A 57,671-nucleotide genomic window follows, 5' to 3' on the forward strand; every position below is an offset into this window, starting at 1 on the left:
GTTACCACTGGTGTTGGCGTTACCACTGGTGTTGAAGTTGGAACACTCACAGCAAATGCAGCCATAAATACTAACGTAGAATTAGAACCAACAGCATGCTCATTTGTGCTCCATTCATCGGCACTATCTAAATAACATTTGGCTGGGAATATGGAGAGTCCTGCACCCTGATACCTATTTGGTCCTAACGGCATAAATCCTTTGGCAATTCCTTGTTTTCCGTCACTATTAAACGTAGCAAATACGGTTTTAATACAGTCTTCACCATATCCTGATACAAAGCTCTTTCTTAGAGGATTCGCACCTAGAATCCAGTTTAATGAAGAAATTGCCATATTGTTAATTGTTTCTGTATTCGTTCCAAGCAGTTTTGAACCAATTAAAGCTTCCATACACATACCAATTATTTGATTGTTGCTGCCCCAGTAATAATTACCATTTACAATTGCTGTTCCCCAAGAACTGTTTATGTATCTATCAATTTTGTTGTTTACCCAAATAGTAAATTCCGTATTAAACCATTCCTCAGCATCACTGTTTCGGTTATCAGCCTTCATATATGAGAAAAATGCAAGATTCCAGTTGCCAACCCAATCTCCGCTGGCATTCTCATAGATATCCTTACCTTTTGAATAGTTTGTCACAAAGTAATTGTTATATTTTTCTTCGCCTGTAGCCCTATACAAGGATGCGGCAGCCAATAATCTGCTAGCCAAATCATTGTCGGTATTGTATGGTCCATTTGGGGATTTAATATTATTAGGATTCTGCTCAAGATATGCCCATGCACTCTTAGCAGCATTTAAACACTGTAATGCAAACGCCTGATCGTATTTTGCATATATTATTGAAGCATGAGCTAAAGCCGCTGCTGCCAACGCAGTATCCTCTGTCGGTCTTATATTGGTGGTATCACCTTCTTTATCCTTAATTATCCTTTTTGTTATATTGCCATCATCGTCTGACTGAACTCGGGCATAAAAACCACCACTAGTAACATCTTGCATTTTCAGAATCCATTCAATTTCCCATCTTGACTCATCAAGTATATCAGGAATTCCGTTTCCGCTTTCAGGAATATTAAACTGATTATCCGCATATACCTCTGTAAACATTTCATATGACCAGAAAAGATTGATTAATGTTCCTGATCCAGTACTTACATATTTACCAAGATCTCCAGCGTCATACCATCCTTTTGACACATCTCTTGTAACCCCTGAATTGGAGTCAAAGACAGCAGCCTCATCCTGAGGTGTTTTATCTGCCCTTGGATAATCTGGACAATACTGTTGTGTAAGTTCTATTCCAGCGCGTTGATAATAAAAATATCTTGCTGCATCCGTCAATAGCGGTTTAAAAATATCATTTCCTATCTTAAACTCTGGAGACTTATCTATACCATCTGCACTAACAGTAATATAATAATTTCCAGGTTGCTTAAGATCTGTAAATACGGCTTTTAAAACCTTTTCTCCAGAATCCGCATCATAATCCTTAACCAGTTCTAACTCCCCACTATAAACAACTGTGTTGTCAGAAACCTTCTTTACCTGAAATGAGGTTCCTACAGCAGCCTTAAGTTCATCTTCAAATCCAGAAACATAGGCATATTTCTCAGAAGACTCTAAAAATCCTACCTGATTTAATTTAATAGCTGGGAATGCTTTTTCTTTATCAGGAGAAGTTAGTTTAATTTGATTCAGCCAAACACAAAATGGATCTGTAGTTACTTTGTCCAAAACAATAGCCTTTGCATTGTAAGGATCCATACCGAGTGATGGGGATAGAATATCCTTTAGGGGTATCTTTACGTGCTGCCACTCCGTAGTAACTGTGCAGTAATTTGTGATTGGTTTTGTTATTTTCTGCTCAACACCTGACGCTCGCTCACTCACATGATCTGTAGCACCAATTACAAACTGTTCCCCACCATTTTTGCCTTTTATATTAAATTCCAGATATCCGTTGGGAACATATTGTGATACATCGTGATTACACCAATCAGCTAATGTAAGTATGGATGTTAACCATCCTGACGTAAGCTGCGTTGTAACATTAAATCTCAAAGAAGGTAAATTTTCATATGTAACTTGAGAATCAACAGGCAGATTCCCGTTTACGGTTTCCAATTCGCCGGCACCACTTCCGGACCATCCGCCGCAACTTTCCTTAAATACATAATAGTCTGGGAGATTTCTCCACCCATCAGGAGCACCTGCATCAACTACCATTGTTGATGAAATTACAGAAGTGCACATCAATGCAAAACATACAATAAAAGCTAGTAACTGTTTCTTTTTCATACTTTTTTTCATCCCTTTCGTTTAGTTAACAAATATTAATTCTGCAATTGCTTCAAAAGATTGCATTTTACACGAATTAATCATCCTATATTTCACTATCACCCCCTGCTGGTTCTATATTGTTTATACAGTTTAGAACTTTCCCTCGTCTGAATCCATGACTATATTGCCAACAATTAGCATAATCAGGACTTAAATACTCCTGTCATAACGAAAAAGTGATAGGAAATAAAAGATTGATTTATTTCCTATCACTTAAATTTTATAATTAACAATCACATTCTGCTATGATTTGTACTAAAATACTTCCTTGCCCTATATTTGACGATCCATCCTCCATCATACAACGTGCTGAAACAATTACCTTGTTTTCGTTAATTCCCTCAACAGATGTATTTACGGATATTCTTTTCACATAATGAGCCTCATCTGGATAGCACAATTCATATCCTTGTATTGCCGCCGAAGCACTGATAACTTTTGCATTAAAATCAATACAAGTCGTGGTTCCATCTGCCAGCTGTACTGTCTTAAACATCACCCTTGCCATATATATTCCTCCTGATACCTCTTATGACATTTACGCTATACCCTATTAATTATATCTTTTTCGATATCATTATGGTCTAAATATGTATAACACGCAAAAGTTACGTTTTAATTGTAGAAAATGATGTTTCAGCTGCAAGCCAGACAAAGTTTATAGAGCATCCAAACATTTCTCAACATTTAATCTTCCTCCAGTTACTGTAATGCCATTTAAACTGCTGACTGGATCAACATTTGATAAAATCAGCGTTTTGATTTCAGCAGAGGTTAATGTAGGATCCAGCGATTTAATAAGTGCTGCTGCCCCCGCAACATGAGGAGTTGCCATAGAGGTTCCACTCAAAGTGGCATAGCTGTTATTCGGATATGTACTATAAATATAGCTTCCAGGAGCACCTAAATCAACAGTTGTACTGCCATAATTACTATAACTTGCCCGGGCATCTGTACTAGTTGTTGCTGCAACAGAAATAATATTACTACATGTATAACAAGCTGGATAGGTAGCGATTGAGTCATTATTTGTTCCATTATTGCCTGCTGCTGCAACAAATACACCATTGTATGCTGTAATTGCATTTTTTAGACTTTGGCTGTAAGTTCTGCCGCCCCAGCTGTTATTTAATATGTCAAAGCCCATTTCTTCAGCATAATTAATTGCCAGAATTGCATCCGAGGTATAGCCTGAACCATCTGCATCCAGAAACTTTAAAACTGCTATGCTTGTAGTCCAGTTAACTCCTACTACTCCTGTTCCATTATTTCCAACTGCACCAACTGTTCCTGCTACATGTGTACCATGACCATTGTCATCCATTGGATCATTGCTGTCGTCCACAAAATTCCACCCGTGAATGTCATCAATGTATCCGTTGGCATCATCGTCTATACCGTTACCAGCTATTTCACCAGGATTCACCCATATATTATTTGCCAAATCTGGATGGGTATAGTCAACTCCAGAGTCAATAATTCCAACAACAATATCTGATGTACCAGTACACATATCCCATGCTCCAGGTGCACTGATTTTTTCCATTCCATAAAGCTGTGAATAGCTCGGATCATTTGGAACAGTATCTGACGCTGTCAAGATATAGTCTGGCTCAGCATAAGCTACAGCCGGATTCTTTTCCAATGAATCAATTGCTTGCTTTACTCCCTCCTCTGTTTTGTCTTCAATGGAATATAGAGCCACATCATACTTATCATTTTCCTGTGATAATTGCTGTTCAAAAATTACCCCACTGCTTTCCATTGCAAATTGATAATCGGCATCTGTTTTTAAAGCTACAATAATTCGATCGGTTGCGTAGGCACATTCAAAACTAGCATCATTAGCCTCTGTTTTTTCCTCAAATTCTGAAAAACCTCCCAAAACGCATACTAATGCAAGACAGCCTGCTGTTACAATACTAAATAATTTACTTCTCTTCATAAATAAAGCTCCTTCCCTTATTATAATTACCTATAACAGTAATTGCGATATTGATAAACAAGGATGAAGTCAGCGCTGAACTTTAAAACTTGTTAATGACCATTATAATTTCTTTTTTGGTAAAGTCAATTAATATTTGGGTATTTATCCTATTTCATAATATTATTTACTATTACTTATTTTTACTTAATAATCCAAAAATAATTACTCCAAAATAATTATTTAAAACATTGATTCAATTCTATTAACAATTGGTTTACTTCATGCTTTTCTATAAAATCCCACCCTATCCAATTTAGCTTATAATTATTTTCCTTTAAAAATTCAAAATACTCCAAGGGATGTGGCAAGTAAGCATCTTTACATATTTTCCGCACCTGCTCACTTACAAAATAATTCACAACATTGTCCAGGCTGTGATCTGCTTCACTTTGAACCAGAAGTGTAACAGGACTGACTATTGCCCCCTCTTCTGGCCAGATTATTTTTATCTTCTTATTGTTTTTCATAAGTTTTGCATAAAAATAAGGTACAATGCTAATTGTCGGTGATTCCTTTACTCCACTTATCATTTTTTTGACCATTTCCGCAGGATGACCACCAAAGCCTACTAATTTGCTTAGTTTTTTAATTCCCTCCATACCAAAATCCTTATATATACTGAATAGAGTGGTTTCACAGTACTTACTCTTTTTTCCCCGTATTGCTACTTCCTTTTCAAAATTTCCATCTAGAAGTTGGGCAAAGGACTGTGGTACTGGCCTTCCATTTAATTTTGTCAAATCTACAACCATCACCAAACAATTCAATGACATAATATAATAATTTCCCTGCAAATCACCTAATTCGCTGTTTACAAATTCATCTGCCCCAGGTACTTTTTTAAAATACTTTTCCTGTATCGCTTTTTCTCTAAAATCTCTCCGATAAAAGCTGTTTACACCTGAACTAATAATAACCTTTGGCAGTTCTTCCTTTCTCGGAACATGGGAGGATTCATCCATCCACATTACCTCATAATTTGCATTTCCCTCTACAAGATAGGTAAAGCTGCAATTACTGCCTATTTTATGTATCAGTTCCTCAAACCCAGTCTCAACTGGTACTTTTATTGGACAAGGCAATAGACAAAGAGCATCATATTCTGATTTATCAATAATCGTTTTTACCTTACTATTCACAAGTTTCCCTCCTTTTCAAACTCATTTAACACAAAATAATCTGACATATTCCATCCGATTTTTTCACCTTTTCTAATAGCTTCTCTTAATGCCAGCATTTTATTATCCATTTGACGCATAATTTTAAGATTTTCCTTCTCTGCCAGTTCAGTTTCTATTACCTGGTTAATTGCCCCATTATTGATTATAATTCTTTTATCACCTAATAAAGCTAAAATAGGGTCGTGGGTTGATACTAAAACAATTTTTCCTTTTTGCACCAAAAGTTCTAAGGCTCTGCCTCTGTCCACTCCTGCATTCTCCAGTTCATCAATTAATACAATGGGAGAACTGCTCAAAAAGGCTACATCTGCAATCATTAAGGCTCTGGACTGTCCGCCGCTCAACTGGGTTACAGCAGTATTTCCTGTAAATTTTTCTCCCGCCAGTTCATTTGCACACTGTATTATTTTTTCCGTAACCTCTTCCATTTGAGTAATTTTTCGGCTTCTGGCATGCATTTTTATAAAATCACATACCGAAGCATCCATGACAAAGTTCATGTTTTGAGAAAGTTGTGCCACCAAACGGGATTCTTCTAAATGCCTGCCTTCTATTTCAATTTTTCTTTTAGAAGGTGTATCTCCCTTTGCCATACACTCTATATCCTCAAGCAGCCTGCTTTTCCCAGAACCTGTAGGTCCAACAATACAAATTACTTCCCCAGCTTGAATTGTCAATTTGACATTTTCCTTCTCTCCGCTTTTATCCTGTCCACCAATAATGGTAAGGGAATCAATGCATGCAGGTTCTTGTCTATCTTCTTGATCTGTTTCCTCAAAATCTTTCCATGTTTTTTCAACACTATTTCTTGTTTGCTGAAATGGAATTTTTTTTGTATTTCCCATCTGATAATCTTCGCCGATTAAAGTTTCTCCTAAGCAGTAAGAGCATAACGCAGCTGGCATTGTAAATCTAAGTTTTTTTCCGTCCAGTGTATTTGTGGAAGCTGCTTCTAGAATGCAGCTGCTTAATTCATAAGCCCCCTGCCCTGTAAGCCCATTCACATATAGTAATTTTGCACCTGGATTGGTTTCTCGCACCATATAAGTAAATACTTCTCTTTCTGCCTGAGATACAATGTCACCTTTTGTTATTACAATAATATCTGCAAATTTCAGCATAGGGCCAATTTTTTTCGGTGTATTGATTCCAGAAAGACTGTCTATGACGCATACCGCCAGTACTTCTTTTATATGTGGAGAACACCGGTTACACAATCCAGCACTTTCACTAATAAGCAGGTCAAAGCCCCTTTCTGTGCCATACTTAACACAATCATCAATATTACTGATATAGAAATGATCGGGACATAAATTTCCAGAAAGTCCAACCATCACTTCTACTCCAGCTTTCTTATACAATATATCATCATATGTTGTGAGACAATCAAATTTAACAACACCAACCTTCTCTACACTATTTCTCATACACTCAATCACTTTTAATATAACGGATGTTTTTCCTGAGGATGGTGGTCCTGAAACAGTTACAAACTTCATCGTTTTTCTCCTTCTCCTTCCTATTCTTCCAAAATCGGAATACATGATTTCAGAATTTTATTTTTCCCTATTTTAGTATCAATTATCTTAACGGAAATTCCGTATGCTTCTTTCAGGTTATCTTCTGTTACAATTTCATTCACATCCCCTACCTTGAAACATTTATTTTTCTGCATCAATGCCACTTTCGTAGAACACAGAAAAGCATGATTGGGAAAATGAGAGGTCATAATAACTCCCATTCCATTTTTAGAAAGATCATTTATATGTTGTAATACTCGAATTTGATTCCCAAAATCAAGGTTAGAGGTTGGTTCATCCATAATTAGAATTGCTGGCTGCTGCGTTAACGCTCTTGCAATTAAAACTAATTGTCTTTCTCCTCCACTGATTTCTGTATATATTTTATCCTTTAAATCAGATATTCCCAGACGCTCAAGCGCCTCTGCTGCAACTTCTATATCCTTTCTGGAAGGGTATGAACCTCCATCTATATGAGGTGTCCGTCCCATAATAACTACATCCAGAACACGAAATGGAAAAGGTGGTGTATGAGCCTGCGGAACATATCCTATCATCTTAGCCAGACTTTTTCTTGACCAATCCGCAATATTTTTTCCATTTAGCAAAATCTCACCTTTTTGAACTTTTATAAATCCTAACAGAGTTTTAAAAAAAGTAGTTTTTCCAACTCCATTTGGTCCCAATAAGCATACCACTTCACCATTTGCTACTTTTAATGAAATATTTTCTACAACACTTTTTTTCCCATATCCGCATACTGCATGTTTTACTTCTAATATCAATTCCATCCCTTCTTTCCTTTGAGCAGCAAGTACATAAAAAATGGGGTTCCTATGATTGAGGTGAGTATTCCCAACGGAATCTCCATTGGAAATACACTGCGGGCAATTGTGTCTACTAACAGCAAATACATACCTCCCATTAGGCAGGATACGGGAAGTAATATTTTATAATCTGGACCAACGATCATTCTTGCAAGATGTGGAACAATCAGCCCCACCCATCCAATCATTCCACTTGCTGATACACATGCTGCTGTTATTATGGTAGAACAGAGAATGAGTATACTCCTTATTCTTGAGATATGAATACCCAAAGCCATTGCTTCCTCCTCTCCAAACGAAAGCACATTTATCTTCCATCGGATTAGCATTAAAGGCACAATTGCTGCTATTATTACTATTAAAAGAATTTTCACATCATCTGGTGTAATAGTGGACAGTCCTCCCATAAGCCAGAATGTGATTGCAGGCATTTTCCCATATGGATCTGCAATGTATTTAGTAATAGAAATCATAGACTGAAACAGTGATGAAACTACCATTCCTATCAGTACCAGTACCAACATAGTAGTATTTCCTCTGCTAACTGCTTTACTAATAAAATACGATAATCCTACTGCAAGAATCCCGAAAAGGAAGGCTGTCATTTCTATTCCCAGACTGCCAAAGGACATTAAGATTGCAATAGAAGCACCAAAGCCTGCACCTGAAGAAACTCCCAGTATATCTGGCGAAATCATTGGGTTTCGGAACATGCCCTGATAAGCTGCTCCTGATGCAGAAAGTCCAGCTCCAATCAGCATGGCAGATAGCACTCTTGGCAGTCTGACCTGAAACAGTATGGTTTCCATATTGCTGTTAATTGATTTAGAAATCTGCGTTCCAGAAATTCTCTTTGCTATTAGTTGGAACATCTGCCCAGGTGTAATGGAATACCTCCCCGTAAGAATGGAAACGAAGAACACTCCTGTTGTAAAAAGAATTAACAACACGATTATCAAACTATCTTTTTTATTTTTCATTTTATTCTGATACATGTGCCTAAATTTCAATGGAATCCTCCTGTTTGACCACACTTTACTGTTGCAGCATGTCCGTAATCACTTCTTCTTTCAAATCTATCTGATAATATTTCTGATAGAACTCTTTGATTTCCGACTTCATGTCTATTTCATAATAGTCAGGATAAAGCGTTACTGCCAGCCACTTAATTCCTATTAATTCATTAATAGACGGTGGTCTGTCAAACCAAGAAAATAATAGCATTGGTGATACATAGACTTTATTATTCTTTACAGCAGGAATGTTTTCCCATGCAGTATTCTGAATTAAATTCTGATACGCATTTTTTTCGTTTTTATTTGCTTCTGATAGAAGAATTACATCTGGCTGCCATTTTATCACTTCTTCTAGATTTACCGCTGCATCGCTGTCCCCTTCTATGGCATCCGCCACGTTCTTTCCGCCGACTAGTTCAATAAGTTTTGCATGAACAGATTCTTTTCCACTGGTAGTCAGTGCATCTTCTTCTTTTCCGTAATAAACCTTTATTTTTTCTTCTTCCTTTATCTCAGATTTTGTTTTTTCGATATTGGATAACGTATCTTTATAATATTGAATCAGCTCATTGCTTCTTTCACTACAATCAAATATTTCTCCTAATAGTTCATATGTACTTTCTGTGCTTTCTAGTGAGCCATTGATTAATACTACTGGTTTTCCTAATTGCTGACTGAGTTTGTCTGCTTTTTCAGCTGACTGCTTATTTATTTCAGCCTGGGCATATAGTATAAGATCGGGATTATACGTTAAGATTTCTTCTGCACTTGCCGCCTGTTGTTTTGTTCCCATACTGCCTACTACTGGTAGATTTTTATATGCTTCTGGCAATATTTCCTGGTTGGGCAGCTTTTCATTCCATCCTATTATTTTGTCTGGTACCAGTGTAAATAATAGAATGGTGGCCATCGGATTGGCTCCATAGACTTTTTTTATTTCAGTATCAAATTCGACTGTTCTTCCTCCCATGTCGGTAATTGTTTTCTTTGTGCCGTTATCATCACATACTGTCACTTCTTTTTGAATATTTCCACCTTCGTCTGAAGATGCTGTTTTTTCTTTTTCTTTACACCCAGATAACCCGCCTATGGTTATCAATACAATTAGTATCCCTAGTATCTTGTAGCATCGTTTCATTATAAATTTCTCCTTTCATAAAGCATCACAAGCTAGTTACAAAAAAAATCTCAAAGAGGAAGTATCGTTATATACCCCTCTTTGAGATTTTTATCATTATAAACTATATTGTTGTAAATTACAACCATATTATGAACGGTTTATCTGGAGGATAAATTTAGAAATGAAAGAATTATGCCTTCTGCAAACGCCTTTCCTTTTTGCATTTCCAGCCGATTCACATTACTACACTGCTTTTTTATTGCAAGCTAGTCCACCCATTATTCTGCAATTCCTCTTCATATGGAAAGGTCTGTTCGTTATAAATCTCACGCCATTCAAAGCCTAGTCCACCTTTTCTTACCACTATGTATACCGTATCGCCAACTTTTACATCCAGACCATAAAAATTCCGAAACCACTCATAACCTTTTACAGAATCTTCTTCTGGTATTCTAAAATTTCTCCCATTAATACCACTTAATTCAGTTTCTATGACTTCTGTTTTTTGTATTCTAACAATTGTTTGATTAAAACTCTGATTTACACCTATCAACGTATTCATGCAATAGAAAAAAACAATTGCTATTGTAATGCTTCCCAAAATCATTACAAGTAGTCCAGCTTCTTCCTTTAATTCTAAAATCTCTTTCCACCATCTCAACAAAATAATTGCACTTACTATGATTGATGTAGTAAAAAAATATAACGCAAACTTTCCATTATAATATGGTATATCCTTGTAAAAAAATATTCCCATCCCTACAAAGAAAAACATTCGAATCATTGCTGGTAATCTATCTTCTTTTGTCATCATAAAGACATGTGCTTTCGTACCAATTAGTAGTGAATATAGAAATGCTATTAAAGGTATTACACCCATAAGCACTACAATCCAACTATATCGATATCCAAATTCATAAAACATGACAATCAAAATATAGCATATTGTCTTCAGCCCCTCCAGTACTCGGCTTTCCCTAAACTTCCCCCTTAGTTCTGCCAACGCTTCTTCTCGTTTTGTTATTACAAGGAAACCTTCTCTTATTCCGCTCAAATCAGTAAACCAAATATACAATAACAGAAGCACACGAATTATTCTGCCTATCATCTTTTTAATTTCCCTCTCTTATACCTATCCCCCACCGAATTCAACTACTTAGTTACCCATTATTCTGCAATTCCTCTTCATACGGAAAGGTTTGTTCATTATAAATCTCACGCCATTTAAAGCCTAGTCCACCTTTTCTTACCACTATGTATACCGTATCGCCAACTTCTAAATTAAGGCTATACGTATTAAGATATGAACTATGCCCTTTAACCGAATCATCAATTGGTATGTCAAAGGAACGTCCATTAATACCACTTCATTCAGTCTCGATGACTTCTGTTTTTTGTATTCTAACAATTGTTTGATTAAAACTCTGATTTACACCTATCAACGTATTCATGCAATAGAAAAAAACAATAGCTATTGTAATGCTTCCTGAAAGTGCCATAAGTGATACTGCTTCTTTCTTTAACTCTAAGAAGTCTTTCCACCATCTCAGTAAAATACCTATACTTATTATTGCTGCTATAGTAAAAAAATACCCCGCAAACCTCCTGTCATAATACGGTATATCCTTGTAAAAAAATATTCCCATCCCTACAAAGAAAAACATTCGAATTATTATTGGTATGTCATGATCTGATATCATAATAAATGCATGTGTTTTTCTGCTAATAAACAAGGCATAGATAAATGCTATTAAAGGTATTACACCCATCAGCACTACAATCCAACTATACCGATATCCAAATTCGTAAAACAAAACAATCAAAATATAGCATATTGTCTTCAGCCCCTCCAGTACTCGGCTTTCCCTAAACTTCCCCCTTAGTTCTGCCAACGCTTCTTCTCGTTTTGTTATTACAAGGAAACCTTCTCTTATTCCGCTCAAATCAGTAAACCAAATATACAATAACAGAAGCACACGAATTATTCTGCCTATCATCTTTTTAATTTCCCTCTCTTATACCTATCCCCCACCGAATTCAACTACTTAGTTACCCATTATTCTGCAATTCCTCTTCATACGGAAAAGTCTGTTCATTATAAATCTCACGCCATTCAAAGCCTAGTCCACCTTTTCTTACCACTATGTATACCGTATCGCCAACTTCTAAATTAAGACTATATGTATTTTGAAATGCCCAATCTCCTTTAACTGAATCTTTTTTTGATATTGTAAATCTACGACCATTAATACCACTTCGTTCTGTCTTGATGACTTCTGTTTTTTGTATTCTAACAATTGTTTGATTAAAACTCTGATTTACACCTATCAGCGTATTCATGCAATAGAAAAAAACAATAGCTATTGTAATGCTTCCCAAAATTATTGCAAGTAGTCCAGCTTCCTCCTTTAATTCTAAAATCTCTTTCCACCATCTCAACAAAATAATTGCACTTACTATAGTTGATATAGTAAAAAAATATAACGCAAACATACCATTATAATATGGTGTATCCTGATAAAAAAATATTCCCATCCCTACAAAGAAAAACATTCGAATCAATGCTGGTAATCTATCTTCTTTTGTCATCATAAAGGCATGTGCCTTCGTACCGATTAGTAGTGAATAAAGAAATGCGCAAAAAGGTATTACACCCATAAGCACTACAATCCAACTATACCGATATCCAAATTCGTAAAACAAAACAATCAAAATATAGCATATTGTCTTCAACCCCTCCAGTACTCGGCTTTCCCTAAACTTTCCCCTTAGTTCTGCCAACACTTCTTCCCGTTTTGTTATTACAAGGAAACCTTCTCTTATTCCACTCAAATCAGTAAGCCAAATATACAATAACAGAAGCACACGAATTATTCTGCCTATCATCTTTTTAATTCTCCTCTCATATTCCTTATTCCGTTCCCCAACTGCTTTCATCCTCAAACATATCTTTTATATAGTCAAATCGTTTCATATAGCCATCTATAGCTCCTACTGCCTCTCCTCTTGAAAAAGCAAGCTTATTCTCATTCCGATTATCCACTTTAATAAAATTATAAATTAATTCATTTGTATGGGTAATGGCACAGTATCCCGCAGGAACACTCAATTTCTTTACATTACTTTTAGCTGTACTCAGGCTTTCTTTTGCTAGTTCACGTGAAGAATTCATATCTTGCAATCCGTCTCTAGTTGCTTTGTAAGCAGATTTTGCTTCTGCCTGTGCATTGTTTGCCTGCCTTATTGCCTTTTTTCCTGCTTTCCCTTTTTTCTTATTTTTCTTCACTATTTTATTACGGTTCTGCTCTGCTATTCTTTTGGATTTTTTAGCTTTCTCAAGAGCTTCCTCCCCTGATTTTATTTGCTTCTCAGTTGGGGCTTCCTTTAAAGCCTTTTTCGCATTTCCTACCTCTTTCCGTGCTAAGTCTTTCTTTGCCGCCTTTTCTGCTCCATCATCCATATATTTTCCTAGTTGACTTATACCTGGAATTTTTTCTATCAGTTTCTTGCTTTTACTTCCAACATTCTGCATTAATTTTGTGCATCCTGGAAGATTTTTGGTAATTGCTTTTCCAGCAGCATTTTTCAATTGGTTTCCTCCATATTTTATAACATGGGAGTCAAAAAGACCATATGTTGCTGCGGATGCAAAAGCAGCCTCTCGCAAATCTACATCCCACGCATAACCTGCCATTCTATTATCAACAATAGTTGATGTCATATTTCCTGCAAAATCTATAGTCCCACCTACTGAATCTTTAATTAAAACTTGTGTAAGTGGACGCATCTTCCCTATCTTGCTTGCCTTCCCCAGCTTACTTAATGCCCCCACTCCAAGTGCCTGTGTCACTGCACCTATAAAAGCTTGAGCCGCGCCACGTTTCATATAATCCTGTACACTATAATCTGCTCCACTCTGACATTCCTCATATGCCATTACACCAATTGTAAAGCCTCCACTTGCTACACCCGCTGCGGCGATTCCTACCAGTACACCTACTCCTACTCCTGTACAGCACAAAGCAACAGCTCCTACAACTACCGCAGTCGCAGCTACTACTGCAACTGCACCAAGGGCAACCTTTCCCACAATATCCCAGAAACTTTTTTTCTTTACTTCCTTCTTTACTCCAGGTACAGGTGCATCCTGAATCATGGAATAGAATTCCGTTTGCGTAAACCTCATATAAGACTTTCGTCCTGCTGCATCAAACTGATAGTGCATCCAAAAAGAAGCAGCTATAGTACTTAGACTTCCAACTAGCTGAATTTCACCTTTGAAAGCACCAACAAAGAAACAAGATGCATGAAACTCAATTTTCTTATCTGCTACCAGTGTAAAATCTCCTGCCGTTTCCATATAAATACCAAGCTTATCTACTAAATTCAAATTAGAAAAAGATAACCCGTTCTCATCTTCCGTAGTGGCAAAATTAATGGTATCCATATTTAAATCCATCAACATGCCATCCTCTGTAGTAAAATGCTTGTTAGAGGTATTTCCCATTTTGGGACTGCTGGTACCATTTTTTCTAATGCAGTTTACAACTTTACCACTGCTCTCATCATTATCACTAAAATAAAGAGACACTGTTGTTCCGATCTGTGGCATGCAATAAACCAAATTCCCTGTTTCTGGAGTCCATTGATAAGGATACGCTACATCATCCAAATGCTCGTCATCCTCCAGCTTTAAACTTAGTTTTAATGTTTCTGCCTCTGTCTCAATTACCTCGCCAAGAATAGTATGCCCGATAAAATAGTCATTGAACTTTCTCGTTACCTTACTATAATTCTTTCCTGCCAATCTGTATTGATAAATTAATTCGCCGTCGATTAATTCTGTTGTCTTCTTGCAAATCACCAATGTTGTTTCCTTAAATACAACCGTCTGCCCTAAACTTGCGTCTTCCTTACAGCAAATTTCATAATACATAAAGTCTTTTTTAGACATCCCTGCGGTTTTTCCGCCTAATTCATAATATTTTTTTGAAATGCCCTGCTTATAAAACTTATGATTCAAGCTAATTCCAGACTGCTCCAAGCTGCTTCCCACATCCAGAAAATATGTATTTGTTTTTTCATTTACTATGACCGGCTGCTCATAAATGCTTGATAGCCGCCTTAGAAACTGCCAGTCGGTTTCATTATATTGTATCACAGGCATTTGAATTCTTCTGCTTTGTTCTGTATTCCATCTTACTGGGATACCCAATACTTTATTCATAATATCTTCATGGGTTTTGCTGACATCCTGAAAGGAACGATTTTTCCATTCCTGATCCAACTTGCAGCTTGTACCTATTAATTCTACAGACAACTCATTGGTTTCCGAATCTAGAACCTCTATTTCGAATTTTTCAATATAACCCACAAATAAACGCAATTCTTTTCCACTCTTATATTCTGCAATCACTTGAATCAAGATGTCCTGTGATCTGCTCTTTATCTCATCTACGTTAGCGTCTTCTTTTAATATTCCGCGAAACTGTGCTCTTGGATGTTTGTTGGGCTGCTGGCTGATTTTGAATTCTGTAAGCACTTCTATTTCATCAAAACAACTAATTTTTATTTCACCAAATGTAGTAACCATATTTTCACCACTCCCCACCTCATACTATTTTTTCTGCTTCATCATCCATCTTTTTCACCCTTATACTCCATTCCACTAGATAAAGGTGTTATGATTCCACCATTTAAACATTTCAGGAAGGATTTTGTGGTCACTACTTTACAATCACTTCCATCCTGAATTCTAACGTCCTCCTTTGTATCTGACCATTTATTTAGTGGAAAAACTGGAATACATTTGCCACCCTCCACAATACTTCCTGCTGGCGGTGTCTCTTCTCCGTCTGGTACATAAGGGGTCAGTACAATTGGATTTGCATTTTTCGGCAGATTGGAACACACGCCAAAGTAATCTATATTCCCTGTTGGTCCAATGACACAATCATTTTCGTGTACAATAGGATGTTTATATTCATCCTCTGTTATCACAACTTCTCCATGATCTTCTGGAAGGTTTAACCTTCTCGGATGGGAACCACAATTACATTGCAGAAGCGCTCCCCTCATTAAATAAACATCACCATCACTTTTTGTATCAGCCATGTCACTTTCCTCCTTTTATTACTTCAATTTCTTCTATTCCCAGTCCAGTTATTTCTCTACGCAACAATGCCTCTACCAAATCCAGCCGCATTACAACTGTTCTTTTCTTTATCCCATCTAGTAAAAATACACTCCTATTAATAATATTAGTTTCCTGAATCACTGGCTTTATTACTTCACTCTTATTCAGATTAAACTGGCTCCTGCTGTCTAAACAGTCCACTTTATGTAAAATGGGAAGATAATAAAAATCTACATCACTATTCTTCTGGTGATCCTGAAATATGATTTCTTTGTACTCCAGGTTTGGTTCAAATAATTTCACTACCTCAAACACCTTCTTGGAACACATAAAAAATGGAAACGTAAGAATATCTGGATAAAACAGATTGGGATCTGCTTTTACATTTAGTACCGTCCGAAAAGGTATTTCCTCTGCTGTTTCCACGTTTAATTTATCCACATCAATTTTTCCAAACCAATCTAATATTTGAGGTGTATGAGAAAAATCCTTATTCTGTTCTATCAAAAAATATTTCATCAAATTTCCCCCTCTGCTTGCCCGTTAGCTTCCCCGGCATCAAATAACACCTCATATGCTCCATATAATTCACCAAATATAACTTGAAAGGAATCTGTTTTTTCTAGTTCATCAAAACTTGTCAATTGAAATAATTCGGTTAAATGTAACCCCAAGAACACTAAAACCATTTTCATATAATCTGATGCCAGACGCATTTCAAAATTTCTCAATTCACCTTTTTCTACACGAATTACCTCCGAGGAAATGTTTCTTTCAAAAAATAAAATATCCTCATCATAATACTGCATAATAAATTTAGGTTTCCAAACCCCACATACTTCCTGCTTGTCCATATAAAAATTTGAATCGTAGATTTGTATGTAAACATCATAGCTTTTTGTTCTTATGCTGCTCCGTAAAAAGAAAACAGCAATTTTATCAATCTTGCCCTTTTCATCTTTCTTTTGCAAATCAATTCCCCAACGAAACACTTTATCAAAGGACTCCAGAAAACCCGTCATAACTTCATTCGCATGGAGTTCCTGATATTTACCTGCCTGCTCCATATTTTTCTTAAATCGCGGTTCCATTATGGGAATCCCTTTTTCCATAATTTCCTGTTCTCTATTCATCCATTCCATCAGGCCTTCTCCTGCAATTTAAGCCTTGCTCCTTTCATAATAACATCTTCATTTAAAACTAATCCTGTATTTCCTTGATAAAATGCTAATGCCGCATCTGCTGTCACTGTAATATCTTCCTGCATACTATGTATTTCAATAAATTTCTCCGCTTTAATACAAATTGATTCTGAGCTTGTAATGGTAATTCCAGATTCATCATCCAATACAATACTGCCTACAGCCGGATTGGTAATGGAAATACAGGACGGCGTAAACAGAATTTCTTTATTGGCTGAATTTTTAAAGGATTTATAACTCGGATCTGTTCTGGCAGGTGGGAAATCACTATCGGATGTCTCTGGTGCTGACCCTTGAGATACTTCTAAGTGAACCGCACTGATTGCATATGCATCCTGTTCCTTTTCTGTTGGAAAGTATATCCGAATTGTATCTCCTGACTCTGGCATACAATACCATCCTGTTCCGTCTGGTGAAGAATATACTGTAGAATAGGAAAACTCTTTCACACCGTGATCCGCATATTGCCTGTCCACCTCCAAATTAACCTGGATGGTATCTCTCTGGGCACTTTTCACAGTTCCTCCAAGAGATGCGCCAATTAACTTCATGTTATATTTAATTGGATGTTTGAAACCATTTCTTGTTGTTAACGTATAAGTATTCATTAATTCTTCCCCGTGAAATTTAGATTCAACATTTAGAATATATAGTGGTTTTCCTCCATTTAATTGAATGCAGTCACCTAATTCATATATCTCACGACTGTCAAAGGAATAATAGAATGCATCCTTTTTTGTTAAGCCATTGGTATCCGCTTTTACTTTTTTTTCATAATCATCGACTGCCTTTGTTATCTTATAATGATGCATATCGGACGGTTTTTCTTTTGCTGCCTGCCCCATATCTAGCCCAAAAAAATATTTTGCTCCTTTATTCGTAAATGCTGGGCGAATAAAGGTATTATTATTTGATGCCATTCGTATTGCAAAATCCCAGTCTGTTTCTTTATATTGCACAATTAAATGACCTATTGCATTGTTTCCATCTTCTAAAAACACACTCTGCGCCTGCACATCTGAATTCAGCTTTTCATTACTTTGTAAAACCTGTTTTACTGTCATGCCCGCGTTTTGAAATGTCCGAGTGCGTTTTTTCAAATCAAGGTTTCTGGAACCAGTAATTAAGGACAAGGTCAGTATTTTAACATCTGTAGTGTCAATCTCCATCTCTTCTACCATTCCAACAAAGATGCAGGTTTTACTTTTATTTTCATCTATCGCATATACTTCCAAATAATTTTCGCTCTCTGCCTGGGCAAAGCAAGAATCTTCATCCTCTTCTTGAATGATTCCAACAATTTCAGCTCTTCCATGTTTATTTAAACTTTTTTGAATGGTACATTTTAATACATTAGTAAAATGAATCCCACTGACTTTTATATTACAAGCTCTCATTTCATCGAACCTCCTTATCTAATTCCTTCGTGGTATCCACAATGGATTTTATCACTTCTATGGCGACCTCTTTCCAAAACGGCATATCCTGCAACATACAATTAAAAATGCCATGAAGCATTTTACCATCTAGAGGCATACAATACATAATATTATATAAAATGCCGTCAAATACATGATTCTGAAACTCAAACCATCCGGCAAATGTCCCACTAACCTCTTCTTTTTTCAATTCTCCAAAGGACATAGATGGATTCATATTCTTTAATATATTTTTCAAATTATCTCTGTACTCTATTACCATATCTTCCTGAAAAGGAATATCCACCAGGCTAAACGCAAAATTAATTCCACCAGCTTTATTGGTTTTAATAATTTGAGGTCTTTGCTCAGAAGGATATTTCAATTTCATAATTGACTCTGGCAAATCAACAAAACTTTCTGGTAATAAAACGCTTAATTTTTCATCAAAAAACAGGTTTCTTTGAAACATATATAATTCCTCATTTATGTATATCCCTGTTTCTAAATCACCTGTCGTTCCTATTTTGCTGGAATTTAATATTTTAATGACTGATTCATCTCCGTATTCCATCGTTTTCCTCCCTATCATTTCTATTTTTAATCCACTCATATCCTACTAGAACATACATCCTGCTTCTGACCAGACAATATAGAACAATCACTACAAGAACATCACCTATATATGGCCGGATAACTGTATCATGAACATATCTTGCAATTAGGACTTCTATCCCTAAAAGTCCCATAAAAGCAATCAAATATTTTTCTCTACTTCTTCTCAATTGACACCCCCATAATGTTTCTTTTCTCATTTTACCATTTAAATAGGTGCTGTCAATCATATCTAATGTTTTTATTAATTTTATCGTTATAAGTTTTTTAGAAATTAAAAAATGTTATTTTTTATACTTTTTTAACATTTTCTACATAATTTTATTTGAAATTTTTGGAATTCTATTGTATAATAATAGTACTTTTATGTGATGTTTTGGGAATCAATTGATTTATTACTTATTTTCCAATTTCATTATATAAAAAATCACACAATAAAGGAGTATAAAAAATGAAAACGAACGATGCAATTGTTTTATTTTCGGGGGGAATCGATTGTAGTCTTGCTGCATGCATATTATCAGAACAACAGTATAAAGTTCATTTAGTCCACTACATAAACGGAACAAGTATTTCCAATTCACTATACCAGATACGATATAACGAGTTAAAGTGTGTACTTGGTGATGATATGATTTCATTAACAGAATTAAAAATTCCTGGTTTGTTTAGAAAACTGTCATTATCCAACATCGAGCAGGACTTTAAAAAATATGAAAATAATATGATATGTCTTGGGTGCAGAATGGGGATGCATGTTGAGACAATTGTATATGCCTTGAAAAATAATATCCAGACGGTAGCTGACGGAAGTATTCATTATCAAAGCCACTTTCCAGAGCAAAGCAGTGCTGCACTTCATTTATTCAAACAACTGTATAAAAAATACGGAATTGATTTCATTAATCCTGTGCTGGATATTAAGGAAAAGGAAAACGTAAAGTACAGACTTTTAGATTATGGAATATCCATTCAATCCATGGAGGACACCTGTCTGTTTAGCAATACATTTTCAAAATCCTGTGATGAAAATATAAAAGCATTTATTGCAGAGCGTCTTGATTTTTGCTATGACTATATAGAAAGAAAATCAAAATTTGCTTATGCTTTTCCAAAAAATGAACGAATCAGTAACTTTTGACAGGAGGGTAAACGATGGATTCTATTTACAAAGTTGGGGGTATCATTCTGAACGCTCGTAAGCTGCTGGTTGTACGGAAAAGAACCGTTGATGACAGAGCTGAATTTATAATTCCAGGTGGAAAAAGTGAAGCTGGAGAAAATGATGAAGAAACCTTAAGAAGAGAATTGATGGAGGAACTAAATGTTGCATTAATAAACATGGATTCTTTTGGAACTTTCCACGACATTGCTGTTTTTGAAAATATTCCTATTACGGTATCAGTATATACCTGCGAAATCGATGGAACTATTTGTCCGATGAATGAGATCAAAGAATACATTTGGATTGATAGAGACTATGAAAAAAAGAATATTAAACTGGGAAGTATCCTATCAAAATATATAGTTCCAGAACTGATTCGTTCTGATTTGATGTAACTGATTTTAATGAATGACAGAAAGTGAGTGTTTTCCTATGGATCGTAAAAAAATTTTTGTATTTGACTTGGATGGCACGATTATTGAAAATAATCAACCATTGGACAATTCCATTAACGATGTACTAAAAAAACTAATTTGCTGTGGCCACCATATTATTTTTTCGACTGCACGTTCCATTCGCGGTGCAGCCCACGTTCTCCCTGAATGGTGCCAGCGACACACTATTATTTATTGTAATGGAGCTTTTGCTGAACAAAACAAAAAACTTATTTTTTCCACGCCAATTGCTTCTGATAGGATAGCAAATTTGTTGGAAATCGTAGATTTAACAGGAAATCCTTACTATGTAGAATTAGGACACTATTTTTATCATCCCGACAGCCAGCACCATTCTTTTTACAATAGCCTTCAGTTAGAAGGACCTGCTGACTACATACAGGATAAAAGTATTCTTTTTGAAAAACCAGTTTATAAAATTGTCATACTGGAAAACCAGAAGCAGACTAATTTCAGACAGCTCTTATCTCTGCACGCATTTCATAATTTAGAAATGTATTATCATTCAGACGGATCGATTGACATTGTTGCAGAAAATTGTACAAAGTGGACTGCTTTGTCCCATATTTTAGGATCGCATACTGCATATGATATTATAAGCTTCGGAAATGATATCAATGATATAGACCTGCTGAAGTATTCTACATTCGGCATAGCAGTCAATCCACAATGTGAACAGCTGAAGCAAATTGCAGACAAGGTACTGGATTTTCAAGGTTCCCATCATTTAATCAACACAATACTAGATTTTATTTAGTCCCGTATTCATTGACTCAAACAAAAACATAGGAGGCTATCATCGTGCACTTAACATTAATAGATATTTTTGGATATTCGGCATCAATACTGGTTGCAGTATCCTTTTTGATGAAATCCATTAAGAAACTGAGATTTGTAAATATTGTAGGCTCAACCTGCTTTGTCATTTATAGTATTGTAATCAAAGCCTGGCCTGTTGCTCTAATTAATATATTTATCGTTGGCATCAATATTTACTATCTCTGCCAAAAAGGTGAAAAATAACAGGTTATAAACAGAATATCACGTCATATACAAGCTTTACATAAAAGTGACTACACATATCAAAGATTATACTATTTTTAGATATGTTGTAGTCCTTATTTTTTAGTCTTTACTAATTATTTCTTGTTTTTATTCTTTGTTTTTATCCTTTATTAATACAATTATTGTTCATCATGACAACCACTAAAACTAATATTTTGTACTTTTACCCCAATTTATGCCATATAATTTATGCAAATGCTATACTATCTCTGCTATTACTTAATTTCCCATTTTGTAGGAACTATATTAATTTTAAAGGAGATAATGTTATGTATATTTATTTGGAATCTAATAATTCAATTAAACTGCCACAAGTGGTAGTCAAAGAACTTCAACTTCAAAAAGGAGATGTGCTGGAATGTTCTATAGTAAATGAAGCAATACAATTAAAACCTATATCAACCGAAAAAAATCATTTAAGAAACAGTAAAAATGATTTTTCTTTTTCCCCCCCTGCTAAAAATTAATTGCTTTGGACGTTTTAGAATGTATCAAAATCAAAACTTCATTTCTATTACTAATAAAAAGGCAGAGGAACTTCTGGCCTTTTTAGCTTGGGAAAATGGACCTGTAAAAAAAATAAAGGCTGCAGAAACACTCTGGCCCGACTCTTCCATTGAAAAGGCCCGCGACAGTCTTTATAAGGTATGCCGCTACCTGAGCAGCCTTCAAAAAAATGATATTTCTATTCCCTTTACTCAATATCGTGAGGAACTTTATCTGGATTTGTCCCAAGTGGAATGCGATTTTCTAATTTTCGAATCACTTTGTAAGGAAAATAATTGTATTGCACAATGGGAAGAGGCTGTGAAATTATATCATGGTCCGTTTTTATTTGATCACTATTATGAATGGACGGAACAAGCAGAGGCCTATTACGATATCCGTTACCTGGAGCTTATACAACGGCTTGCAGACTATTATCAGAAACAGGGTAATGCAAAGCTTGTTTCCTTCTACAAAAACAAGCTTCTTTAAGTTTTCCAATTGATTTCCAATAATCTTCCAATTCTTTTCCAATTCTATATGTTATAGTACTACATGTCAACCAGGGTGTGGCCACACAGGTATGATAATAAAAAACTAATAATTTTGGAGGAAAAAAATATGACAAGTTATACTTTAGATGTGAAACATAACGGAACTGATTACGGAAATTTTTGTATTTACCAAACTTATGATGGACAAGATGATGACATCCGTTCACTGGTATGGTTTAGCAAAGCAGCTCACCCAGGAACTCAGCTGCGCTTTGAATGGAATATTGACTATAGTTTTGTATGGAGTGAAAAAGGCGTACTGATTCCTGGTGTTATCTTTAATGCTTCTGAGGTGGAAGAAACTGACCCAAGTAATACAAATTTAAATACCATCGGTTTTACAAAGGACAAAGGTGCTTATCACTTTACTTCTACGGAGGACTCCACCAAATCTGGAAAGCTTGGAATTGCCTGTTCTGAATTGATACCTGCAAATAGTGTTTCCATTGGTATTGGAATGTCAGGAAATCCAGCATATGCCTGCGTAGCTGCTCCTAGCCTGAAATACACCTTTTCTCCTCATCCTACTTATTGGATTGCTTTTGGAAATTATGAGGAAGGTGCCGTTATTGATGTTAACTGCATGACTCAAAAGTATGCGATTAAATTCCCAGTGAATACTTTTGAGCGTTCCTTACAGCTTTGTCCAAACAACACATGGGGTTCTATGGATAATATGTAACCAAACAAACAAAAGAAACTAGAAAGGAAACTGTAACATGTCTTTTATTATACAAAGAATGGATTCTATGTGCGGAGCCTATGGGCTTGCTTATTGGAAATGGATGCATTTTGATGAACGTGAACCCGTTGATGGTGAATTAGAAGGGGATTATGCTTATGTAAAAGCCATCTATGCCATGATCCAGTTTGCAGGCAATGCTCCAAAAAAAGAGTTAGCACAGTACTCTAATCCCATTGATATGATGTACTGGGTAAAGGAGCAGACAATTGACCATCCCGTTTGCTTTTATACAGGAGGAAGTCCTGTTATAAACAATATAATGGATTTAATGAAAGTTCCAAATGCGCCACAAAAAAATTTGTATGATGAGTTAATTGAGCTTGGGCAAATTAAAACGTCTTCTATTACATTGGCTGAGAAGCAATATGCCATTATGATTTTCACAGTAGAAAGGCTGGCAAAACCAACAGAAGATAGCGAATTTCCACTATTTCACACTGCACTTACTGTCCGCAGAGATGGCCAATTGTATCTTATCAATTCATGGGATGGAAACGAACGATTAATTACAGAAGATCAGTTCAACGGAAAAGATTCTATCAGCTACCCAATGGATAAATTAATCAGCACCGGCGCAGGAATCATGCTGTTTTAATACATATTTTGCTGACAATCATTTTAATTAATAAGAAAGGAAACCTTAAAATGCCATTTATTCAACAACAAAACGACACAATGTGTGGGGCTTATGCTCTTGCTTATTGGAAATGGATGTGTTTCTCCAAACGAAATTTATCAGCACCACCACAAGATAATGACATAAATTATGTAAAGTCTATTTATGGTATTGTTAAATTTGGAGGCAATGCACCTGTTCCGTCTTTAGCAGAAGATGCAGATCCTATTAATATGATGTACTGGTATGAAAACATAATGCCAGATAGCTCTGTCTCCTTTTATACTGGAGACAATGAAACCATAAAAAAGTTGATAGGTTTAATCAGCGCAGTTGGCGCACCACAAAAAGTTTTATATGATGAATTAAATAATCTGGGGCAGATTATTTCATCTACTATTACTCTTATGAACGGTCAATATGCTATCATGCTCTATTCCCATACACCTAAAGCACAGCTGGCAGCTGCTAATGCAGGCGGGAATGCCCAGGCTGTTCCCGCAGATGCAAAGCCAGAAGTGAATATGGATCCGAGTCCAGCAATTGCTACGCCAGCTGCCACTACTTCGCCTTCCTTGCACTACATGCTTACTTATCGGTTAAACGGCACTTTTTATATTCTGAATTCATGGGATGGATACGAAAAACAAATTACTGAAGCTCAGTTCAATGGGACTGTACCTATTGATTATCCAAATGACATACTGAAAAGTATTCAAGCAGGAATTTTGTTAGGCTAACAAAAACATAACTATATACCTGTCTTTTACTCTCAAACTCCTTTTAGCTGTTGTTCCCTTGTAAAGTCTGGGGAACAACAGCCTTTATGATTTATCAGCAGTGTTTTCAAGCGTTCTATTTTACTTAAGATTTAGCCTTATTAATACCTTTAACACCCCCACTTATCTGCTTTTAAATACTGTCAGCCCCTTGCTCTGCAAACCCTTCCATCATCTTTTCCGAAGTGCCCTTAGCCACCTGTACCCCCTGGTATGTTGTAATCCCTGTAATAATTACGTCCATTAACAAAAAAATAAAAGTTTTTTAATTCCCAGCATTTTACTTGTTACATAATTGTTAAATATGTGTTACAATTCTTTTACAGAATAAATATTATCAAGGAGGAATTGAGTATGAAAACAATAAAAAGGAATCTTTCAATATTTGCACTTGTATTTATTATGGTAGCTACGTGTTCACCATCCACCCAGGCAGATGCAGCTACTAAATTTACCCGGGGGAAACTTTGTTATCAAGTAACAGGTTGTAATACGGTAACTGTTTCGGATGTTTGCAAGAAATATGAAACTACTAAAAATCTTACCGTTCCTTCTACTGTTACCTGTAATGGGAAGACCTATAAGGTAACAAAAATAAGTAATAATGCGTTTGCTGATTGTGATAACCTGAAAACGGTAAAATGTCCTTCTACACTTAGTAATCGGAATTATAACTGCATTAGAAATGTTTCTATAGTTTGTAATAGATAGATTGAGAGCTGTATTTGCTGTTTATTAAAAAATTTAGCTTTCTGGACTACGTTCATGATAAAATATAGTGGGGTAGGAGGTAGATAATTAGTTATCTACCTCCTACCCCACTGAAAAATTCTACACTAAAATACTCGGCAGTATACTTCACAATCATATTTGCTGCAATTTTTAAAAATAAAATAATACTTATGTTTTGGATTTAATCCTCTAAATTCATTATCATAATCTTCATCACTGGTATATATTGTAGTAACGGTTTTCCCTGCACTATCATCATAAAGTGTCACTTTTATACATGCTTCATCTGTATTACTCATACGAAGCTCAATATATGTACCTTTTGAATAAGTAAACGGCAAGTATTTAAAATTACTATACAATGTTTCACCAGCATCAAAATTCAACGTAAATTTGTTTGCTGAACTTTCATTCATGTCTTTTGTTGCAGTAGGCTTACTTGTTCTAGCACTTACAATTGTTGCATTAACCCCTACACAGCAAAACATCACCATTAACATACAAATAATTAACTTCTTTTTCATATTTACCTCCTAATTTAATATTTTTTGCCATTATATAACTATTATTAATTTATGTCAACACTAATATTCCTTAATAAATTCTTAATATTATATTTATTGACATTATTTTCAATTTGTTTTATTCTATTTTCATTAAATCACATTATAGGTCAAATTGACACAATTACAAGCAGTCATACTTCAAAAGTAATTAGCAAATTAGCAAAAAAATTAGCTGGTAGTTATGGGGCAATTACCGTTGCTTTATATAAACAACTTTTAAAAGACTACTCTGCAACATTAAAGACATACTTAAAAAAACTTAATTCAGCATCTCGTAATAGCAGCAAAATCACAGTATACACCAAATATAAACTAACAGATTATGGTTTATCTAGTGGTTATAAATGGGTCGCTCAAGGAAAACCTACCTTTAGTTTTTCATAAAGTTAAAATAGCATATAGAAAAGTCTTGATAAGATAATTTATCAAAAGTATTTCATTTATTTCACAACTCAGATATAATACCTTCATAAGACATTAAACAAAGGAAGGTTTACATATGAAGAAATATCTTACCAAGACTCCAGTAGTTGTTGTACTAGCTTTACTGAGCTGTTTTCTGTGGGGAAGTGCATTTCCTGCCGTTAAAATAGGATATAAACTCTTCAGCATTTCAAAAGCTTCTACTAATTCACAGCTTTTATTTGCTGGAATCCGTTTTACTCTGGCAGGAATATTCGTTATCCTAACTGGTTCCATTGTGAACAGAAAAATAATTATGCCTGTTGGAATTAAAACCTTTTACAAAATCTCTCTTTTGGCCTGTGTTCAGACATTTTTGCAATATACATTTTTCTATATTGGACTTGCCAATACAACTGGCAGCAAGGCCTCCATTATTGTGGCAATGAACGTCTTCTTTTCTGTTTTGATATCTGCATTACTTTTCCGTATGGAAAAACTAACAATTACAAAAGTTATGGGGTGTCTAATTGGTTTTATTGGAGTTTTTTTAGCCAATCTTGGAAATGGAGTTTTTTCATTTAATTTTCATGGAGATGGTTTTATTTTATTTTCAACAATAGCCTGCGCCTTTTCTTCTGTTATCATGAAACATTTATCTGCAAATAATAATCCCGTGCTTTTAAGTGGTTATCAGTTTATGACAGGTGGATTCTTGCTTATGATTACAGGCTACATAATGGGGGGCAGAATTATAATCCCATCTGCACCGGCACTATTTATTTTAATATATCTTGCATTTGTTTCTGCTGCCGCTTACACCATATGGAGTATATTATTAAAATACAATCCTATTTCAAAAGTATCCATTTTTGGATTCTCAAATCCAATGTTTGGATTTTTACTTTCAACTATTTTTTTACAGGAAAAACAAGACGTAGGCATTATAATTGTGCCTGCACTGTTTCTTGTATGCCTGGGAATTATAATCGTAAATAGTAAGATAGAATATAGGAACAGAAAAAACATCTCCTAATTATTTTTATTATAGGAGATGTTCCTTTACTCATTATCCTTCTATATCTATTTATGCTGCCTCAAATTGGCTATTATATAGTTCTGCATAAAAACCTTTTCTAGCAAGCAACTCGTCATGATTTCCACTTTCGATTATATCACCATCCTTCATTACCAGTATAAGGTCTGCATTTTTTATAGTTGACAGTCTGTGGGCGATTACAAATGAGGTTCTTCCCACCGTCAGCTGATCCATTGCCGCCTGCACTATACGTTCCGTACGTGTATCAACCGAACTGGTTGCTTCATCTAGTATAAGTAATGGTGCATTTTGTATCATCGCTCTTGCTATGGTAATAAGCTGTTTTTGTCCTTCTGAAAGACTTGCCTTATCATTTAGCATCGTATCATAGCCTTTTGGTAAAGTCTTAATAAAATGATGCAGCCCAACGGTCTTACATGCTTTTACTACTTCCTCTTCCGTAACTCCCTGCTTACTGTAAATTATATTATCACGAATCGTTCCCTCAAACAACCAGGTATCTTGTAATACCATACTAAACTGTGCGTGAACATTTTCTCTTGGCACCTGGTGAATTGGCATACCATCAATACAGATTTCTCCTGCATCCAGTTCATAAAATCTCATCAGCAGATTTACCATAGTTGTTTTTCCTGCTCCTGTTGGTCCAACAATTGCTATCTTCTGTCCTGCGCTTATTTTGGCTGAAAAATCACGAATAACTGGCTTATCTGGCGTATATCCAAATTTTACATTCTTAAATTCTACATTTCCCTTAACATCCACAAGTTTGTTGTGTTTCCCTGACTCATTCTCCATTTCCTCTTCGTCTAAAAATTCAAAAACACGTTCACTTGCCGCTGCTGTTCTTTGCAAGTTATTCATTGCCTGTGCAATTTGTGACAGCGGTTGCGTAAATAAACGGATGTACATCATAAATGCCACAATAACTCCAAACGTGATTTTTCCATCCATGGCAAGTGCTGCTCCAACAACACAGACTGCTAAATACCCCAGATTCCCAACAAAACTCATAAGTGGCATCATTAAACCAGACAAAAATTGTGATTTCCATGCACTGCTATATAAACTGGCATTACTTTTTTCAAAGATTTCTTTGGCTTCTCTGCTTCCATTATAAACCTTTACAACATTATGTCCTGTATAAACCTCTTCAATATGCCCATTGATATGACCTAATTCTATTTGCTGTTCCTTAAAATATTTCTGTGAGCTTTTCATGATAAACATCATTACTCCAAAACCAATTATGCTGGCACCTACAGCTGTCAATGCTAAAATCCAGCTATTGTAAAACATCATAATAAGAGAGCCTATCAGCATTGTAACAGATGTGATCAATGTCCCAACGCTTTGATTCAATGTCTGCCCAATTGTATCCACATCATTGGTTACCCGGCTTAATACATCTCCGATACTAGTTGAGTCAAAATATTTTAGCGGAAGCCGGTTCATTTTTACGGATATACTGGTGCGCATTTTCTTAGAAATAATCTGGGTTACGGTAGCCATAATCAAACTCTGCACATAATTTAAAAGCAGTGAGATGCCATAAAAGCTAGTCAATGTCCATGCAATTTTAGATACCGCATCCATATCAATACTACCAAGTACTGGCTTACCATTAATCATTGCTGGAAGAGCTTTCATAATTTCATTGGTTAAATCTTTTAATTTGTCTGGACCGATAATTTGTAATACCGTTCCTGCTGTTGCCGCAAGCAAGGAAATTACTATAACTGGTAAATACTTCTCACAATATTCTAATAGCTTTACCATGGTTGATTTAAAATTTTTCGGCTTTTCTACTGTTCCGCTCATAGGTCCTCTTCCCATTGGCCCACCCTGGGAATTTTGTTTCATTCTCTGCTCACTCATACTATTAATTCCTCCTCACTTAATTGTGACATTGCGATTTCTTTATAAACACCACAGGTCTTCAGCAACTCTTTATGAGTTCCTTTACCTACTACCCTTCCTTCATCAAGAACAATAATCTGATCCGCATCTATAATAGTACCAATTCGCTGTGCGACTATCAAACTGGTAACTCCAGCCGTTTCCTTTTTCAACATGGAACGAAGTACTCGATCTGTTTTATAATCCAATGCAGAAAAACTATCATCAAAAATATACAGTTCTGGTTTCCGGCAGACAGCACGAGCAATGGCAAGGCGCTGCTTCTGTCCTCCTGATATATTCGTTCCTCCCTGAGATATTTCAGATTCATATTGCATTACCATTTTCTCTACGAAATCACTTCCCTGTGCAATTTTAACTGCATACTTAATATCTTCCTGTAAAGGCTTATTCTTTCCGTTATCACCATAACTTACATTACTATTTACTGTTCCCCGAAATAACACTGCTTTCTGGGGAACATATCCAATCTTATTATGCAGAACTTCCTGTTTATACTCCTTAACGCTAATTCCATCTACTAAGACATCACCCTCTGTCACATCATAAAATCTCGGAATTAAGTTGATTAATGTACTTTTACCGCTGCCAGTGGAACCAATAAACGCGACTGTTTCCCCTTTTTTAGCAGAAAAACTGATATCCTCCAGAACATAATCGGAAGCCCCTGGATATTTGAAGCTGACATTTCGAAATTCAACCTGACCTTCTATTCCCTTTTTGCCCTCTTTGCTAGTTCCATCCATAATTGTTGGTTCTGTTTCTAGTACTTCATTGATTCGTCTTGCAGAGACAGCAGCTCTTGGCAACAAAACAAAAATCATTACCAACATCATAAATGACATAATTATCTGAATGGCATAGGAAGAAAATACAACCATGTCAGAAAATAGTGTCAAACGTTCCATGACATCTGCTTCATCTATAAGGTAAGCTCCAATCCAATAAATTGCCAAAGATAAGCCACTCATTAATGCCGTCATCATAGGCATCATGATAGCCATTCCACGATTTGTGTACAACTGGGTAGCAGTTAATTCTTCATTTGCATTTTCAAATTTTTCTTCTTGATACGGTTCTGCATTGTATGCTCTGACTACACGTAATCCCGTAAGATTCTCTCTTGTTACTCGGTTCAGATTATCTGTTAATTCCTGCATTTTTCTGAACTTAGGCATCACAAAAATCATAATCAGACCAATCACGATAACCATAATTCCTACTGTTACTCCTGTTGCTACAGACCACTCAAATCCTTTCCCTGCAATTTTTGTCATTGCCCACACTACCATGATAGGTGCTTTAATTAACATCTGTAATCCCATAGTAATTAACATCTGCACCTGGGTAATATCATTTGTAGAACGTGTTATTAGACTGTCCGTTGAAAACCGGTTCATTTCTTCCATTGAAAAAGAATCTACTTTTGAAAAAAGAAGGCTTCTAAGCCTCTGTGAAAAAGAAGCTGCTATTCTGGCTGCAAAAAAACCTACTACCACGGCCGATACAAGGCTGCCAAGGGCGCACAACATCATTTTTCCGCCTGCTAACCATATATCTGACATCTCACTTCCAGGCGTCTGTGTTAATTTTGTAATTTCAGACATATAATCTGGAAGTTTTAAATCCAGCCATACCTGAGTTATGATAAATATCAGACTGACAAATACTTGTATCCATTCTTTGGCTTTTAGACGTTTTAATAACTGAATCATATGATTCCTCCTTTAATTAATAATATTACATACTAACAGTGTTAGGTATTTGAGATATTATATGCAGCCACATCATATGACTGCATATTACATAAAATCTTCTGGACTTTTTTCAGATAGCTTTTTCATAATTCTTATAAAATTTACAGAATCCTCTTCTCCCAAATAATGAAGCAAATTAGTCGTCATGTTCATAATCATCTCATATTGCTTATCTGCCTGCACCCTGCCTTCGTCCGTCAAATCGATTAAAATTCTTCTGCGATCCTCAATATCAATTCTTCTGGAAATTAGTCCTTTTCTTTCCAAACTGTTAAGAGTAGCTGCTATTCTGGCTGATGTAATCCCCATTTCATTACTAATATCACTTGGAATCACATGACCATCGTGTTTTGAGATATAAAAGAGTACAAAACTTTCTCCATGCAATGATTCATTAATATGCTTCTGAGTATTTTGCCTACGCATCTGATACATGACTTCCATGTACTCTTGTGCTAATGCTTTATAATCCATTTTTCACCTTCTTGCAATAAAAATATTACCTAACACAGTTAACTATATACCCTGTTAGTTACTTTGTCAATACCTAACTAACATTTTTACTTATAAACACATTAAACTATTCAAGTATCAGGTCATTCCATTGGTTTTTCAACAGCCGTACACTCCAGCTCTTCCATACTTTTGTTTTCTTGATATGCCCAGTACACAGCGTTGATAATGATTCTTTGTATCTCGTCTATGTGATAAATCGGGTATTCTTCATGTCCTGGCTGAAAATAAAAAATTTTCCCATATCCACTATGAAAGGTAACACCACTTCGGAAAACTTCGCCTCCAGAAAACCATCCCAAAAAAATAATGTCATCGGGAGCTGGTATATCAAAATATTCCCCATACATTTCTTCTTTTGGCAAAGTGATACACTCTGGAATTCCCTTTGCAATTGGATGGATCTTGTTAATACACCACAGTCTTTCTTTATCTCCATGGCGCCATTTAAGGGTCATGGAAGTACCGAGCAAAGCCTTAAGAACTTTTGAAAAATGAGCAGAATGAAGACCAATGAACCCCATACCCCTCTGCACGTATTTTTGCACGCGCCTTGCATTTTCATCCGTTAGTTCTTCCTGCTTTATATGACTCCACCAAATCAACACATCCGTTTTTCTTAAAATGTCTTCCTCCAATCCCTGATTAGGCATGTCAAGAGTTCGACAAGTTATTTCCATATCTTCGTTTCTCTCCAGAAATGATTTAATGCATCCATGTATTCCCTGTGGATAGATCTCTTTTATCTTCTCATTTTCTCTTTCGTGGATAAATTCATTCCAAATGGTTACTCTAATCATTGCAGTTCCTCCATGTCCGAATCAGCCATTCAGCAGATTGCTTCATATAGGCCAAATAGTCAGAAGCATCAAAATGTTCTATTGTTAATGTTCCCTCGTATCCATCGGCTTTTAATTTTTTTAGAATAATCTCCATAGCGATACACCCGCTGCCAACAACAGCCGGGTATATTTTTTTGTTATCTGTTGTAACTTTATATATAGTACCCTTTAACGCTCTGTCCTTACAATGAACATGTACGATTTTCCCTTTTAAAATATCATATGCGTCCACCTCTGACTGTGCCGAATATATAAAATTACCAGTATCAAAAGTAATTTTTAAATTATTTAATACTTCCGTCATTCGCTTCATCTGTTCTGCTGTGGCGATAGGACTCTTATCATCATCAAAATCTTCTATTGTGGGAGTAATGCCCTTTTCACCTGCATAATCACACATTTTCGCCATCTCCAACACCATGCGCTTCTCTTCTGCCTCTCGCCCCTCAGGCAATCTGCTTTCGTAAAAGCCTGGTATAATCATAATGTTCTTACTGCCGAATGTAACTGCCTTATCAATCAGCTCAAATCCCTCTGCGCCATCCTGTTTTTTTCCAAAGTCATAAAAACCATAAATAGAAGAAACACTAAAACCTGACTCTTCTAGCAATCCAATCACGTTTCCCTCGTTCTTCAAATCATTTACATCAAACTCCAGCTGTGTGATTCCAAATGCTTTTGCTTGTCGCAAAACTTCTAATTCACTTAGCCCAGTCTGCAAGGCTGCTTCTTTAATGTGATGGTAAAATACTGCTAATTGCATATGTCCTCCCCTTGCTTATAAAGAAACTGATATTTTTTATTCGCCAAAATAATTAATTAGTTCCTCAACTAGTAAATCAACTTCTTCTTCGTAATTAATACTATATACTGTTCTATGAAATCTTTGTTGCAATATACTTTTTATATTCTTATATTCTTCTTCTGTAATTTTTTCTTTATTTCCATAAATACCCATCCAATTATTTTTTATTTTCATTGGAAAAACCACTAATGAGAGCACTTTACTATCTGCATAGGATTCAATGTATTTAATTGTTCTTTCAATATAATCAAAATCGTCATAGACATTTATGCATAATATGACTACTTCTGGCATGGTAGCAGAAAGAAAGCTATGCTGTTGAAACATACAATGAGATAAATTACCTGCATCATAAGGGATCGTTCCTGATTGTGATCCTACTAATATCAAATCCGTTTCCTTGCTGCATAGTCGATGAATACATTCATTTAAATATTGTACCACTTCATAATCATTTATTTTAACTGAAGACTGATAACCCATAGGAAATACATAATCCATACCATATAATAATGCCGTAGGTTCCGTCCCAATCTGCCCAATCTGATATCCTAAATCCAGCAGCTTTTTTCTAATCATCAGCTGCAATGTAAATTTACCTTGTTTAGAACTGGTCCCAAAAATCCCTACAACTGGCTTAGTATATCTATAGAGCTTTCCTTGTCTGTTAACAGGAACATTCCTCTTTTCAATCTTAGGATGATAATAATGACCCTTCTCTAATTCATACCTAGATAGGTCATCGCAGGAAAATACATTTATATTATTTTTCTTTACCATCATCATTATCTTATCTAAAAAACTATCAAATTTCATTCTTTCACTATAACGATCTAAGTGTCCTAATATGAGTGTATCAAATGAATCCCATTCTATCTTCTCTATATTCTTCACATACAAATCATCCTCACATTTTTCACCGCTGAGTAAATACTTTACACCTGCACCAATTTTTCCAGAATACTTAATATCATATACATCTATTACCTCAAAATTCAGCAGTTCCTGAAATCGGAGTAAACTATGTATCTCTTTTGAAAAAGGGAACACCACAGCTCTTTTCATGTCAAACAAATTTTGTATTGGTTCTTGCTTTCTAACTGTAATTACTTCAATTGCATTTTGATAAAGAACCTTTTGTATTTCATGAAATTCAGCACCTGGTTCTACTAAATGTGTTATCCTAGCTGTCACATGAGCACAGGCGAAGCTGCTTCCACCAAGTATCATATAGTCTGGTTTTGCCCAAGCAAGACGCTGCATTCCTGCCTTCCCCAATACATTTATAATGGTATCATCCACTACTTTATAATCGGATGCATTAACTATCCGATCATCTCCAGAAACTCCGATTACTTCTTCAAAAGCTGCTGGAAAAGAAATAGAACCGTCATTAGAGAATGCTGAAACAAGGATAATTTGACTGTCTCTTAACTTTTTACACACCTGCTGAAATTCTGTTATATTATCACAAACTGTACTTCCAAGACTCATATTTACAAGATTCACACCTAATGTTTCAACATACTTTAGTGCTTCAATAATTTCATTTACGTCAACACCATCTTCTATGCTTTTTACTTTAATATTAATGATTTGTGTACCTTCTTTTGCCTCTTTACTAATTATATTATAGATAGCTGTACCATGTCCATAGTTATCCTCAAAATCTTCATTCAAACATCCGTTTTGTATTGTCAGTCCATCCAATCTATGGTTTTGAAATGCTGGATGATTCCCCCTGACTCCCGTATCTATAATTGCTACCTTCCACATTATAATTCCTCCGTATTCAATCATTTTCCATATAAAATTCCGACTGCCTTTCAAACATACTCTGATAGAGCCCCTTTTTATCTATAAGTTCTTTGTGTGTTCCATCCTCCACAATCTGCCCCTCTTGAAACACCATAATTCTAGTAGAAAACTTATTACTGGCAAGTCTGTGAGAAATGAAAAAAGACATTTTATTTTTTGTAAGCTCATTAAAATTACAGTAAATCTCATATTCAGCGAGAGGATCCAACGCAGATGTTGGTTCATCTAACACAATAATTTTAGCATTTCGATATAATGTCCGTGCGATGGCAATTTTCTGCTTTTCGCCACCAGAAAAATCCGTACCAGACACATCGTATAATTTAGAAATAATTGTTTTTGTACCTTGTGGCAATGTTTCAATTTTAGTCTGCATGCCCACTTTTTCTAGTAATTGATTAATCCGGGTAGTGTCTACATTTTCACCAAACGCTATATTCTCTTCTACATCAAAAGCAAAAATTTTATGATCCTGAAACATAACACCAAATAACTTTAAATACTGATCATATTGAATTGTATTAATATTAATGCCATTCAATTCAATTACTCCCTCAGTTGGAGCATATAGACGAAGTAATAAATTAATAAATGTACTTTTTCCAGCTCCATTTTCTCCTACTATTAAAATCTTATCTTGTCCATTCATTGTACAGTTTATATTTCTCAACGCATATGTATCTGCACCGGGATATCGAAAAGAAACATCTTTAAATTCAATTGTTATTGATGATAGATTAGTATTGTTTATTTGATATTCCCCTTTCATTTTTTCTTCTGTGTTCATATAAGACAAAAAATGACCAATTGATAAACTATTAATCTTCATATCAATAAATGCCGACATAATTTCCAAAACTGATGTTTTAAACTGATTTACTGCATTAAAAAACATACTAAAATCTCCAATTGTCAAAACCTTAGCTATAATAGTCTTATATCCCAAAATGCTATAAATAATAAAATCTTGGATACCATTTGTAATACTGCCTAATTGCAGTGCCTTTTTTTGTAGATAAATAATTTTTTTTATATATGAAAAAGTTATGGCTGTTAACTTCGTATATTTATCATTTATCAGTTCTTTACAGTTATGAATTCGAACTTCTTTAACAAAACTAAAGTCGCTGCAAACCGTCTGCAAATACTCAATTTTCCGCATATAAGGAACAGATTCTACACTATTTGTATACTCTGCTTTTTTTGCACCTGAATTAATATATGTATTAATGACTATTACCAAAATAATCGGTAGTATAATATATATTCCAACTTGAATAATAATAAAAATAATTCCCATTATAATCAAAACATTGGACACCACTCGTTTTACACCTCTGATAATATCAATAAAATTAGAACCTGTAATTACTTTCTTAGCTAACTCTCGTTCTTCTAGAAATTTAGGATTAAGCAGCATCTCATAATCTATCAATAGTGTTTTCTGATTAAATAAACAATTGAGTTGAAACATTAGCTGCTGCCCTTTTACCTCCGTATAGGCATCTATTTTTTCATATAAAAATTTTATACCAATATTAAGGAACACCAAAAGTGAAATTATTTTCACATAATCTTCATAGGATTGACCATCCTGTAGCATGTCAAATAGTATTTTTGATAATATAATATACGGAAATGGAACTAACGCACTTAATACAACATTTATTACCATGACTATCATAAACTTTTTATTATACGTCAAAATAATTTGAAAAAAATCTTTTATATTTTTCACTTATTTTCCACCCATTTCTGTTGCACAAAATTTTTATAGGCACATTCTTCATATGGCGCAAAAAAATTATCATGCGTTTCTTTTGCACCTGCTTTGCAAAAATAACAATTTTTTGCTTTTATACACCCCTCACATTTTTCAACCTTATTCGATTCTCTCAGTCTTTTTAAAGCCTCTGAATGATTCCAATAATCCAATAAACTCTCAGCCTTTTCCTTGTAGTATAAATGAGAGCACGGCATAAAATCACCATCTATATCTGCAAACATTGCAATTCTTCCTGCCTGACAGCCATTAAATAAATCTCCTGCCCTATCTCCAATAAAATATGTTAAAATGGAATTACATCCTTCAATACGTATCTCTATTTCATTTCTATATTCTTTTATTAATTTTGCCAAATACTCATATTCATCTGTCTGCAAGTCGGCTTGAATGGAATCATTCACTATTTTATTCCGAATAATATTAATCCATTTTACCTGAAGACGTTTTGCTAATTGAACTAGTTCTGGAAAATCAAATACATTATCTTTTCTTGCAACCCAGTTAATTCCACATGGTATATGTAATTTATTAAATAGTTGCAGCGCATTAATAGAATATTGAAAACCGTCTCTTGATAATCCATTTACCTCTTCACAAGAGCCATTTAATGAGAAAGTAACAAAGACACCATCTGAGTTCAGTTCATTTGCATATTTCTCTGTCATATTGTATCCACTCAAAAAACAATATGCATTCATTCCATACTCCTGGCTTATCATTTTAACAATTTTTATAAAATCAGGATGTACGGCTGGTTCACCCCCATTTAGCATAATACTTTTAACACCTGCATTCTTTGCCTCATTCAGAATATTGGTTAATGTATTCATCTGAATATGTTTTGGATTTAGACTTTTATAACATTGAGGACACTTTAAAGGACAAACTGTAGTAATCTCTAATTGAAGTATTTTAGGAACTGGTAAATATCCATTCCGACTAAAAAAATGTATATCATTCATTATTCAATTCTTCCTTTCCTATAAATCTTTTCAAGGATAAAAACGCAAATCACCTAAATGGAAAGTGATTTGCGTTTTCTAATCTTCTATGTACCCTAATTAGCAAAATACATTAGTTGTACAAGATTCATTGTTGTATAAAGTTACAACTTTTTTAACTTTTCTTTTAGATGTTAATTTTTTCATACTAGTTACCTCCTTTATAATATTTATGTAATTGGAATAAAATTCCATATTACAATCTGCATACAACCCTTACTATTCATTTTCAATAGCTGAAAGTGCTTCACAAAAACCATGGAATGAAGTGATTTCATCAAAACTTAATATTTCTTCTGGTATTTCAATTCCTAATTTTTCTTCGATTTTTAATATCACTGAAATAAATTCTAATGAATCTTGTATATAATCTTTTAAGTCAAAATCATCGCTTCCTTCAAATAATTCAGATGGAATTATAATACCAACTTCATCTAATGCTTCCTTTACCAATTTATCCATTGCAACCCCCTATGTTTATTCGCTTTTTAAACTATTTGCTTAATTAGCCCTTTTTTATCGAATAATCTTATTAAATGATTAAAAGAATAAAAGTCAATTGGACATAAATTATTTTTCTCCTTATGTATTCGCTTACTTGGACACCAATCCATTAAGCAGATTGGAGAATAAAAACAACTATCACACTGGTTATTTTTATATCTGAATTCAGACAACCATAACTGATATTGATAAGAATTTATTTCTTTTTCGCTCATAATACAGCCAATTTTGGAGTCATGTAATCCATCTAAATCACAAGTACATTTGAATATTTCTCCTACACTGTTAAAGCAATATTGATTACATTTTCCTGCATAGCATACCTGTGCTCCCCGATTGAAGAAATTTTTATAAACTTCTATACCTAAATCAAATTGGCTTAATGTGTCATACCCAGTACCAAGATCGTTCATCTCAATCATACCTTCAGACATTTCTGCGACTCTATCTCCCCCCCAATCCATTACTGGTCTTAGGAGTATTTGAAATCTTTTATCATTTCCAAAAGCAGATTCTATATATGTAAAATAATCTCTTATGCTATTCATTATATTGCGAGAGCAATTTGTACGAATAATAACACTAAAAAATCTTGATTTCACATTTTCCTTTATGTCCTTTAGATTCCCTATAATCTTATCAAATGTGGGGCTTCCGTCTAACAAAGGTCTTTGTATATTATGTACTGAACCCATTCCGTCAATTGTGATTTGATATGTTAAAACTTTAAGAGCATATAACCTCTTAAACGTATTTAAATTTAACAAATATCCATTCGTCGTAATTTCCGCACTATATATTTTTTTATATTTACTACATATTTTAATAAACGCTTCTGAAAGTTTTTCAATGACCCCCATCTCCAATAGGGGTTCTCCTCCAAACCAAGAAACACTTAAACGTTCAAGCTTTTTCATTTTATGATCTACAAACGAAATAATCTTGTCCATTACATCTTCTTTCATTCTCCCATTGACAAACGACTCATAACAGTATTTACATTTAAAATTACACTTTTCTGTTGGTAAAATAATTAAATGCAACGTTTTTTGATGAATCGTATCCATATAAATCTCTTTCAATTTTATCTGCTCATCTTCCATAGCAGAAACTATATGACCTTTGTCTTCTAAAGTATGTATAAAAGATTTATCCAAATTATTTATTTTATAATTGTTAAATAACTCTGCAAAAGTATCAGCGTAATCCTTATCTATCTTACACAAACTGTCATATCCAGTATAGCTGTTAAATAATATTAACTGCCCCTGTTCATTTTTTAAACACATCGTAAATTTCGACTTTTTATATTCACTCTCTGACAATTTCACTCTCACACCCTTTATTTATTTTATCAAGCAATTTTTCCTTTATTTTTACACTTAATTGTATTTTTAAATATATTGTAACATTTTTGTACATTATTGTAAAGGATATTTTATACATTTCCTACATTTTTTTGTTTTCCTTTAATTTATCCAACAATTCCCTTATAAGCCTTTCATCTTGATTACGAAAATTATCTAAAGCTAAAAGTGTTTTTTCTACATACTTTTTACTTTTTGCCAAGTCAGCCTTGATACATAAGTTAAGTAAAATATCAGCCTTTTTTTCCAATTCTATAAACTGGTTTAAAAAATTATCATCTTTCTCAATCATTTCATTTTTCATTAAGTATTCAACCCTCAGCCTCATAAGCCTTTTGTGATCTTTTAAATAGCTAAAAGCCCTCTTATCAATAAATGAATCTTTTACATTTAAGAAACTTCTCTTTCCGTCAATAAACTCCTGCAAATACGTAACTAACAAGTCGTAACTTTCGATACCGAATTTACCAATATTAGTAGTATCTTTAAATGGAGTAATTACAAAGTTATATAAATAATCAATATTTTTTCTCGGCTCTAGATAATCTTTTAGTAATCCAATTAATAAAACCTTATCAAATTTCCATTCACAATAGGGGTAATTTCTATATACTTTTACCTGCTGTTCAAATTCACTTATAAAATCTGGCAATGGCACCTCTGAAAAGGAATAATTTAAATCTTCAATTCGGATCTCTTTACTTATATATCTCCCCTTTTCAAAGTTATCTGTACAATATACAACACCTTTTTCCAAATCGTAGCCATAAATATTGACAGCATGTAAAAAATAAGGAGGACCGTCGTATTCTTCTTTTGTAAATGTATGTATTCGTATTCCTATTAGTGAAATCCGATCTAACGTTATCGTTATGTAATATTCTTTATCAATAAATTCTTTTACAAAATCAAAAAGAACTCTATATTTTGTACGAATGATATCATCCCTTGGTATTAAATACCGATTTACAAAAGGGCATACATCGGTCATACCAGCTTTTATATTTTGGTTTGCAAACGGATAATGATCCAGTTTTGTCTCTTCTACATAATCTCCAACTTTAAAATAAGAACCATATGTCTGAACATACATATTCATGATCCAGTCATAACCTGTATTCATATTTAAAATCAAAGACGTTAGAAAACTATGATCTGGCCATGCACAGATTAATGGATCTGACAACTTCAAAATATTTCTTGTTTTGCTTTTTTCTTCTTTCTCCATTTTAGGCAGCATTTGTATTTCCTCTCCTTCATCTACTACATCATGAATAAAAATAAGGCATTTCTATAGATATATTGTATCTATTGGAAATGCCGTCGTTCTGTTATGATGTATTTATTATTTTCAGTATCTATTCAATACCAAACCGTTTTTATAACAGTGTAACTATAAAAGTGTTTTACATTAAACAACCTTCTTTTTCATAATTTTACCACAATAATCATACTTTTTCAATCTAAACTTAAATTAATTTCTCTCCCATTTTCATTCTGCTTGATGTATCCAACTTTCTTTTATAAATGACATTAATTTATTATTAAATGCTGCCTCATCTTTATCACATATTTCATTCACGTCTTCTTCAAACCACGTCATAGATTGCAGTAAATTTCTTTTCATGACTGCAAAATCCTCAATACAACCATACTTCATTAAATGTTTTTGTTTTTCTTCCTCTATAAAATGAAGTTTGTTGGCACTGCCTCCCCATTTAATTTTATCCAATCCAGTCAGCAAAAGAGACGTATGTGTATCCATTAATATTCTTAACACCCCATTCATTTTGAAAAAGTCCTTCCTTGCAAAATATTTTTTTGTCATAAAGACATGAAACCAGTATGTTTGTATTATATTATGAAGATTATCATTCCATAGTTCACCTTCAGGAGCTTTTTGGATCAGTTTTTGCAGACAGCTCTCTCTCTCAAAAATAATATCCTTTGCCTGTAAACCAGTGTAATGAATTTTACACATAAAATCATCTAGTTTTCCATTATTTATTAGAAAAACATCGTATTGAAAAATCTGCTCATTTTTTCTTAAAAGAAACCCATAATTTTTTATGGAATCACTATTAAAATTTTCTGGCCAGCAGACAATCACATTATCACATATAGTTTCCATTATTTTTGTAAGACTCTCATCTACCACACAAAATTCCTCCGAATCCACTAGAAATATAATGTCAATATCTGAATACTCATCCGACATTCCATGAGATGCAGAGCCAAAATTCCACGCCCCCAAAACGCCCTGTTTTTCCTTCATAACAGCAATCACTTGTTCATTAGTACATTGAAGTTCCTTTAACATTTTATCCTTCCTCCTTATAACTACTTTTATCACTTGCATGAACAATACTATAATCTTAATTTAAATATATCATATACTTGAAAAATATTTATAATTCCATAGCCCCAATCCCTATTGGGATACGTTAATTCAGGCAATTTCACAGAGCCACGAATCAGATAATTTTTAACTTTAATGGAATCTAAAGCAAAATCATTTTTTCTTATGACTCCCCATTCCAATATCATAGCTGCTATGCCAGCAGTATGTGCTGCTGCAACACTGCTGCCTGTGTAAAGAGAAAATTTCTGATTCAAATTTGGTGCTATATAATTTACACCAGGTGCTGCTAATTCAGGTTTTATCGTATTATCTCTGCTGTACCCTCTGCCAGCATTCAGATAAAGCGTATTATTTTTCGGATCATACGCTGTCATAACGATGGGAACCACTGCTGCTCCTGATGCCAGTAACGTAATATCATTATCTGCAACCACAAAGTATGTATCTATAGTAATCATATTCCCCATAGGAAGCCATATATCAAAATCACCAGGCAGCCCACTTTGGTCGTATACATTAAACCTCCAAATACCAGATGTAACATTGCTGAAACGCATTAAAATTAATGGTTCTCCCGTGGGAGTCTGGGTAAGCTGAGCATCTAAATATATGATAGTCTGTTCAAAAATAAACGATATTTCTCGATTCAATTGTATGCTTATTGGAAGATTAGAGATAAATTCACCACTTGGAGACAAAATATCAATACTATAGGTTCCATATGCATTTCCCCATAACTCCATAGAAAAGCCTTTATCCTCATTTCCAACATGAAGTTCCACTGTTGCATAGTCTGTGGAATCATTTATACTACCATGAAAATGCCGTTTTAGATTCCCTTCATTGCCAGCGGGCAAGACGACTACAGTATCTGGAAAATCCCCAATAATTGATGTAAGTACTGGCAAAGGCTCGTATCCTGAGTGGCTTCCTTGGGACGTTCCCATGCCAGTTAGAATAACAATTGGCCTGTTAAGATTTCTAGCTATCTGAGTACAGTACTGTACACCCCACATAATATGATTTTCTTGATAACAAGGAATGTCATTGGGAACGATAAAAAAATCTCTCAAGTATTTTTTTGCTTGTCTTAATTTTACAATCACCAAATCACTTTCTGGAACCACTCCACTAAAACCATATTGTGGAACTTCATTACCTGCTGCCACACCAGCCAGCATGGTTCCATGACCGATTTTATCTTTGCTTGGAACTAATTCATATGGATTTTCTAACTTTAGAGCCTGATTAATTTGCTCAGAATTGTATTCTGTACCAAACTCTGCACCCACTGGAGCTGCTCCAGTGGTAAGGGTTTGATCCCATATAGATATTATCTTAGTAGTACCATCTTGTTTTATAAATACCGGATTGGTATAATCAATACCTGTATCAATAATTCCAATTATTACTCCATTTCCACGTAAATTAAATTTTTGTATGGATCTTAACTTAGTTACACCAGAAATACCTAGACTTTCTTCACTTGTTAAACCGTATAATTTTGGTATTGCATTATAGCTAAAGGTACGTACCGCTTCCTTCGTCATTTCAGCTATTGGGATATGAACAATAGCAAAAGCTTCATTTATATATTGAACAGCAGCATCCCCATACTGATTTAATATTTTCGGATTATTCAAGTAATAAACAATTAAGTCTGCATAATCCTCACTTACAGCTCTTGGGTTTTCCTTTCTCTCCATGGGTTTCCTCATTTCTACTATCTTATCATTCTTATCGCAATCGATTAAACACATTAAAAATATCAAGAATGCCATATCCCCATTCACGGTTAGGATAGGTTTGAGTTACACTGCGCCTGGCTCCTCTTACAAGTAAAATCTTCATTTCAATTGAATTCATATTAGGCATATTCCCTTGCACTACACCCCACTCCAAAAGCATGGCAGCAATTCCCGCTGCATGGGCAGCGGCTACGCTGGTTCCACTAAATCCTGCAAAACCATTCTCTAATGTTGGTCCGATAATATTAACGCCTGGAGCCGCTATGTGAGGAGTTATGACACCTATACTTGAATAACCTCTCCCTGCTTCTAAATAGATACTTTCGTCTTTTGGGTTATAGGCTGTTATGGTAATAGGAACAGGATTATTAGCATAAGCACTTACTGTAGTATACGGATCGTAACGAAGAAAAAATGTATTTTCCGAAATAAATCCTTGCATTGGCAGCCATATATGAAAACCAATTTTTACATCTCCTCTTTCATGTACTTTAAACTTCCAAATTCCTGGGGTTGGATTTATAAATCGAAAAAATATTAATTGACTTCCAGTTTGGATTTCAGACAATTGATAATCTACATATATTATAGTTCCTTCAAATAGAAATTTAAATCTTTGGAATGCATCTCTTTTTGGAGTAATTCCAAGGATTATCTCTCCAGACGGTGAAATAATATCAACCGTATAAAAATTAGGATGTTCTCCCCATAACTGCATTGTAAAGTTACCTTCATTTTTTCCTACTTGCAGTTCTACGATATCATATCCCGTTTTGTCATTTATCATGCCAAAATAATGTCTTTTGGCATTTCCTTCATTACCAGCTGCAATCATACATGCTATTCCCGGGGTTGCTGCAACCAAAGCATTATAGTTATTAAAGGTTCCACGTCCATCATGAGGGCCTTCCGAGGCACCAAAAGCAACACATATCGCCATAGGCTTCATTAACTGTACAGCAACATTAACTAAGTACTGCAATGCAAAAGCAAAATCATTTTCCTGATAAGCAATGGCACCTGGAGGTATACATTGAAACTCTTTCAAATATTTCTTTGCCTCTTTTAGTTTTACAACGACAAATTCTGCATCCGTTGCAACTCCATAAAAGTTTTCTTTTGGAATTTCATTTCCTCCTGCAATCCCTGCTATCATCGTACCGTGCCCATTCGTATCTCTAGATGGAACAATCTCAAAAGGATTTTCACTTTTTAAGGCTCTATTTATCTCCTCTCTCGTATATTCTGTACCATATAGAAATCCCTCTGGAGGATTGCCGCTTTGTATGGTTTGATCCCATATTGACACTATCCTGGTGGTCCCGTCAGGATACTGAAATATGGGATTTGTATAATCAATCCCTGTATCGTAAATACCTATCAGAGTTCCATTGCCCCGAAGATTTAGAATGGGAATTCGTCGTAATTTTATAACTCCAGATGCATCCAAACTACTCTCACTCACCAATCCCACAAGAGATGGAACTACATTATATCCCAGTTCAACTATAGTGTTATTTGTAAAAAATTCCACAGGATATGTAACTAGAGAAATTTGAAAATTAATAGGAATGGCCTCTGCATCAGGATACATATCTAATATATTTTGTACCTGTACAGTTTCCACAACTAAATCTGCATAATCTTCACTGACTATCCGATTTACATTTTCTTGCAACGTCCAATCACCTCATTATAATGAATCCGATATTCTCGCACTATATATCTCTATATTGTTATATCTATGTGAAATTTTCAAAAATATTAACCTTTCTTTCCTTTACCTTTGATATGCTCAATATCAATTTGAAAAATCCTAGCATTTTTTCCTGCTTTTTTTATGTAGTCCTTGCCTGACTCCATAAATTCATGTGAAAATTTTTCCAGAAATAAATTGAAAACTTTTGTTTTCCCTTCTTCACTAACCTCACTAACCGTTCCAAATAGGATAACACTCATATACTTAGTGTTAAATTGATCTGGAATGGTTTCCACATCCGTTACAATGCAAAAGGATACCTTATTATTAAACTGTATATTGTCCAATTTATGACCTTCTACAGCCGAATGAAAATATATTCTATTACCTTCATGAACAAAACTTATTGGTACCCCATAAGGAATTCCATCCTCACCTATAGTGGATAACACACCATATGAAGCATGATACAAAATTTCGTCTATTTCCTTTTCTGAAAGTACTTTATCCATTCTTCTCATTTCTCTATGCATAATAAACCTCTCCTTATTTTCCTTTGTAATCGTCTTTAAAAACGATTCTGTTAAACGATATTTTTTACGAAATATATACACTGCAAGGCTGAGTCCAATAAGTGGAAGTATTGTCATAAGCAAACGTAAGCCTAATAATGTTCCTTCCGTCTGCGTCTCAGCAGTAACGTCAAGCTTAATCACATCCAGCCCTATTCCAGCTAAAAGTACTGATATTGCAGATGAAAGTTTTACCACAAAAGTCTGTAAGGAGAAGATAACACTCTCATTCCTTTGATTACTTTTCCATTCCCCATAATCTACCGAATCTGCAAGAAAAATCGTAGTTGAAACAGTAGCTAATCCAAAACCAATAAAAATGATAAGTGCAGCCAGGCAAAGCAGAATAAGATTGGTTACATTCAGCGTACCTAATAAAAAAAGAAAAATATATCCGCAGATTGCTGTCACAATTGCCCCAGTAAAAATTAATTTCATTTCAAATTTTTTACGTATAATTGGAAGACACATCATAGCTAATATCTGAGCTGCTCCTCCTACAGTTCCAAATACACTATACAACTCTTCATTTCCTATGTCAAATTGAAAAAAATACAGTGCAAGCTGTTGGGTTAAATATAAAGAAGCATTAAATAGTACAACTGATACCACTACAATAAGAGCCTGATCATTGTTAACAAGTGCCCGGAACATATCCTTAATCGTTGGAGTTTCTCCTTGGAACCGGTTTCTCTCCTTCACATTAGACGCAGTAATTGTTAGTGCAATTACAAAAATAACTGCTATTATGATTGCAAGATAGCGAAAACCTTCTCTCTTATTATCAGCACCTAATTGTGTTACCAAGGTTAAAGTTAGTGCTGTAGGTAATGCAAATCCAACTCCGGCACAGCTTCTTGCTATTACCGACATGCTTTCTCGATCTTTTCCGCTGTCAGTGATTGCAGGAATCATTGACCAATAAGGGATATCCATCATTGTATACGTTATTCCCCATAGTAAATAGACCACTGCCGCATAAATTAACTTAGGATTACCACTTAAACTAGTTGGCATTGAAAATAGGAAGTATAATACAACAGCATTCAATATTGATCCAATTAAAATCCACGGACGAAATTTGCCAAACCTAGAATTCGTTTTCTCCACAACAATCCCCATGAAAGGATCATTAAAAGCATCAAAGATTCTTGCTCCCATAAACACAATTCCTATGAATGTTGCACTTATTCCCAATACAGTATTAAAATAGTAGAACAGAAACCCAGATACGAATGCGTAAACCATATCTTTTCCTATAGCTCCAACTCCATACGCCACCTTTTCTCTTCTTGATAATTTCATATTATTAAACACCTTCCTCTTTACGTCAAATAATTGTAAAATCGATTGTCACCTTGTCTAAAGATTCCGAGCATAAGCTAAGACTTGCTTCTCCAACCTTTCCAATGGTTTTCACATAGGTTCCAAAGGAACCTCCTTTTAAGCTGATTTTTTTGGGGCCAATTATTTCGATTGGACCAGTTGTAATCAACTCAACCACTTCCTGAAAATAAGGAAGCTTCTCACCATTCTCATCTACTGCAAGTATTCTAATGGAAGCAACATCATACGTACCCTCTTCAGACAAAGTATTCGTATCTGTTATCACTTTAAATGCTGGCTTACTAACTGGCTTCTTAACTATTGATTTGACACTTACTCCGTTTTGAATAGCATCAAAGCGATAGCTTATAGCCTCTCCTCCCCAGTTGCCGATATACTTGTAGTATAGTTGAAGTCCTTCTTGAAAGCTTAGCTTCTCTTTAAGCATAACTAAAGCCATCTTTATCTTGAGGTGAAGCGGTAAGTGGTTCTGTCCGTTGTCTCTAATCGCGAAAAGAACTTTCTTAATAGTCTCAGCACTACTATGACAATAGCCTTCCTTCCTCTCAATTAATTCACCTACGAAATCATCTATTACAATAGGGGGGTGCGGTAAACTGCTATATTTCTTCGTATCTGGATAGAACTCCTTTACAAATTCATCGTTCTTATATAGCTTTATACTATCCGAATTAGTAAAAGCCATTACATTAGAAAGGTTGCATGCAGGATGTTCCCCAATATCCATACTAGAACTGATTTCACAGACTGGACTACTACCTAACTGACTCCCATAGACGCTTGCTGCCAGCTTATGATTACGAAACATCGTTAATACCCCATGATAACAGATACGATCTCCGCTTCCGAAGTCTTTATGTGTATTGTAATCGAACATACACCAGCCAAATCCTCCAGCAATATCATTATATTGATACAAGGAATTCAAAACCGCTGCATGGCGTTTCGCATGATTTAGACGGTGCTCCTCTGAGTCAAATGGTTTCGTTGGAAACATATGCCCATTAAACTCTGAAACAAGGTACGATGCTCCCATATTTGAGGTTACTGATTTCTTAGGTTCTAATCCCTCTGTACAACCGTTATGGGAAAAATCATTATAAGTATATACATCCTCCAGAAGATTACTATTCTTAAGGAATCTAACTCCTCCTGTCTGTCTAGATGGATCGAGTTCATGGGCAATCCTGTTGGTTTTATTGTAAAATTCGTCATCATCCTGTGATTCATTAATTCGTACTCCCCAAAGAACAATAGAAGGATGGTTCCTATACTGCAATATCATTTCTCTCGTATTCTGGATAGCAGCTTCCTTCCACTGAGAATCACCAATATGCTGCCACCCTGGAATCTCTGTGAAAACAAGCAGCCCAAGTTCATCACAACGATTTATGAAATGCTGCGATTGTGGATAATGTGACGTACGTACTGCATTTACTCCAAGTTCCCTCTTTAAAATATCAGCGTCCGTTTGCTGAGCTCTCCTTGGCATGGCATATCCAACATAGGGATAGGATTGATGTCGATTCAGCCCCAGTAATTTTATCTTTTCTCCATTTAAATAGAATCCATCCTTACGAAATTCACTTTCTCTAAATCCAAAACGAATCCATTTTCCATCGACACGCTCATTATCAATTTCTAACTCAACATAGAGTATATACAGCACTGGACGTTCTATCTCCCATAGTTCCACGTCAGAAACCCGTAGTTCTATCGTCGTTGTTTCACCTTTCAAAGTATAATTTCCCAGTTCATGCATGCCATCCTTACAGCCCTCTCGCTGCAATAATAGCTTAACCGAACTACCCTCTAAATTATGCTGATTCCATGGTGCCTCCCCCGCCTTATCCAGAGATTGTTTCACTGTAACTTCAACCTGTAACTTCTTTGTTTCGTTCCTAACCTCCTTTGTCTGAATAAAAACATCATCAATATAAATACTCTCTTTCACTTCCAAGAAGACTTCGCGGTAGATACCACCATAAGTCATATAGTCAATTACATGGCCGAACGGTGGAATATTATTTGACTCTCTACTATCAACCTCTACCACCAAGGTATTATATTCACCTAGATGCAGGTAAGGCGAAATATCTATTGTAAATGCGGTATATCCTCCTTTATGTTCTCCAATCAGCTTTCCATGCATGTAAATCTTGGCTATATGAGCGACACCTTCAAAAGTTATGAATACATGTTTGCCTAAGTAGCTCCTCTCTCCATATATCTTTCTACGATAACAGCTTACGAACTGATAGACACCTTCATCGAAATAGTGAAAGGGTAATTCTATGTTTGTATGAGGCAGACGAACAGATGACATCCTAGATTCGTCATATTCCTCCTCTTTCATAACCTCACAAAAGTTTTCTATATATAACCAGTTGTCATTTAACGGAACTCGTTCAAACATCTTCATCAACTCCTTCTACTTTCTTATCTTGTTGTAATTATAAGACTATTTTTTACATAAATAATACTACGTTTCACTACTTTTTACACGAATCCCATCTAAAATGATGCAAATCATTTCCTCCAAAGCATTTGTGTAACTAATATCATTTTTAATCAGTACGTTAGTTTTTATAAATGCCTCTATGGTAGAACTAATCATTGTTTGTAAAACAGGTATTTCAATACGACGAATCTTTCCTTCACGTATAGCCTGTTCAATTAACTGTATCGTTGGCTCCCAATCCGTTTCAAGCCTGGCTTCAATCTTACGGAACATCTTTGGAAACTTCTCCTCCAGCTGATATAGCTGACGAAAATCAATTGCCTGATATCGTTTTGGTAATACGATAATAATTTTGCGAATCTTCTCCATAGTATCTAACTTATCATCCTCAAAAATCTCCTTCTCACTTCTCTTAATTTCAGAGAAGCAAGTATCAATTGCCTCTAAGAATAAACTTTCCTTATCAGAAAACACTGAATATAACGTTTTTTTACTGATACCCATTCTTTTGGCTAATTGATCCATCGTAAACTTAAGTCCTTTCTCATTAAATTCTTCTATAGTTGCCTCAATTATTTGCTCTTTTAATTCCATACTATCTTCCCTTCCAGAAACCAAGAAACTGTTTTTAGTTTTCTAGTTTCCTATATTATAACAGTTATCATCTGCAATTTCAAGAAATATTATTTTTTCATCATATGAGCCAGATTTGCGCGACTTTATCTTAAAAAGGCTCCTTACTGATAAGATGTTATATCTGATTCTTACCAGTTTGGAGCCTTTTATTTTCAAAGACAGTATTTATCACAGAACCTGGAGCGTATGGGTCGCTGGGACTATCATATAAATAATTTTTTGCTTCTATGACTAAGTTTGTTGCAATGAGCTGGTAATGAATTAACCGCGCCAAATACCCTTCCAAAGATAAATAGCAATTCATCAGGTTATCATCTGAAACCAATTGAGCTAGCTTTTGAGTCCACAGTTCCAAAGTTGATCCGGAAACATTCTTTCCTATCATCGCATCATAAAAAGCATTGGATGCCAAATAAAGATTACTTTCTCCCACAATTGATGTGATTAGCGCGTCAATTCTTGAATCAATGTTATCTAAGCCATTACCTGCTATATAATCCTTTAGAATATCCATATAACCTTTTCCTTTGTCTCCCGCTTATTTATGTACTTTAGTCCCAAGCCTGCAATCGTTCCAGCTTTACCAAACGATTTGCAAACTTTGTTGAAAATTCGTGAATATAGATCCATTTCTACTGTCATAAGCATTTCCTCACTTTATCATATATTTTATTCCTTTTTAAACATATCACAAAAATGAATGCAATCCAAGTACAGATGTATAGGATTTAAAGAAAAGCTGTCGCTGTGGTACTGGAATTTCTTTCCGCACCATAACGACAGCCCTCTTGTTTCTGCAATTCTCTGTATACAAAGAAGTTTTATTACTTGAAAGAGTTATTATAGAATCACAATTAATTTTTTGACCTTTTAACAAATAATTAATAATCATTTAAGTGAATATCACCGCTTACTGAACTCAAAATCAGTTCACTTCCTTGATTACCATTGGTATAAGTACCTGTTTTCAGATTTCTTTGACACATATTGTTATAATTAATGTAAAGACCACCTGAGGTAGTTCTTGAATTCACGCAATATCCATTTCCATTGTTTTTTAAGTTAACATTAATATTTCCGCTAATGCTGTTAGACTCTAATATAATATCTCCTTGACACTTCACTTTCACATAACCGCTCTTTGAACTGGCATGACATCTTTTCACGTTGACATCAAGGGTAATATTACCACTTGTACTACCAGCTCTTAAGCCATCTCCAACAATTTGTGACAATTTAATATTCCCGCTTACATTGCTGACATCTGAATTGTTCATTGTAAATTCACTGATAGAAATATTGCCACTTGTACTTCTTATTTTGCCTTCACTTACTTTTACATTAACGTAATTAAAATCACCACTAAAGGATCTATTATCAATAATATCTGCAACTATATTCCTGCATTTAATATCACCGCTTGAACTTTTAAGAGAAAGAAACTTTGTTTCTATGTTATCAGCCTCAACATCACCACTCTCCGTTCTAGTATTTAATTGAATGCAATTCAAATCATCAAGTTTTATTTCTCCACTGGAACTTCTGATTTGAATATCTGTTGCATAAACCTTGTCAATTAAAATATCGCCGCTGGCGGTTGCTGCTATCATTCTATCTGAATTCACATCAACAATCTGAACATTTCCACTTGCCGTCTTAATATGAATATTGCCCATGCCCTCTGGTACTTCTACATTGATATTAATTGAATTTAATATAAGGTTAAATAAAAATACTGATTTTCCAACTCTGCGAATGCCTGCATAAACTGTATTACCTTCCTTGTAACTATAAAATTCATACATTTGTTTCTGTCTATCGTTACCATTGTTTTCATAACTTAGATTTATTTTATTATTAGATGATTTACGTACAGTAACATTAGCACATATGCCATCAATTATAACATTTAATCCTGTATTAGCTTTATTTGAATTGACAGTATCGCTCTTATCGTCTGAATCTACTGGTTCGTCATTGCTTTCCTCACTTTCTGACCAATCTATTGTACTATCATCGTACTCAATATCCTCTTTGATTTCTGTTTCTTTTTTGTTCTCTGTCTCTGTTTGAGTGCTTTCAATAGGTTCCTCAGCATCATCATAGCTTTTTGTTACATTTTCTTTAAAACCTTCTGCATTCCTCTTATTTACAGATTGGCCATCCCCTTGATTCTTAATATAGCTATCTGCAAAATTATTAATAGAAGAAGTGGCTTGGTCCAGTGTGCTTTTTAATGTATGACCAATTTCGATTACATCAATTTTACTAATTGTTTCGCCTGCTGAGTCTAAAGCATTATTAATGACTCCGCCAATCTTTTCACTATCAATATTATTAAAATTAAAATGCCAATCTTTAAATTTCTTGCTTTTTGAATCGGATTGCTGACTATTCTTATATTTACCTTCTTGGTTATCAGTATTGTATACTCCCTTGATTTCTTCTACCAGGTCATCGATCGTTCCTAATTCTTCACAAATTTGTTCTTCACTTTTCCCTTTCTCTATCCCAACTTGAAAATGTTCTTCGTAATCCGATAATATTTCTTCCATTACACTATCATCTGTATCCTTTAAAGCTTCTTTTAATGCATTTAAATATTCAATCTTATTCATTATCCATCCTCCTATTCCAAAATGCCTTGTACGACATTTACAAAATCTAACCATTCCTTTTTTAAAGTCTCTTGATGTATTCTTCCCTGCTCTGTTAAATGATAGTACTTTCTAGCTGGCCCCTCACCTGACTCCACTAAATAAGTTTCTACATAAGCTTCATCTTTTAATCGTTTTAAAATAAGATATAAGGTTCCCGTTGAAATTATCATCTGTTGTGATATTGCTTCTGTTAATTCATATCCATAACGATCTGCCTCAACTAATTTTGAAAGCACACATAACTCCAGCACTCCTTTTTTAAACTGTGCATTCATATTCTAACTCCTTTCCGCCTGATTATAAGCAATTTACTTTGCATCATACTATAAATATAATTCCTAATATACATCTCATAATATATATTATCACTATCTATTATATATTGCAATATAGTATTTATTATAATATAATTGTTTTATAATTTTTTGAATTGATTTTTTTATATTAGAAATTGTCAATTACAGTAGAATAAGTTATAATGGAACTAGTTATATTTACAATAATATAGCAGAGGAGATATTATGAGTAAAAGAAATAATTTAAATATAGGGGACGAAATAAAGGATATCGTTCAAAATGCAGTGAATACCATGGACTTCCATCAATTAAATAGTGACATTGGCAATACAGTAAATGGTGCACTAGAAGAAGTGCGAAACTCGTTAGGCATATATACTATAAATAAACGAAACAGGAACACTGCTTATAATAAATACACTCAAAGTAATGAACATCAAAATGGCGACGAATTTAAGAATAATAATGAAGGTAGTACTAAACAGGTGAATTGTCCACAAAACAACACTCAACATTATACTACAACTAGAAACAACCCAAAAGCAACTTATCCTTCGACACAAAAGCACTATAATAACATTCCAAATTTTCCTATTGGCAGAGTTTCTGGAAAGATACTTACTGTTTTAGGAAACATGGGTTTTGGACTAGTAGGAATCGCAATATTTGTGTTATATTTAGTTGGTGCATCAACTGGAAACCTTTATGTACTTGGAACAATTGCTTTTGGATTATCACCCTTATTGTTTATCTTCCTATATATGGCAGTCAAGGGTTCTCAAATTCGAAAGCGCTTACGAAGATTTCGTCGATATTTAAGAACATTTCAAGGTCGCAGCTATTATTCAATAAAAGAATTATCACACAATTGTGGTCTTAGTAAAAAATTTATTCTGAAGGATTTTAGAAAAATGGTTTCTCTGGGTATGTTTCCAGAAGGTCATATTGATGATGAGGAAACCTGTCTAATCTTAAATCGTGAAAGCTATAATCAATACAGAGCATTGCAGAAAAACATGATTATGCAGAAAGAACAAGCAAAAAGCAAGGATGACTACGGACAAGAAACGAACCATATATCAGATTTAAAGCAATCTGTTAATCAGACAACACGATCAGAATTAGAAGATGCTATAGAAAATGGACAAACATGTATTCGACAGATTAAGGAAGCCAATGATGCTATCCAGAGTGAAGATATGTCCAGAAAATTGTACCGTCTAGAAGAAGTTATCGCAAAAATATTTAATTATGTAGAATCACATCCAGCACAACTTGCTGAAATACAGAAGTTTATGGATTATTATCTTCCAACCACTCTGAAATTAGTAAATGCCTACAAAGACTTTGACAGGCAATCTGTACAGGGTGAAACGATTACTACAGCAAAAAATGAGATAGAAAACACATTAGATACCATAAATCAGGCATTTGAAAAGTTATTTGACAGCCTTTTTGTGGATGCTGCTATGGATGTTTCTACTGATATATCTGTGTTAGAAACCCTTCTTGCCCAAGAAGGACTGACACAAGGGGATTTTGAATCAAACTATGGGAGGACAAAATAATGAATAATGAAGTACCAACACTAACCTTTGATCCCTTTGGTGAAGATACTGCTGAGCAAATCACTACGAAGCCCGAAGCAGCAAAACCAGAGGCAATTCAATTTGACGAAAGCAGTTTGTCGCCAGAAGAGCAAATGATGGTAAATGATTTTGCTAATGCAATCGATCTTAGTAAATCAAATCTTATTCTTCAATATGGTATTGGAGCTCAGAAAAAGATTGCTGACTTCTCAGAAACTGCTTTGAATAATGTTAAAACAAAGGACTTAGGTGAAATAGGAGAAATGCTCTCTAGTGTAGTATTGGAACTAAGATCCTTTGATACCGATGTTGAGGAAAAGGGTTTTTTAGGATTTTTCAAAAAAACCTCCAATAAACTCACTGTAATGAAAACAAAGTATGATAAAGCAGAGGTGAATATCAATAAAATTTGTCAAGCTCTAGAAAGCCATCAGGTTCAATTGTTAAAAGATATTGCTATGTTGGACAAGATGTATGATTTAAACAAAACATACTTTAAAGAACTTTCTATGTATATTTTAGCAGGAAAAAAGAAATTAGCGAAAGTTCAATCGGAGGAACTGCCTAAATTAATTGAGAAATCTAATTTTAGCAATCTTCCTGAAGATGCACAGGCTGTTAACGACCTTGTTGCCATCTGCAACCGATTTGAAAAGAAAATTCATGATTTGGAATTAACTAGAATGATTTCAATTCAGATGGCTCCTCAGATTCGTTTGGTGCAGAATAATGATACCATGATGGTAGAGAAAGTACAGTCAACCATTGTTAATACGATTCCTCTTTGGAAGAGTCAAATGGTTCTTGCACTTGGCGTTACTCACTCTACTCAGGCTGCAAAGGCTCAAAGAGAAGTAACGGATATGACCAACGAGTTATTAAAAAAGAATGCAGAAACGCTTAAAATTGCCACCATTGAAACTGCAAAGGAATCTGAACGCGGTATCGTAGACATTGAGACCTTGCGTTTTACAAATGAATCCTTAATATCTACTTTGGATGAAGTGCTTCGTATCCAAACAGAAGGACATCAAAAGAGGAAAGAAGCAGAAATTGAATTAAATCGCATTGAAAAAGAATTAAAAATGAAACTTTTGAATATAAATGGCCAACGGTAATTGTTTGTATCTATTCTGTAATGCCAGCATTTGATAAAGAAAGTCTGAAACGCACTATTTATAATGAGTTCCAGACTTTTTCATTCTTATAAGTTTTCATTCTCATAGCCTGAAAAAGTTATCAAAATTAACTATACACCATCATTCTCTTTTCTATAATTCGTGATACATATTTTTAATTTTTTCTAAGTCTGGTTTTGTTTCCTTTGCCTTTCGCCAATCCCACTCTCTTCCATTTGTACTTGCTATTAACTTTCTCCAGTACTGTGATATTTTAGTATTAGATTCATGCACAAGTGTTTTTTCTTCATCAAAGTATAAATTGTATACACCGCTGATATTGAATATTTCATTAAACTCTATTTTTCTGAATGGTAGAGTAAAATCATCTAGTTCAAACGTGGTTGAAATAACATGTAAATGTGCGTGTTCTATAGTCTTTGAAAAATTATTAATAAAATTTGCACCATGCTCAACGAAAGCTGTCTTTGAATTGAATTTTGATTGATTAAACTTGATAAGATCATTCATGATTTTTTTTAACTCTTCTTGTTCTTCTGTGTTGATCATACTGAAAGAACTAATGTGTCTAATTGGAGTCAGTATCAAATATCTATCGCATATTTGCCCTATCCCAACACCTAAAACAAAATTCTTATACTTTTTGATGATCACATTGCCAGCCTCGTTTAATTCAGAGCTTTCATTTACAAATTGTGAGCAAAATCTACATGGACATAATTGATTCAGTTCAAAATCTGTAATATCATTCTTTATTGTATCTACGAAATCATAATCTATGAAATATTTATATTTGATTACCATATTTTCATAGTATGATATCGTATTATATACAAGAGGAATCTTTGCAAAC

53 protein-coding genes (1 of these 53 running past the window's edge) are annotated in these 57,671 nt (G+C 34.7%); 13 read left to right on the forward strand and 40 right to left on the reverse strand.

The features are described 5' to 3' along the window. The 18 genes from BM305_RS04445 to BM305_RS04530 form a co-directional block, all read right to left on the reverse strand. The coding region (locus BM305_RS04445; RefSeq protein WP_092559502.1) for a glycoside hydrolase family 9 protein at window positions 1-2,306 on the reverse strand (2,306 nt) is incomplete at its 3' end. A gap of 268 nt (window positions 2,307-2,574) precedes the next feature. Next, window positions 2,575-2,856: a hypothetical protein gene (locus BM305_RS04450; RefSeq protein WP_092559503.1), complete on the reverse strand. Its 282-nt coding sequence runs from the start codon at window positions 2,854-2,856 to the stop codon at window positions 2,575-2,577. A 150-nt stretch (window positions 2,857-3,006) separates the two neighbouring features. Beyond that, complete coding sequence (locus BM305_RS04455) at window positions 3,007-4,293, reverse strand: S8 family peptidase (RefSeq protein WP_092559504.1); 1,287 nt, start codon at window positions 4,291-4,293, stop codon at window positions 3,007-3,009. Window positions 4,294-4,511: 218 nt separating this feature from the next. Continuing rightward, window positions 4,512-5,474 (reverse strand): ABC transporter substrate-binding protein, encoded by a 963-nt coding sequence (locus BM305_RS04460; protein ID WP_092559505.1) that lies wholly within the window; start codon window positions 5,472-5,474, stop codon window positions 4,512-4,514. Beyond that, complete coding sequence (locus tag BM305_RS04465; RefSeq protein WP_092559506.1) at window positions 5,471-7,015, reverse strand: ATP-binding cassette domain-containing protein; 1,545 nt, start codon at window positions 7,013-7,015, stop codon at window positions 5,471-5,473. The genes BM305_RS04460 and BM305_RS04465 overlap by 4 nt, the downstream gene beginning before the upstream one ends. 20 nt (window positions 7,016-7,035) lie before the next feature. Further along, complete coding sequence (locus BM305_RS04470; protein ID WP_330393420.1) at window positions 7,036-7,827, reverse strand: ABC transporter ATP-binding protein; 792 nt, start codon at window positions 7,825-7,827, stop codon at window positions 7,036-7,038. Continuing rightward, a complete protein-coding gene (locus BM305_RS04475; protein ID WP_242940453.1) occupies window positions 7,818-8,873 on the reverse strand; it encodes a FecCD family ABC transporter permease in 1,056 nt (351 codons plus the stop codon). The genes BM305_RS04470 and BM305_RS04475 overlap by 10 nt, the downstream gene beginning before the upstream one ends. 25 nt (window positions 8,874-8,898) lie before the next feature. After that, complete coding sequence (locus BM305_RS04480) at window positions 8,899-10,017, reverse strand: ABC transporter substrate-binding protein (RefSeq protein WP_092559508.1); 1,119 nt, start codon at window positions 10,015-10,017, stop codon at window positions 8,899-8,901. A gap of 238 nt (window positions 10,018-10,255) precedes the next feature. Next, window positions 10,256-11,107: a hypothetical protein gene (locus tag BM305_RS04485; protein ID WP_092559509.1), complete on the reverse strand. Its 852-nt coding sequence runs from the start codon at window positions 11,105-11,107 to the stop codon at window positions 10,256-10,258. A 259-nt stretch (window positions 11,108-11,366) separates the two neighbouring features. After that, window positions 11,367-11,996, reverse strand: a complete 630-nt coding sequence (locus BM305_RS04490) for a hypothetical protein (RefSeq protein WP_092559510.1) — start codon at window positions 11,994-11,996, stop codon at window positions 11,367-11,369. A 52-nt stretch (window positions 11,997-12,048) separates the two neighbouring features. Beyond that, window positions 12,049-12,885 carry a hypothetical protein gene (locus BM305_RS04495; RefSeq protein WP_092559511.1) on the reverse strand — a complete coding sequence of 279 codons (837 nt, stop codon included), beginning with the start codon at window positions 12,883-12,885 and terminating at the stop codon, window positions 12,049-12,051. 25 nt (window positions 12,886-12,910) lie between these two features. Continuing rightward, window positions 12,911-15,610: a contractile injection system protein, VgrG/Pvc8 family gene (locus BM305_RS04500; RefSeq protein WP_207649456.1), complete on the reverse strand. Its 2,700-nt coding sequence runs from the start codon at window positions 15,608-15,610 to the stop codon at window positions 12,911-12,913. Between the two features lie 23 nt (window positions 15,611-15,633). Further along, window positions 15,634-16,113 carry a PAAR-like protein gene (locus BM305_RS04505; RefSeq protein ID WP_092559513.1) on the reverse strand — a complete coding sequence of 160 codons (480 nt, stop codon included), beginning with the start codon at window positions 16,111-16,113 and terminating at the stop codon, window positions 15,634-15,636. A gap of 1 nt (window position 16,114) precedes the next feature. After that, window positions 16,115-16,654 (reverse strand): hypothetical protein, encoded by a 540-nt coding sequence (locus BM305_RS04510; protein ID WP_092559514.1) that lies wholly within the window; start codon window positions 16,652-16,654, stop codon window positions 16,115-16,117. Next, window positions 16,654-17,277 carry a hypothetical protein gene (locus tag BM305_RS04515; protein WP_092559515.1) on the reverse strand — a complete coding sequence of 208 codons (624 nt, stop codon included), beginning with the start codon at window positions 17,275-17,277 and terminating at the stop codon, window positions 16,654-16,656. The genes BM305_RS04510 and BM305_RS04515 overlap by 1 nt, the downstream gene beginning before the upstream one ends. Continuing rightward, on the reverse strand, window positions 17,277-18,734 hold the full coding sequence (locus tag BM305_RS04520; RefSeq protein WP_092559516.1) for a hypothetical protein: 1,458 nt from the start codon (window positions 18,732-18,734) through the stop codon (window positions 17,277-17,279). Before BM305_RS04520 ends, BM305_RS04515 begins: the two co-directional genes overlap by 1 nt. 1 nt (window position 18,735) lies before the next feature. Next, entirely contained in the window at window positions 18,736-19,329 is a 594-nt protein-coding gene (locus BM305_RS04525) for a hypothetical protein (protein ID WP_092559517.1), read from the reverse strand. Then, on the reverse strand, window positions 19,313-19,540 hold the full coding sequence (locus BM305_RS04530; RefSeq protein ID WP_092559518.1) for a hypothetical protein: 228 nt from the start codon (window positions 19,538-19,540) through the stop codon (window positions 19,313-19,315). The genes BM305_RS04525 and BM305_RS04530 overlap by 17 nt, the downstream gene beginning before the upstream one ends. Before the next feature lie 281 nt (window positions 19,541-19,821). Between BM305_RS04530 and BM305_RS04535 the strand changes: the two genes are divergently transcribed. The 10 genes from BM305_RS04535 to BM305_RS04580 all read left to right on the forward strand — a co-directional run bounded on the left by BM305_RS04535 (window position 19,822) and on the right by BM305_RS04580 (window position 25,946). Continuing rightward, entirely contained in the window at window positions 19,822-20,511 is a 690-nt protein-coding gene (locus BM305_RS04535) for an adenine nucleotide alpha hydrolase family protein (RefSeq protein WP_092559519.1), read from the forward strand. A gap of 14 nt (window positions 20,512-20,525) precedes the next feature. Then, the gene (locus tag BM305_RS04540; RefSeq protein WP_092559520.1) at window positions 20,526-20,930 is read left to right on the forward strand and encodes an NUDIX hydrolase; all 405 of its coding nucleotides are present in this window, start codon (window positions 20,526-20,528) and stop codon (window positions 20,928-20,930) included. A 37-nt stretch (window positions 20,931-20,967) separates the two neighbouring features. Continuing rightward, a complete protein-coding gene (locus BM305_RS04545; protein WP_177214544.1) occupies window positions 20,968-21,747 on the forward strand; it encodes an HAD-IIB family hydrolase in 780 nt (259 codons plus the stop codon). Window positions 21,748-21,791: 44 nt separating this feature from the next. Further along, window positions 21,792-22,013: a YgjV family protein gene (locus tag BM305_RS04550; RefSeq protein ID WP_177214545.1), complete on the forward strand. Its 222-nt coding sequence runs from the start codon at window positions 21,792-21,794 to the stop codon at window positions 22,011-22,013. A gap of 311 nt (window positions 22,014-22,324) precedes the next feature. After that, on the forward strand, window positions 22,325-22,522 hold the full coding sequence (locus tag BM305_RS04555) for an AbrB/MazE/SpoVT family DNA-binding domain-containing protein (RefSeq protein ID WP_092559523.1): 198 nt from the start codon (window positions 22,325-22,327) through the stop codon (window positions 22,520-22,522). 19 nt (window positions 22,523-22,541) lie between these two features. Beyond that, entirely contained in the window at window positions 22,542-23,033 is a 492-nt protein-coding gene (locus BM305_RS04560) for an AfsR/SARP family transcriptional regulator (protein WP_092559524.1), read from the forward strand. Between the two features lie 129 nt (window positions 23,034-23,162). Beyond that, complete coding sequence (locus tag BM305_RS04565) at window positions 23,163-23,777, forward strand: hypothetical protein (protein WP_092559525.1); 615 nt, start codon at window positions 23,163-23,165, stop codon at window positions 23,775-23,777. 37 nt (window positions 23,778-23,814) lie between these two features. After that, on the forward strand, window positions 23,815-24,435 hold the full coding sequence (locus BM305_RS04570) for a hypothetical protein (RefSeq protein ID WP_092559526.1): 621 nt from the start codon (window positions 23,815-23,817) through the stop codon (window positions 24,433-24,435). A 50-nt stretch (window positions 24,436-24,485) separates the two neighbouring features. Then, the gene (locus BM305_RS04575) at window positions 24,486-25,196 is read left to right on the forward strand and encodes a hypothetical protein (protein ID WP_092559527.1); all 711 of its coding nucleotides are present in this window, start codon (window positions 24,486-24,488) and stop codon (window positions 25,194-25,196) included. Window positions 25,197-25,589: 393 nt separating this feature from the next. Next, window positions 25,590-25,946 (forward strand): leucine-rich repeat domain-containing protein, encoded by a 357-nt coding sequence (locus BM305_RS04580; RefSeq protein WP_092559528.1) that lies wholly within the window; start codon window positions 25,590-25,592, stop codon window positions 25,944-25,946. 125 nt (window positions 25,947-26,071) lie between these two features. On the opposite strand, the gene BM305_RS04585 is transcribed toward BM305_RS04580, so the two are convergent. Next, window positions 26,072-26,491: a hypothetical protein gene (locus tag BM305_RS04585; protein ID WP_092559529.1), complete on the reverse strand. Its 420-nt coding sequence runs from the start codon at window positions 26,489-26,491 to the stop codon at window positions 26,072-26,074. A gap of 541 nt (window positions 26,492-27,032) precedes the next feature. On the opposite strand from BM305_RS04585, the gene BM305_RS04590 reads away from it, so the two are divergent. Further along, entirely contained in the window at window positions 27,033-27,971 is a 939-nt protein-coding gene (locus BM305_RS04590) for a DMT family transporter (protein ID WP_092559530.1), read from the forward strand. A gap of 51 nt (window positions 27,972-28,022) precedes the next feature. Here the strand turns inward: BM305_RS04590 and BM305_RS04595 are convergent, their stop codons facing one another. The 20 genes from BM305_RS04595 to BM305_RS04690 all read right to left on the reverse strand — a co-directional run bounded on the left by BM305_RS04595 (window position 28,023) and on the right by BM305_RS04690 (window position 54,068). Further along, the gene (locus tag BM305_RS04595; RefSeq protein WP_092559531.1) at window positions 28,023-29,873 is read right to left on the reverse strand and encodes an ABC transporter ATP-binding protein; all 1,851 of its coding nucleotides are present in this window, start codon (window positions 29,871-29,873) and stop codon (window positions 28,023-28,025) included. After that, complete coding sequence (locus tag BM305_RS04600; protein ID WP_092559532.1) at window positions 29,870-31,630, reverse strand: ABC transporter ATP-binding protein; 1,761 nt, start codon at window positions 31,628-31,630, stop codon at window positions 29,870-29,872. The genes BM305_RS04595 and BM305_RS04600 overlap by 4 nt, the downstream gene beginning before the upstream one ends. An 87-nt stretch (window positions 31,631-31,717) precedes the next feature. Continuing rightward, window positions 31,718-32,146: a MarR family winged helix-turn-helix transcriptional regulator gene (locus tag BM305_RS04605; protein WP_092559533.1), complete on the reverse strand. Its 429-nt coding sequence runs from the start codon at window positions 32,144-32,146 to the stop codon at window positions 31,718-31,720. Window positions 32,147-32,268: 122 nt separating this feature from the next. Continuing rightward, entirely contained in the window at window positions 32,269-32,985 is a 717-nt protein-coding gene (locus BM305_RS04610) for a ThuA domain-containing protein (RefSeq protein WP_092559534.1), read from the reverse strand. Then, a complete protein-coding gene (locus BM305_RS04615) occupies window positions 32,978-33,790 on the reverse strand; it encodes a sugar phosphate isomerase/epimerase family protein (RefSeq protein WP_092559535.1) in 813 nt (270 codons plus the stop codon). The genes BM305_RS04610 and BM305_RS04615 overlap by 8 nt, the downstream gene beginning before the upstream one ends. Window positions 33,791-33,826: 36 nt before the next feature. Next, window positions 33,827-35,608, reverse strand: a complete 1,782-nt coding sequence (locus tag BM305_RS04620) for a S8 family peptidase (protein ID WP_177214546.1) — start codon at window positions 35,606-35,608, stop codon at window positions 33,827-33,829. Window positions 35,609-35,624: 16 nt separating this feature from the next. Then, window positions 35,625-37,388 (reverse strand): ABC transporter ATP-binding protein, encoded by a 1,764-nt coding sequence (locus tag BM305_RS04625; RefSeq protein WP_092559537.1) that lies wholly within the window; start codon window positions 37,386-37,388, stop codon window positions 35,625-35,627. Continuing rightward, window positions 37,385-38,398 carry a radical SAM protein gene (locus tag BM305_RS04630; RefSeq protein WP_092559538.1) on the reverse strand — a complete coding sequence of 338 codons (1,014 nt, stop codon included), beginning with the start codon at window positions 38,396-38,398 and terminating at the stop codon, window positions 37,385-37,387. The genes BM305_RS04625 and BM305_RS04630 overlap by 4 nt, the downstream gene beginning before the upstream one ends. A 258-nt stretch (window positions 38,399-38,656) precedes the next feature. After that, window positions 38,657-38,899, reverse strand: coding sequence for a phosphopantetheine-binding protein (locus tag BM305_RS04635; protein ID WP_092559539.1), 243 nt, complete (start codon window positions 38,897-38,899; stop codon window positions 38,657-38,659). A gap of 26 nt (window positions 38,900-38,925) precedes the next feature. Next, complete coding sequence (locus BM305_RS04640; RefSeq protein WP_207649457.1) at window positions 38,926-40,278, reverse strand: radical SAM protein; 1,353 nt, start codon at window positions 40,276-40,278, stop codon at window positions 38,926-38,928. Between the two features lie 112 nt (window positions 40,279-40,390). Further along, window positions 40,391-41,548, reverse strand: coding sequence for a hypothetical protein (locus BM305_RS04645; RefSeq protein WP_092559541.1), 1,158 nt, complete (start codon window positions 41,546-41,548; stop codon window positions 40,391-40,393). A 252-nt stretch (window positions 41,549-41,800) separates the two neighbouring features. Next, window positions 41,801-42,628: a nucleotidyltransferase domain-containing protein gene (locus tag BM305_RS04650; protein WP_092559542.1), complete on the reverse strand. Its 828-nt coding sequence runs from the start codon at window positions 42,626-42,628 to the stop codon at window positions 41,801-41,803. 47 nt (window positions 42,629-42,675) lie between these two features. Further along, window positions 42,676-44,376 (reverse strand): S8 family peptidase, encoded by a 1,701-nt coding sequence (locus BM305_RS04655; RefSeq protein WP_177214548.1) that lies wholly within the window; start codon window positions 44,374-44,376, stop codon window positions 42,676-42,678. Window positions 44,377-44,407: 31 nt separating this feature from the next. Then, on the reverse strand, window positions 44,408-46,096 hold the full coding sequence (locus BM305_RS04660; protein ID WP_092559544.1) for a S8 family peptidase: 1,689 nt from the start codon (window positions 46,094-46,096) through the stop codon (window positions 44,408-44,410). 86 nt (window positions 46,097-46,182) lie between these two features. After that, on the reverse strand, window positions 46,183-47,994 hold the full coding sequence (locus BM305_RS04665) for a glycoside-pentoside-hexuronide (GPH):cation symporter (protein WP_092559545.1): 1,812 nt from the start codon (window positions 47,992-47,994) through the stop codon (window positions 46,183-46,185). Window positions 47,995-48,019: 25 nt separating this feature from the next. Further along, the gene (locus BM305_RS04670; protein ID WP_092559546.1) at window positions 48,020-50,452 is read right to left on the reverse strand and encodes a glycoside hydrolase family 2 protein; all 2,433 of its coding nucleotides are present in this window, start codon (window positions 50,450-50,452) and stop codon (window positions 48,020-48,022) included. Between the two features lie 66 nt (window positions 50,453-50,518). Continuing rightward, entirely contained in the window at window positions 50,519-51,091 is a 573-nt protein-coding gene (locus BM305_RS04675; RefSeq protein ID WP_092559547.1) for a TetR/AcrR family transcriptional regulator, read from the reverse strand. A 157-nt stretch (window positions 51,092-51,248) separates the two neighbouring features. Then, on the reverse strand, window positions 51,249-51,647 hold the full coding sequence (locus BM305_RS04680; RefSeq protein ID WP_092559548.1) for a hypothetical protein: 399 nt from the start codon (window positions 51,645-51,647) through the stop codon (window positions 51,249-51,251). Between the two features lie 367 nt (window positions 51,648-52,014). Beyond that, window positions 52,015-53,751, reverse strand: coding sequence for a DUF4097 family beta strand repeat-containing protein (locus BM305_RS04685; RefSeq protein ID WP_177214549.1), 1,737 nt, complete (start codon window positions 53,749-53,751; stop codon window positions 52,015-52,017). An 11-nt stretch (window positions 53,752-53,762) separates the two neighbouring features. Continuing rightward, window positions 53,763-54,068: a PadR family transcriptional regulator gene (locus BM305_RS04690; protein WP_092559550.1), complete on the reverse strand. Its 306-nt coding sequence runs from the start codon at window positions 54,066-54,068 to the stop codon at window positions 53,763-53,765. A 246-nt stretch (window positions 54,069-54,314) separates the two neighbouring features. Between BM305_RS04690 and BM305_RS04695 the strand changes: the two genes are divergently transcribed. Both BM305_RS04695 and BM305_RS04700 read left to right on the forward strand, forming a co-directional pair. After that, window positions 54,315-55,658, forward strand: a complete 1,344-nt coding sequence (locus tag BM305_RS04695) for a 5-bromo-4-chloroindolyl phosphate hydrolysis family protein (protein ID WP_092559551.1) — start codon at window positions 54,315-54,317, stop codon at window positions 55,656-55,658. Next, window positions 55,658-56,797, forward strand: coding sequence for a toxic anion resistance protein (locus tag BM305_RS04700; protein WP_092559552.1), 1,140 nt, complete (start codon window positions 55,658-55,660; stop codon window positions 56,795-56,797). The genes BM305_RS04695 and BM305_RS04700 overlap by 1 nt, the downstream gene beginning before the upstream one ends. A gap of 153 nt (window positions 56,798-56,950) precedes the next feature. Here the strand turns inward: BM305_RS04700 and BM305_RS04705 are convergent, their stop codons facing one another. Then, window positions 56,951-57,671 carry the 3' portion of an HIT family protein gene (locus BM305_RS04705; RefSeq protein WP_092559553.1) on the reverse strand. 596 nt of this gene lie beyond the right edge of the window, so 721 of the gene's 1,317 nt are visible here — the last part of the coding sequence; the start codon falls outside the window, past its right edge — the gene reads right to left on this strand; the stop codon is at window positions 56,951-56,953.

It is taken from the genome of Anaeromicropila populeti, from assembly GCF_900112775.1.
Classification (GTDB): Bacteria; Bacillota; Clostridia; order Lachnospirales; family Lachnospiraceae; genus Anaeromicropila_A; species Anaeromicropila_A populeti.

Bases quoted from the DNA above. Each gene is read 5' to 3' on its own strand.
- BM305_RS04450 (WP_092559503.1), bottom strand. From the start codon at position 2,856: ATGGCAAGGGTGATGTTTAAGACAGTACAGCTGGCAGATGGAACCACG.
- BM305_RS04455 (WP_092559504.1), bottom strand. From the start codon at position 4,293: ATGAAGAGAAGTAAATTATTTAGTATTGTAACAGCAGGCTGTCTTGCA.
- BM305_RS04465 (WP_092559506.1), bottom strand. From the start codon at position 7,015: ATGAAGTTTGTAACTGTTTCAGGACCACCATCCTCAGGAAAAACATCC.
- BM305_RS04470 (WP_330393420.1), bottom strand. From the start codon at position 7,827: ATGGAATTGATATTAGAAGTAAAACATGCAGTATGCGGATATGGGAAA.
- BM305_RS04480 (WP_092559508.1), bottom strand. From the start codon at position 10,017: ATGAAACGATGCTACAAGATACTAGGGATACTAATTGTATTGATAACC.
- BM305_RS04485 (WP_092559509.1), bottom strand. From the start codon at position 11,107: ATGATAGGCAGAATAATTCGTGTGCTTCTGTTATTGTATATTTGGTTT.
- BM305_RS04490 (WP_092559510.1), bottom strand. From the start codon at position 11,996: ATGATAGGCAGAATAATTCGTGTGCTTCTGTTATTGTATATTTGGTTT.
- BM305_RS04495 (WP_092559511.1), bottom strand. From the start codon at position 12,885: ATGATAGGCAGAATAATTCGTGTGCTTCTGTTATTGTATATTTGGCTT.
- BM305_RS04505 (WP_092559513.1), bottom strand. From the start codon at position 16,113: ATGGCTGATACAAAAAGTGATGGTGATGTTTATTTAATGAGGGGAGCG.
- BM305_RS04510 (WP_092559514.1), bottom strand. From the start codon at position 16,654: ATGAAATATTTTTTGATAGAACAGAATAAGGATTTTTCTCATACACCT.
- BM305_RS04515 (WP_092559515.1), bottom strand. From the start codon at position 17,277: ATGGAATGGATGAATAGAGAACAGGAAATTATGGAAAAAGGGATTCCC.
- BM305_RS04520 (WP_092559516.1), bottom strand. From the start codon at position 18,734: ATGAGAGCTTGTAATATAAAAGTCAGTGGGATTCATTTTACTAATGTA.
- BM305_RS04525 (WP_092559517.1), bottom strand. From the start codon at position 19,329: ATGGAATACGGAGATGAATCAGTCATTAAAATATTAAATTCCAGCAAA.
- BM305_RS04535 (WP_092559519.1), top strand. From the start codon at position 19,822: ATGAAAACGAACGATGCAATTGTTTTATTTTCGGGGGGAATCGATTGT.
- BM305_RS04540 (WP_092559520.1), top strand. From the start codon at position 20,526: ATGGATTCTATTTACAAAGTTGGGGGTATCATTCTGAACGCTCGTAAG.
- BM305_RS04545 (WP_177214544.1), top strand. From the start codon at position 20,968: ATGGATCGTAAAAAAATTTTTGTATTTGACTTGGATGGCACGATTATT.
- BM305_RS04555 (WP_092559523.1), top strand. From the start codon at position 22,325: ATGTATATTTATTTGGAATCTAATAATTCAATTAAACTGCCACAAGTG.
- BM305_RS04560 (WP_092559524.1), top strand. From the start codon at position 22,542: ATGTATCAAAATCAAAACTTCATTTCTATTACTAATAAAAAGGCAGAG.
- BM305_RS04565 (WP_092559525.1), top strand. From the start codon at position 23,163: ATGACAAGTTATACTTTAGATGTGAAACATAACGGAACTGATTACGGA.
- BM305_RS04570 (WP_092559526.1), top strand. From the start codon at position 23,815: ATGTCTTTTATTATACAAAGAATGGATTCTATGTGCGGAGCCTATGGG.
- BM305_RS04575 (WP_092559527.1), top strand. From the start codon at position 24,486: ATGCCATTTATTCAACAACAAAACGACACAATGTGTGGGGCTTATGCT.
- BM305_RS04580 (WP_092559528.1), top strand. From the start codon at position 25,590: ATGAAAACAATAAAAAGGAATCTTTCAATATTTGCACTTGTATTTATT.
- BM305_RS04585 (WP_092559529.1), bottom strand. From the start codon at position 26,491: ATGAAAAAGAAGTTAATTATTTGTATGTTAATGGTGATGTTTTGCTGT.
- BM305_RS04590 (WP_092559530.1), top strand. From the start codon at position 27,033: ATGAAGAAATATCTTACCAAGACTCCAGTAGTTGTTGTACTAGCTTTA.
- BM305_RS04595 (WP_092559531.1), bottom strand. From the start codon at position 29,873: ATGAGTGAGCAGAGAATGAAACAAAATTCCCAGGGTGGGCCAATGGGA.
- BM305_RS04600 (WP_092559532.1), bottom strand. From the start codon at position 31,630: ATGATTCAGTTATTAAAACGTCTAAAAGCCAAAGAATGGATACAAGTA.
- BM305_RS04605 (WP_092559533.1), bottom strand. From the start codon at position 32,146: ATGGATTATAAAGCATTAGCACAAGAGTACATGGAAGTCATGTATCAG.
- BM305_RS04610 (WP_092559534.1), bottom strand. From the start codon at position 32,985: ATGATTAGAGTAACCATTTGGAATGAATTTATCCACGAAAGAGAAAAT.
- BM305_RS04615 (WP_092559535.1), bottom strand. From the start codon at position 33,790: ATGCAATTAGCAGTATTTTACCATCACATTAAAGAAGCAGCCTTGCAG.
- BM305_RS04620 (WP_177214546.1), bottom strand. From the start codon at position 35,608: ATGTGGAAGGTAGCAATTATAGATACGGGAGTCAGGGGGAATCATCCA.
- BM305_RS04630 (WP_092559538.1), bottom strand. From the start codon at position 38,398: ATGAATGATATACATTTTTTTAGTCGGAATGGATATTTACCAGTTCCT.
- BM305_RS04635 (WP_092559539.1), bottom strand. From the start codon at position 38,899: ATGGATAAATTGGTAAAGGAAGCATTAGATGAAGTTGGTATTATAATT.
- BM305_RS04645 (WP_092559541.1), bottom strand. From the start codon at position 41,548: ATGCTGCCTAAAATGGAGAAAGAAGAAAAAAGCAAAACAAGAAATATT.
- BM305_RS04650 (WP_092559542.1), bottom strand. From the start codon at position 42,628: ATGTTAAAGGAACTTCAATGTACTAATGAACAAGTGATTGCTGTTATG.
- BM305_RS04655 (WP_177214548.1), bottom strand. From the start codon at position 44,376: ATGGAGAGAAAGGAAAACCCAAGAGCTGTAAGTGAGGATTATGCAGAC.
- BM305_RS04665 (WP_092559545.1), bottom strand. From the start codon at position 47,994: ATGAAATTATCAAGAAGAGAAAAGGTGGCGTATGGAGTTGGAGCTATA.
- BM305_RS04670 (WP_092559546.1), bottom strand. From the start codon at position 50,452: ATGTTTGAACGAGTTCCGTTAAATGACAACTGGTTATATATAGAAAAC.
- BM305_RS04675 (WP_092559547.1), bottom strand. From the start codon at position 51,091: ATGGAATTAAAAGAGCAAATAATTGAGGCAACTATAGAAGAATTTAAT.
- BM305_RS04680 (WP_092559548.1), bottom strand. From the start codon at position 51,647: ATGGATATTCTAAAGGATTATATAGCAGGTAATGGCTTAGATAACATT.
- BM305_RS04685 (WP_177214549.1), bottom strand. From the start codon at position 53,751: ATGAATAAGATTGAATATTTAAATGCATTAAAAGAAGCTTTAAAGGAT.
- BM305_RS04690 (WP_092559550.1), bottom strand. From the start codon at position 54,068: ATGAATGCACAGTTTAAAAAAGGAGTGCTGGAGTTATGTGTGCTTTCA.
- BM305_RS04695 (WP_092559551.1), top strand. From the start codon at position 54,315: ATGAGTAAAAGAAATAATTTAAATATAGGGGACGAAATAAAGGATATC.
- BM305_RS04700 (WP_092559552.1), top strand. From the start codon at position 55,658: ATGAATAATGAAGTACCAACACTAACCTTTGATCCCTTTGGTGAAGAT.